The sequence below is a fragment of the Klenkia brasiliensis genome (genome assembly GCF_900100695.1).
GTDB classification, from domain to species: domain Bacteria; phylum Actinomycetota; class Actinomycetes; order Mycobacteriales; family Geodermatophilaceae; genus Klenkia; species Klenkia brasiliensis.
Map to the genome: position 1 here is coordinate 1 of NZ_FNCF01000001.1, position 55,565 is coordinate 55,565.

A 55,565-nucleotide genomic window follows, 5' to 3' on the forward strand; every position below is an offset into this window, starting at 1 on the left:
GCTGCGCGGCACCCTGGCCACCCACGTCTCCGACGCCCAGTGCGGCTTCAAGGCCATCCGCGCCGACGTCGCCGCCCGCCTGCTGCCCCTGGTCGAGGACACCGGCTGGTTCTTCGACACCGAACTGCTGGTCCTGGCCGAGCGCGCCGGGCTGCGCATCGCCGAGGTCCCCGTGGACTGGGTCGACGACCCCGACAGCCGCGTGCACATCGTCTCCACCGCCCGCGCCGACCTCGCCGGCATCGTGCGCATGTGGCGCGCCTTCACCACCGGCCGCCTCCCGTTGGCCGACCTGCGCGCCCAGATCGGCCGCGGCCCCCTCGTCGAACCCACCCTCGACGGCGTCCCCACCGGCCTGGTCGGACAACTGGTCCGCTTCGCCGCCATCGGCGCCGTCTCCACCCTGGCCTACCTCGCGATCTTCGTCGGCCTCCGGCACACGATGGACCCGCAGCCGGCCAACCTCGTCGCCCTGGCGGTCACCGCGGTGGCCAACACCGCGGCCAACCGGCGGCTGACCTTCGGAATCCGCGGCCGCGGCGGGGCCGCCACCGCCCAGTTCCAGGGCCTGCTGGTGTTCGCCCTCGGCCTGGCCCTGACCAGCGGCACCCTGGCGGCGCTGAACGTGTGGGACCCGCACGCCCACCGCCTGGTCGAGCTGACCTTCCTGGTCGCGGCCAACCTCGCGGCCACCCTGCTGCGCTTCGTCCTGTTCCGGGCCTGGGTCTTCCGCACCCGCACGCCCCGCGCGGGCCGGGCCACCGCCGCCGTCGTCCCGGACCTGGAGGTCAGCGCGCGATGAGCACCCTCCTCGACCGCCCCGTCGCCGCCCCGCCCCCGCCCGAGCAGCCCGCGAGGACCGCGCCGCGCCGCGAGCGCAGCCGCGCCCGCACGCTGCTGCTCGGACCCGCCGGGGACCCCCGCTGGGTGCGGCCCTCCCTGGTGACCCTGCTGGCCGCCACCGGCGTGCTGTACGTCTGGGACCTCGCCGCCTCCGGGTGGGCCAACGCCTTCTACGCCGCCGCCGCGCAGGCCGGGTCGCGCAGCTGGGAGGCCTTCTTCTACGGCTCCTCCGACGCCGCCAACTCCATCACCGTGGACAAGCCGCCGGCGTCGCTGTGGGTGATGGACCTGTCGGTGCGGCTGTTCGGGCTCAGCTCCTGGTCGCTGCTGGTGCCCCAGGCCCTGATGGGCGTGGCCACCGTCGGGGTCGTGCACCTCGCCGTCCGCCGGGTGGCCGGGCCGGGTGCGGGGCTGCTGGCCAGCGCGGTGACCGCGCTGACGCCGGTCGCCGTCCTGATGTTCCGGTTCGACAACCCCGACTCGCTGCTGGTCCTGCTGCTCACCCTGGCCGCCTACCTCGTGGTGCGGGCCCTGCAGTCGGGCCGGCGCGCGACCCTGGTCGGCGTCGGCGTGCTCATCGGCTTCGCCTTCCTGACCAAGACGCTGCAGGCGTTCCTCGTCGTCCCCGGGTTCGCCCTGGTCTGGCTGGTGTGCGCCCCGACCCCGTTCCGGCGGCGGCTGGTCGACCTGCTCTGGGCGGGCCTGGCCATGGTCGTGGCCGGCGGCTGGTGGGTCGCGGTCGTCGAGCTGGTGCCCGCGGACTGGCGGCCGTTCATCGGCGGCTCGCAGACCAACTCGGTGTGGGAGCTCATCTGGGGCTACAACGGCCTGGGCCGGCTCACCGGCGACGAGACCGGGTCGGTCGGCGGCGGCCTGGGCTGGGGCGAGACCGGCCTGGGCCGGCTGTTCGGCTACGACGTGGGCGGTCAGGTCGCCTGGCTGCTGCCCGCCGCCCTGGTGCTCGGGGTGGCCGGCCTGCTCGCGCTGGGCCGGGCCGCCCGCACCGACGTCCGGCGCTCGGGCCTGCTGGTGTGGCTCAGCTGGCTGGTGGTCACCGGGCTGACCTTCAGCCTGATGGCGGGCATCTTCCACGCCTACTACACGGTCGCGCTGGCGCCGGCGATCGGCGCGGTCGTGGGCATCGGCGGCGCGCTGCTGTGGGCCCGCCGCCGGCACTGGGTGGCCCGGTTCGTCCTGGCCGCGACCCTGGCCGGCACCGCCGCGTGGGGCTGGGCCCTGCTCGGCCGCACGCCGTGGTTCCTGCCCTGGCTCGCCCCGACCGTGCTGGTCGTCGGGCTGGTCGCCGCAGCCGGCCTGCTGGTCGTGCAGCTGCTGCCGCGGCTGGTCGCCGCGCTGGTCGTGGTGGCCGGGGTGCTGGCCGCGCTCGGCGGGCCGGCCGCGTTCGCGCTGCAGACCGCCGCCACCCCGCACACCGGCTCGATCGTCACCGCCGGGCCCGACGCGGCGAGCCGGTTCGGCCCCAGCCGCTTCGCCCCGACCGGTGGCGGCTTCTCCCTGGGCACCCCGCCGCCTGGGGCCACCGCCGGCGTGGCCACCACCAGTGCGCCCACCTCCCCTGGCGGCGGCGCCGTCCCCGGCGGCAGCGGGCGGGTCAGCACCCGGGGCAACCTGCTGGGTGCCAGCGACCCGACCCCGCGGGTGGTCGCGGCGCTGCGGTCCAACGCATCCGCCTACACCTGGGTGGCCGCCGCGGTCGGCTCGCAGAGCGCGGCCGGGTACCAGCTGGCCACCGGTGACCCGGTGATGGCCGTCGGCGGGTTCAACGGCAGCGACCCCTCCCCCACCCTCGACCAGTTCCAGCAGGACGTGGCCGAGGGCCGGATCCACTGGTTCGTCGGGGGCACCGTGGGCCGCAGCTCGGGCGGCTCGGACGCCTCCATCCAGATCGCGCAGTGGGTGGCCGCGCACTACACCGCCACGCCGGTGGACGGCATCCAGCTCTACGACCTGACGACGACCGCCGGCTAGGGCGTCGTCCAGGGGGCGAAGAGCGTGCGGGCGGTGCCGTCGGGGGTGCGGTAGGTCAGCGTCGACCCGTCCTGCAGCAGCACCGACACCACCAGCGGGTCGGCCGGGCCCGGGTGCTCGGGGCCGGTCAGCACCACCGCGCCGACCTGCTCCGCGCCGACCCGCCGGACGCCGTCCACCCAGCCGGCGTACTCCGCCGACGACGCCGCCCGGCGCAGCAGCGGCGCACCCGGGCGGCGGGTGACCCGCCGCCCGGCGGCGCGGGCCGCCAGCGCCTGGTCCCGGTCACCGACGGCCTGCTGGCGGTCGCGGGCCCGGAACCGGGCGATCTGGACGGCGGAGAACAGCAGCAGCCCCAGCGCGCCGACCGACAGCACCAGCGACAGCGGGCCCACGCCGTCCAGCCGGCCGGCCAGCTGCGACAGCAGCACCAGCACCCCGAACGCACCCACGAGGACCAGCAGCTGCTTGAGCTGCGCCCGGGTGTCGGACAGGCCGCGGGCGAAGCCGGGCAGCTCGACCCAGCCGTCGTCGAAGACCGCCAGCCGCCACCAGTCGCCCGCGGCGTCCTCCGCCGAGACCCACCCGCGTCTGCTCACCCCTTGAGCTTGTACTCCTTGAGCAGCCCCCGGCTGATGATGGTCTTCTGGATCTCGCTGGTGCCCTCGCCGATGAGCAGGAACGGGGCCTCGCGCATCAGCCGCTCGACCTCGTACTCCTTGGAGTAGCCGTAGCCGCCGTGGATGCGGAAGGCCTGCGTGGTCACCTCGGCGCAGTACTCGCTGGCCAGCAGCTTGGCCATGCCGGCCTCGACGTCGTTGCGCTTCCCGGAGTCCTTGAGCTTGGCCGCGTTGACCATCATCAGGTGGGCCGCCTCGACCTTGGTGGCCATCTCGGCCAGCTGGAACGCGATCGCCTGGTGCTGGGCGATCTTCTTGCCGAAGGTCTCGCGCTGCTGGGCGTAGGCCACGGCCAGCTCGAAGGCCCGGATGGAGATGCCGCAGGCCCGCGCCGCGACGTTGACCCGGCCGACCTCGACGCCGTCCATCATGTGCGCGAAGCCCTTGCCGGGGACGCCACCGAGGATGTCCGACGCCTTGGCCTGGTAGCCGTCGAACACCAGGCTGGTGGTGTCGACGCCCTTGTAGCCCATCTTCTCGATCTTGCCGGGGATGGTCAGCCCCGGGACGACCTCGCCGAACCCGGTCGGCTTCTCGACCAGGAACGTGGTGAGGTTCTGGTACGGCTTCTCCGCACCCTGGTCGGTGCGCACCAGCGCGGCGACCAGCGTGGAGGACCCGCCGTTGGTCAGCCACATCTTCTCGCCGTCGATGACGTAGTCACCGTTCGCGTCCTGCTTGGCGCGGGTGCGGATCGCCGCGACGTCGGAGCCCAGACCGGGCTCGCTCATGGAGAAGGCACCGCGCACCTCGCCGGTGGCCATCCGGGGCAGGTAGCGCTCCTTCTGCTCCTGCGTGCCGTGCTGGATGAGCATGTAGGCGACGATGAAGTGGGTGTTGATCACGCCCGAGACGCTCATCCACCCGCGGGCGATCTCCTCGACCACCAGCACGTAGGTCAGCAGGCTCTCGCCCAGGCCGCCGTACTCCTCCGGGATCATGAGGCCGAACAGCCCCATCTCCTTCATCCCGTCGACGATCTCCTGCGGGTAGGTGTCGGCGTGCTCGAGCTCCTGCGCCCGCGGGATGATCTCCCGGTCGACGAACCGGCGGACCGTCGAGAGGATCTCGGTCTGGACCTCGGTCAGGTCGGCGGTCTGGGCCAAGCGGGTCATGGCTGCTCCTTCTCGGACGGCGGTGTCCTCCGGGTTACCGGTGAGTATGGCCGGGCCGACCGCCGCGTCGGGCGTGCCGTGCACCACACGGGTGCGACCCTGGGCACGGCCCGACGAGGAGGACCCATGAGCCAGCCGGACGACGGCTTCTACCGCGGTGACCCGCCGGCACACGGCCCGCCGCCGGCGTACGGCCCGCCGCCCGGGTACGGCCCGCCACCGGGTTGGCAGCCCCCGCCCGTGTACGTGGTGCGCCGGCCCACCAACAGCACCGCCGTCCTGGCGCTCGTCTTCGCCTTCGTCTTCCCGCCGGTCGGCCTGGGGCTGGGCGTCTCCGCCCGGCGGCAGATCCGGCGCACCGGCGAGGAGGGCGACGGGCTGGCGCTGGCCGGGATCGTCGTCGGCTCGATCGGGACGACGGTCTACGCCCTGCTGTTCGCGGTCTGGCTGTGGGCGCTGCTCACCGTGGTCAGCTTCGGACCCTGACCACGGCGAGCAGCGGGGTCACTCCTCGGGCGGGGTGAACGACGACGTGCGGCTGAGCCCGGCGGCGCGGCCCTTGCCGGCGATGACCAGGGCCATCTTGCGGCTGGCCTCGTCGATCATCTCGTCGCCCAGCATCGCCGAGCCCTTCTTGCCGCCGGCCTCGCTGGTGGCCCAGTCGTAGGCGTCCAGGATCAGCTCGGCGTGGTCGTAGTCCTCCTGCGAGGGCGCGTAGATCTCGTTGGCGGCGTCGATCTGGCCCGGGTGCAGCACCCACTTGCCGTCGAAGCCGAGCATCGCCGAGCGCTTGGCGACCTCCTCGAACGCCGGCACGTCGCGCACCTGCAGGAACGGCCCGTCGATGGCCTGCACGCCGCGGGCTCGGGCGGCCATGAGGATCTGCATGAGGATGTAGTGGAAGGGGTCGCCCGGGTAGTCCGGGTGCAGCGCCCCGACGACCAGCGACTTCATGTTGATCGAGGCCATGAAGTCGGCCGGGCCGTAGATGATCGTCTCGATCCGCGGGCTGGCGAAGGCGATCTGGTTGACGTTGATGAGCCCCTGCGCGGTCTCGATCTGCGCCTCGATGCCGATCTTGCCGACCTCGAACCCGTTGGCCTTCTCGATCTGGGTGAGCAGCATGTCCAGCGCCTGCACCTGACCGGCGTCGACGACCTTGGGCAGCATGATGCAGTCCAGGTTCGCCCCGGCGCCGCCGACGACCTCGATGACGTCCTGGAAGGTCCACTCCGTCGTCCAGTCGTTCACCCGGACCGTGCGGATCTTCTCGCCCCACCCGCCCTCGTTGAGGGCGGCCACGATGTTCTTGCGGGCGCCGGGCTTGGCCAGCGGCGCGCAGGCGTCCTCCAGGTCCAGGAACACCTGGTCCGCCGGGAGGCCCTTGGCCTTCTCCAGGAACCGGGGGTTGCTGCCCGGGACGGCGAGGTTGGAACGACGGGATCGGAGCTCGGCCACGGTGCCTCCACGATCGACTTCTTGGGTTACCGGAGAGTAACGAGAGCCGGGACCACCGGCTCCGTGATCGGCCCCACAGCCCTCAGGTGATGGGCTCGGCCGGCGGGCGGGACGCGCGGACCACCAGCGCGACGCCGACGACGACCAGGGCCATCCCGGGCAGCGCCAGCAGCGGGGGCAGCTGCTGCAGCAGCACCAGCGCCACCAGCAGCGCGCCGGGGACCTCCAGCAGGATCGCCAGCCCCACCACCGTCGGCCCGACCGAGGTCACCACCAGGTTGAACAGCGTGTGCCCGAGCAGCTGGGCGACGAGGGTGATGCCGGCGATCAGCCACCAGTCGCGGGCGCTGAACCCGGCCAGCGGGTCGCCCACCGCGAGGGCGGCGACGGCGAGGACCACCGCGCAGGTGGAGTAGCAGACCACCGCGTAGGCCGACGTCGACAGCCGCTGCCGGGCCCGCGCGCCGGCCAGCACGTACCCGGCCGCGGCGATGGCGCCGAGCAGGGCGAGCGCGTCGCCGGCGAGGGCGCGCAGCGACACGGTGACGTCGACCCCGGCGATCAGGGCGGCCCCGGCGATGGCCAGCACCAGGCCCCACCACACCTGCGCGGGCAGCCGGACGCCGGACAGCCGGGCCGCCAGCGCCGTCCAGATCGGCGTCGTGGTGACCAGCGCGATCGAGGCCGCCACCGAGGTCATCGACAGGCTCGGCAACCAGGCGGCGAAGTGCACGGCGAGGAACAGCCCGGCCACCACCGAGCTGCCCAGGTGCGACGGGCGCAGCGCCGGGCGCTCCCGCAGCAGCACCGGCAGCAGCACCGCGGCGCCGGCCGCGTTGCGCCAGAACGCGATGGCCAGCGCCGGCGCGGTGACCAGCGCGGTCAGCGGGCCCGAGAGCGAGATGCCGACCACGGCGACGGCCATGATGGCCACGTCGCGGCCGGCCGGCCGGTGCAGGGCCCAGGCGTCGGTCGTCGTCACGCGGGGACGGCGATCGTGCCGCGCGACACCGGGTGCACGTCGCCGGCCACGGTCGCCGAGACCGCGCGGCCGCCGTCCACGGCGACGGTGCAGTCCAGCACCGACGGGCGCTGCAGGGCGGCGCCCTGGTGCAGCCGGTAGGACGACGTCCCCTCCCCCACCAGGCCCTCGGCGGCCAGCCAGACCCCGGTGGCCAGCGCGGCCGAGCCGGTCGCCGGGTCCTCCTCCCAGGACAGCCCGCCGGCGAAGACGCGCACGGTGTGCTCGGCACCCGGCCCGCGGCCGATGACCGAGACCCCGCCGCCCACCTCGGCGGGCAGCAGCGCGGCCAGCGCCCGGCGGTCGGGGACGGCACGGGCGACCGCGTCGGGGCGGACGTCGAGCTGGGTGAACTCCAGGCCGCAGCCGACCAGGTGCGCCGGCCGGCCGGTGACGTCGTCGGGCCCCAGGCCCAGCGCCGCGCCCAGCGCCACCGGGTCGGGGCCGGGCCGCAGCGAGACGGGGCCGCCGGTGAGCCGGGCGCCGTCGGCGGTGACCTCGACCGGCACGGTGCCCACGCCGCACTCCTGGCGCACCGTCCCGGGGGCGAGCAGGCCGAGCCGGACCAGGGTGTGCGCGGTGCCGACGCTGGGGTGCCCGGCGAAGGGCAGCTCGGTCTCGGTGGTGAAGATCCGCACCGCGTAGCCGCCCTCGTGCACCGCCGTCACGAAGGTCGTCTCCGACAGGTGGAACTCCCGGGCGAGCGCCTGGCACTGGTCGGTGGTGAGGTCGCCGGCGCCCAGCACGACCGCCAGCGGGTTGCCGGCGAACGGGCGGGGGGCGAACACGTCCACGACCTCGAAGGACAGCACGGGGGCGACGGTAGCCTCCGGGTTCGTGACCACGGTGACGCGCGCCTACGTCTCCCGGGTGGCCGGGCTGACGGTGTTCGACCCGGACGGCGACCGGGTGGGCAAGGTCCGCGACGCCGTCGTGGCGCTGCGGGTGGGCACCGCTCCCCCGCGGGTGCTCGGGCTGGTGCTCGAGGTGGTCGCCCGCCGCCGGATCTTCTTGCCGATGGGCCGGGTCACCCGCATCGACGCCGGCGCCGTCGTCCTGTCCACCGGCACGCTGAGCCTGCGGCACTTCGAGCAGCGGGCCGGGGAGACGCTCGTGCTCGGCGAGCTGCTGGACCGCCGGGTGACCCTGCTCGAGGACGACCGGCCCGGGGTGGTCGTGGACGCCTCGATGGAGCAGACCCGCACCGGCGACTGGGCGCTGACCCGGCTGGCGGTGGCCGAGCCCGGCCGGTTCGGCCGCCGCGGCCAGCTGCGCCAGGTGGCCTGGGACGAGGTCGGCGGGCTCGCGCTGCAGGAGGCCGGGCAGAGCGCGGAGGCCCTGCTGGCCACCTACCGCGAGCTCAAGCCGGCCGACCTCGCGCACGCGCTGCAGGAGCTGCCCGACAAGCGCCGGTTCGAGGTCGCCGCGGACCTGGACGACGAGCGCCTGGCCGACGTGCTCGGCGAGCTGCCCGAGGCCGAGCAGATCACCATCCTGGGCACCCTGGACGACGACCGCGCCGCCGACGTCCTGGAGGAGATGGACCCCGACGACGCCGCCGACCTGCTCAACGAGCTGCCGAACGTGGACCGGCACCGGCTGCTGAGCCTGATGGAGCCCGACGAGGCCAAGTCGGTGCGCCAGCTGCTGGAGTACTCCGAGGACACCGCCGGCGGCATGATGACCAGCGAGCCGGTGATCCTGGCCCCCGACGCGACCATCGCCGAGGCGCTGGCGCGGGTGCGGGCCGAGGAGCTCACCCCGAGCCTGGCCAGCCAGGTCTACGTCTGCCGGCCGCCCTCGGCCACCCCGACCGGCCGCTACCTGGGTCTGGCGCACATCCAGCGGCTGCTGCGCGAACCCCCGTTCACCCTGGTCTCCGGTGTGCTCGACGACCTGGAGCCGCTGCGCCCGGAGGCTCCGCTGGCCGAGGTCACCCGGTACTTCGCCACCTACAACCTGGTCGCCGCCCCCGTCGTGGACGGCGCGGGCCGGCTGCTCGGCGCGGTCACCGTGGACGACGTCATGGACGCCCTGCTGCCCGACGACTGGCGCGACCGGGCCCGCCGTGGCTGAGCGCGCCGACGCCGCCCGCCGCGCCGACCTGCAGCTGGACCAGCCCTCGGGCACCCGCAGCTTCGGCCGGTTCCTGCGCTTCAACCCCGACGCCATCGGCCACTACGCCGAGGTCATCGCCCGCTTCCTCGGCACCGGCCGGTACCTGGCGATCCAGACGATCATCGTGATCGTCTGGATCAGCATCAACGTCGCGTGGGTGGCGCTGCGGTTCGACCCCTACCCGTTCATCCTGCTCAACCTGGCCTTCTCCACCCAGGCCGCCTACGCCGCGCCGCTGATCCTGCTGGCGCAGAACCGGCAGGCCGACCGGGACAAGGTGCAGTCCGAGGAGGACCGGGCCCGCGCCGCGCAGACCCGCGCGGACACCGAGTACCTGGCCCGGGAGCTCGCCTCGCTGCGGGTCGCGATCGGCGAGCTGGCCACCCGCGACTTCATCCGCGGCGAGCTGGACCGGCTGGCCCCGCCCGACGACGAGGCCGCCGCGCGCCGGAAGAAGGAGCGCAAGCGCCGCCGGGAGCAGCAGGCCCGCGAGGCCGCGGCCGACTGAGTCGTCAGCGGACGACGCGCAGGGTGCCCAGGGTGGGGTCGGCGGCGTAGGCCACCCGCACCCCGGCGTCCCGGGCAGCGAGCAGGGCACCGGCCGCCGCCTCCGTGACCCGCTCGCCGGGGGCCAGCACCGGGATGCCCGGCGGGTAGGGCGCCACGAGCTCGGCGCTCACCCGGCCGACGGCCGCGGCGAAGGGCACCGGCTCGGCGTCGGCGAAGAAGGCCTCCCGCGGGGCCAGCACCTGCTCGGGGTCCACGGCGTAGACACCCGCGCCCACCACCGGCCGGGGCGCCCCGCGGCGCCGCCCCAGCGAGCCGACCACCGCGTCGGTGAACCGCTGCAGCGTGGTGTCGTCGTCGGCCAGGGAGACCACGGCGACCAGCAGGTCGCGCTCGGCGGCCTCCACCGGCACGCCCGCGGCCAGCAGGTCCTGCTCGACCACGACGCCGTCCGCCCCGGTGCCGGGCAGCACGAGGACGAGCTTGAGCGGGTCGGTCCCGGGGCCGTCGAGCACCACCAGCCCGGGGACGACGGCCAGCCGCTCGCGGGCCCGGCGGGTGGCGGCCAGCGCGGCGCCCAGCAGCTGCTCGCCGTCGCGGGCCAGCAGGGCGCGGGCGGCGTCGGTGCTGGCCAGCACGGCACCGGCAGGGCTCGTGGTGGCGGTGGCCTCGACCCCGGCGTCCAGCCGGGCAGGGTCGACCCGCTGCGTCCGGGCGAGCACGAGCGCGGCCTGGCTCCAGGCGGGCAACGTCTTGTGCGCGCTGGTGACCAGCACGTCGGCGCCCAGCTGCAGGGCGTGCCGGGGCAGGTCGGGGTGGAAGCCGGCGTGCGCGGCCCAGGCGCCGTCGACCACGAGGGGCACGCCGTGGCCGTGCGCGACGGCGGTGAGCCCTGCGACGTCGCCCACCGTGCCGATGTAGGAGGGGTCGCCGACCAGCACCGCGACGGCGTCGGGTGCCGCGGCCAGCGCGCGGGCCACCGCGGCGGGCGGGACGCCGAGCGGCAGGCCGGTGGCGGGGTCGACGTCCGGCCGGACCCACACCGGGGTCAGCCCGGCGAGCACCAGCCCCAGCAGCAGCGACCGGTGCAGCGTGCGGCTGACCACCACCCGGTCGCCCGGTCGGCCCAGCGCCAGCGCGACCGCCTGGTTGGCGTGGGTGGCGCCGCCGGTGGAGAACCGGCAGACGTCGGCGCCCCACAGCGCCGCGGCGCGGGCCTCGGCGTCGGCGAGCAGGCCGCCGGCGAGCTTGACGGTGTCCAGGCCGCCGTACAGCGGGACGTCGCCGGCCACCACGTCGCCGACCAGGTCGGTGCGCTGCTTGTGCCCGGGGATGGTGAACGGGGTGGGTGCCTGCTCGCGGAAGCGCAGCCAGGCGTCCAGCAGCGGGGCGTCGCCGCGCAGCCCGCGGGGGTCAGCGGCCACCGGCGAGCTCCGCCAGGACGTGCAGCTGCCGGCGCATCATCACCAGGTCACCCCAGCACAGCGCCCGGTCCACCGGCCGGGGCAGCCGCCCGACCCGCAGGACGCCGAGCAACCGGCTGCCGGCGGGGCCGGGGGTGACGGCGTAGCCGAGGACGACGTCGCCCAGTGCCCGGGACACCGGCCCGCCCGGCGCCACGAGGGTGACCTCCTCCCCCGGCCGCACGGTGCGGATGCGGAACGGCCCGGCCATCCGCTGGCCCGGTTCGAGGTGCTCCAGGCCGGGGGTCAGCGTGCGCGGGCTGCGCCGGCCGAGGTTGTCGACCCAGTCGTAGCTGTAGGGCGCCGCGCGCAGCTGGCAGACCCACCGCCAGGTGGTGGCCGGGTCGGCGGCGACGTCCACCCCGCGCAGCCACCGCCCCGGTGCGCCCGGCGCCAGCAGGTCGGCGTCGTAGCGGCGGACCACCTCCTCGGCGGTCACCCCCCACCGGTCGGGCAGCCTCATTCGAAGTAGAGGTGGTGGTGCAGCCGGCAGCCCGGGTTGAACGGGGCGCCGCAGCGCGGGCAGCCGTCGGCGACCACGTAGTCCCCGACCGCCAGGGTGTGCCGGCAGACCCCGCAGACCACCGCGTGGGCCTGCCGGTCGTCGGCGGGCCAGACGACGGCGGGGTGGTCGGCGCACTCGGCGTGGCAGAGGTGGCAGCCCCAGTAGGGCGCGCAGCAGGCGAAGCGGATCGCGACGACGTCGAGCTCGGTGCGGTAGTGCTCGCAGCGGCTCTGGTCGTCGACCAGCCGCCCACCGAGCTCGACGTCGGTCATGCGGCGAGGCTAGATCAGGCCGGCGCTCAGTCCTCGACGCCGAGCATGACCTCGGTGGACTTGACCAGCGCGACGACCGGCGAGCCCACCTCCAGGCCGAGGTCGGCGACGGCCTCCTTGGTGACGGCGGCGGTGACGGTCTGGCCGGAGACGTCGACCTTCACGGTGGCCATGACCGAGCCGATCTCGATCGCGGTGACGGTGCCCGACAGCTGGTTGCGGGTGGACAGGCGCACGGTTTCCTCCTGGGTTCGGGGTGGGACGCCCGGCACGCTAGGCGGGTGGGCCGGGCCGTGCCGGAGGCCCCGCGCAGCCGCGGAGCCCTGGTCAGCGGCACGTCCGCAGCTCCGGCCCGGGTGCGACGCACCTCACAGGAATAGGTCGACGCCCGCCCCCGTGGCCCCGGCCAGCAGCAGGACGACGACGAACGGCGCCCGCAGCGCCAGGGCCAGCGCGGCCACCGCCAGCGCGGCCAGCCGGCCGTCCACCACCAGCGCCGACCCCGACGTCGCCGCCTGCACCGCCACCAGCGCGCCCAGCAGCGCCGCCGGCACGAAGTCCACCACCCGCCGCACGACCGGGTGCTCCACCCACGCGGCCGGCACGCTCAGCCCGGCCAGCTTGAGCAGGTAGCAGCCCAGGCAGCCGGCCAGCACCGCCACCCAGGTGGCGCTCACCGCCGCCACCCCCCGGCCAGCGCCACCGCCGCGACCGCGGCGATCACCTGCACCCCGGCCGGCACGACCGGGGTCAGCACCAGCGCGACCACCGCGCCACCGAGGGCCACCCGTCGCTGCGCGCCGGGCTCGGCCGACGTCCGCTGCAGCCGCGGCCACAGCAGCGCCAGGAACGCCGCGGGGACGACGGCGTCCAGCGCCGCCAGCCACGGGCCGGTCAGCGCGTCGGCCCCCAGGGCACCGAGCAGCGTCGTCAGGTTCCAGCCCAGGAAGATCGACCCGCCGCCCACGGTGAACGCCAGCCGGGCGTTGCCGGGGTCGGGCGCGGCCAGCGCCAGCGCGGTCGACTCGTCGATGACCAGGTGCGCGGTGGCCAGCCGGCGCAGCCCGCCCCGCGGCCGCAGCAGCGGCACCAGCCGCACGCCGTAGATGGTGTTGCGGGTGCCCAGCAGCACCGCGCTGCCGACCGCGGCCAGCACGCCTCCCCCGGCGCCGAGGACGCCGACCAGCGCGAACTGCGAGGCGCCGGTGAACATCAGCAGCGACAGCGCGCACGCCTGCCAGGCGTCCAGGCCCGCGGCCACCGCGGCCGCGCCGAACGCGGCGCCGTAGAGACCGACGGCCACCCCGAGCCCGAGGGCGTCGCGGATCGTCGCCCGGCGGGCCGCCGTCGCGTCGTCGGTCACAGGCGCGGACTCTAGGTCCGGCGCCGGTCGTAGAGTGGGGAACGGCCTGCTCGCGGGTCGCCGCCCCACGGGGCGCGGGCGACGACGACGACGCGGGCCCCCACCGATGCGAGGAGACACACCACCGCATGTCCGAGACGCTGACCGGCACCCCGGCCGCCGACGCGGTCAACGCCGCCCTGGCCACCGTGCAGGACCCGGAGATCAACCGGCCGCTGCCCGAGCTGGGGATGATCAAGGACGTCCGCATCGGCGACGACGGCCTGGTCGAGGTCGACGTGTACCTCACCGTCGCCGGCTGCCCGATGCGCGAGACGATCACCAGCCGGGTCACCCAGGCCGTCGGCGCCGTCGCCGGCGTCACCGGCGTCAAGGTCGGCCTCGACGTGATGGACGACGCCCAGCGCGCCGAGCTGCGCAAGACCGTGCGCGGCACCGACGCCCCCGACGCCGTCATCCCCTTCGCCCAGCCCGGCTCGTTGACCCGCGTCTACGCGGTGGCCTCGGGCAAGGGCGGCGTGGGCAAGTCCAGCGTGACGGTCAACCTGGCCGCGGCGCTGGCCAAGCGCGGATTGAGCGTGGGCGTGGTGGACGCCGACATCTACGGCCACTCCGTGCCGCGCATGCTGGGCGTCGACGACAAGCCCACCCAGGTCGACAACATGATCATGCCGCCGCAGAGCTACGGCGTGAAGGTCATCTCGATCGGCATGTTCACCCCGGGCAACACCCCGGTCGTCTGGCGCGGGCCGATGCTGCACCGCGCGCTGCAGCAGTTCCTCGCCGACGTCTGGTGGGGCGACCTGGACGTGCTGCTCATGGACCTGCCCCCGGGCACCGGCGACGTCGCTATCTCGGTGGCCCAGCTGGTGCCCAACGCCGAGATCCTGGTCGTGACCACCCCGCAGCAGGCCGCCGCCGAGGTGGCCGAGCGCGCCGGGGCGATCGCCACGCAGACCCACCAGCAGGTGGTCGGCGTCGTGGAGAACATGTCCTGGCTTGAGCTGCCCGACGGCTCGCGCATGGAGCTGTTCGGCTCCGGTGGCGGCCAGGCGGTCTCCGACGCGCTGACCAAGACCCTGGGTGCGCGGGTGCCGCTGCTGGGCCAGATCCCGCTGGACACGAGGCTGCGCGAGGCCGGCGACGCCGGTGCCCCGATCGTGCTGGCCCAGCCCGACGCCCCGGCGGCGCAGTCGCTGGAGAAGATCGCCGAGGGCCTGGCCGTGCGCTCGCGCGGGCTGTCCGGGATGTCGCTGAACCTCACCCCGGTCCGCCGCTGACCCTCAGGGGCAGGGCCGCCAGGCGCCGTCCTCCTGCACCATCGGCAGGACGGTCTGGTCGTCCAGCCCGCCGGGGGCGCTGAGCACCAGCTGGACGGTGGCCGAGGTCTCGCCGTTGTAGGACTCCACCTGCACCCCGACGACCTGGTACCCGGTGACCTGCGGCGAGCCGTAGCGCCGGGCCAGGTCGTCGGGGGTGGTGGCGGCGCGGTCGGCCGCGCAGAGCGACCCGTGGGCGTCCGCCCAGCGGCCGTCGACGAGCGCCTGGGCGTAGCCGGAGGCCGCGTCGCCCACCGGGGCCACGGCCCCCGAGACCGCCCGGACGAGGACGAACGCGCCCACGCCGAGGAGCAGCAGGACGGCCAGGCCGACCGGCAGGCCGACGGTCAGCCAGCGGGACCGGCGACGGCGCACCGGTGCCCAGGTCGGCGGCGCGGGCGGGTAGGGCTGCGGGCTGCCGGGCCAGGTCACCGGCGCAGTGTGGCACCGACCGGCGGCCGGAGGGGGTCAGGTGGCGTCGGCGTCGAAGGGGGCGGGGCGGGACCGGTCGCGCGGCACGGTGACCGCGGGCCTGCTGGGGCGCGCCGCGGCCGGTGCGGGCTCGTCGTCGCCCATGAGCTGGTCGCGGATGAACGTCTTCGGGTGGTACTTGCGCAGGTCGAGGTCGCGCAGCTGGTCGAAGTCGTCGCCCAGGCTGTCGTGCAGCTGGCCGCGCACCCCGGTGATGGCCTCGCGGGCCTTCTTCAGCCCCTGCGCCGCGTCGCGGGCCAGGGTGGGCAACCGCTCCGGCCCGAAGATGAACAGGGCGGCCAGGCCCAGGACGACGATCTCGCCCCAGCCGATCGAGTCGAACACACCTGCCTCCTTCGCCGCGGCCGCCACCCACTCTAGGCAGGCCGGCTGGGCCTCCGCCTAGGCCTGGGTGAGCGTCGCCTGGACCTCCTGCGAGGACCCGCCGCCCCGCACCAGCTCGATGGTCACGGTGTCACCCGGGGACTTGCTGTCGATCGCCACCTGCAGCTCCTCGGAGCTGCCGACCGGCTGGCCGTCCACGGCGATGAGCACGTCCTGCTCCTCGATGCCGGCGGCCTCCGCCGGGCTGCCGGGCTCGACGTTGACCACCAGCGCGCCGTCCCGGGTGCCGTCGGTGACCGAGCGGGCCTGCACGCCGAGGGAGGCGTGCACCGCCGTCCCGGTGCTGATCAGCTGCTCGGCGATGCCCCGGACCTTCTCGATCGGGATGGCGAAGCCCAGCCCGATCGACCCGCCGGTGGTGCCGTTGCCGCCGAGGGAGGCGATGGCGGTGTTGATGCCGATGACCGCCCCGGTGACGTCGACGAGGGCGCCGCCGGAGTTGCCGGGGTTGATCGGTGCGTCGGTCTGGATGGCGCTGATCACCGCGTTGGTGTCGCTGCCCTCCCCCGACAGCCGCACCGGCCGGTCCAGCGCGCTGACGATGCCGCTGGTCACGGTGCCGGCCAGGCCCAGCGGGGACCCGATGGCCACCACGGGGTCCCCGACCACGACGTCGCCGCCCTCGGCCAGCGAGGCGGCCACCAGGCCGGGCTTGTCGACCTTGATGACCGCGATGTCGCTGGCCGGGTCGCGGCCGACGATCTGCGCGGGCGAGCCGCTGCCGTCGGAGAACACCGCCCGGATCTCCGCGCCCTCGACGCCGTCGGCGCCGGAGACCACGTGGTTGTTGGTGACGACGTAGCCGTTGTCGGCGTCCACCACCACCCCGGAGCCGGTGGCACCGGAGTCGCCCACCCGCACCTCGATCGAGACCACGGCCGGGGTGACCTGCTCGGCGATGTCGGCGACCGAGCCGGGCTGGCGGGTGATGCCCGGGGACACCTCGGACAGCTGCGTGCCCGGGGTGAGCAGCGGCTCCTGGCTGGCCGTGCGGCCCAGGTACCAGCTCAGCGTCCCGCCGAGGGCCGCGACGAACAGCAGGGACAGGACGGCGAGCGCGGCGACCGGCACCGAGACGTCGGCCAGCCGGAGCCGGCGACGTCCCCTGCTGTCGACCACGATCGGCCCGGTCTGCTCCTCGGGCTCCTCCGCGTACTCCGCGGGACGACCCAGGCCCGACGGCGCCAGCGGGTCGCGCCACGGGTCGGTGGCCGCGTCGGCCTTCCAGAACGGGCCGCCGGACGTGCGCCGGGCACCGGGCCGCCCACCCGGGGGCAGGCCGAGACCGCGCTCGCCGTCGCGGGGGGCGAAGGCGCGCAGCACGGCCTCCGGCGGCGGGGCCAGTGGCGGGTGGGGCCGGGCGACCGGCCGGTCCCCGGCGAAGGACCCCCCGACGTCGGCCGGGCGGCCGAACGCCGCGGCCTGCTCCGGGGCCGGAGCCGGGGTGCGGTGCACCGCCGCCGGGGTGCTCCCGGTGCGCTCGAACGGGCCCTCGGTCCCCGGGGGCCGGTCGTAGCCGGAGTCGTCGGGGTCGGCCGGACGCTCGGTCAGGGCGTGCCGCCGTCCAGGTCGGTGCCGACGGAGACGGTGCGGACGACCGGGGGGACGATCTCGGTGCGCTCGCCCACGGTGCTGACGGCGGGGCCCGGGTCGGTGCGCGCGACCTGGCCGGCGGTGCCGCCGGTGGGCAGGTTGACGGCGAGGGCGACCACGCCGATGCCGATGCCGGCCAGCCCGGCCGCGACGCCGCGGCGCAACCAGCGGGCCTGGCCGGGGCGCTCGGGGGCCTCCTGCGGGGTCAGCCGGGCGGAGAACCGGCCGCCGACGACGGAGTCGGGGGTGGCCAGCAGGGTGCCCGACCCGCCGAAGCCGCCGGTCGCGGAGACGTCGGCGGTGAAGGGGATCGCCTGCAGCCGGCTGAGCAGGTCACCGGGGACGGCGACGTCGCGGCTGGTGTGCAGGGCCTCCTTGGCCTCGCGCTGTGCCTCGACGGCCAGCCGGCACTGCACGCACCCGGAGAGGTGCCGCGCCGCGCGGCCGGCGGCGGTGCCGGACAGCTCGCCGTCGACGAGGGCCGCGATGGCCTCCTGGGCCAGGTGGCTCACCGGGATGTTCACCGCATGCCCTGCTCGAGGACGGGGCGCCGGCCCGGTGCCATGTGGGCGAGGGCCTCGCGCAGCTGGACGCGACCGCGGTGGATGCGGCTGCGCACCGTGCCGAGCTTGATGCCGAGGGTCGCAGCGATCTCCTCGTAGGTCAGCCCCTCGATGTCGCAGAGGACGACGGCGACGCGGAACTCCGGGGACAGCGCGTCGAGCGCGGCCTGCACCTGCGGGTCCAGGTGGGTGTCGGTGTAGACCTGCTCGGGGCTGGGGGCGGTGCCCGGCAGCCGCTCGGTGTCCTCGGGCAGCGCGTCGAAGCGGATGCGCTGCCGGCGCCGGACCATGTCCAGGAACAGGTTCGTGGTGATGCGGTGCAGCCAGCCCTCGAACGTGCCCGGCGAGAAGTCGGCCAGCGAGCGGAACACCCGCACGAAGGTCTCCTGCGTGAGGTCCTCGGCGTCGTGGGCGTTGCCCGACAGCCGGTAGGCCAGCCGGTAGACGCGCGCCGAGTGGTCGCGGACGACCTGCTCCCAGGTCGGCGCGACCCAGGTGTCGGTGGCGGGCACGGGCTCGGTCACTGCTCCAGGATCGCAGACCGCGACGGCCCGGGCCTCCTCGCGGGGGGACGTTCGGGGGGCGGTCGACTCGGACGGGGGACGCTTCAGGCGCACACCCGGACCAACGGTCGGGGCAGCCCCCCGTGTTCCCGCGTCCGGCCGGGTCACAGGTGGTGCACAGCCCGGCTCGCTGCGCCCCCACCAGCCCGGGCGCACTACCCTCGCCCGGTGACCACCGCCGCCGGACCGCCGCCCACGGGCGGCCCGACCACCGACGCGGCGGCCTACGCCGACACCTTCGCCGCCGAGACGCCCGCCCTGGTCGCCGCCCGGCACCGGGCCACCGCCGCGGTCGGGGCCCTGGGCACGGTCGCCCCGGTCGAGCCCGCGGTCGGCGCCACGCTGGCCGTGCTGGCCGCCGGGGTCGGCGCCCGCTCGGTGGTGACCATCGGCGGCGGGGGCGGGGTCGCCGGGCTGTGGCTGCTGCAGGGCATGCGGCCCGACGGCGTGCTGACCGCGCTGGACGCCGACCCCACCGAGCTGCGCGCGGCCCGCCGCACCTTCACCGACGCCGGGCTGCCCAGCGGTCGCACCCGGCTGATCTTCGGGACGCTGGGCGAGGTGCTCCCCCGGCTGTCCACCGGCGCCTACGACCTGGTCTGCTGCGCCGGCCCGCCGGCCGAGTACAGCAAGCAGCTGCCCGCGCTCCTCGGCCTGGTCCGCACCGGTGGGTCGCTGGTGCTGCACGGCATCAGCGCGTCCTCGGTCGCCGACCGCTCCCAGCGCGACCCGCAGACCGTCGCCTGGCGCGAGCTGGTCCGCGCGGTGAAGGACGACGAGGACCTCGTCCGCGCGGTGATCCCGGTCGGCGCCGGCCTGCTCGTCGCCACCAAGCGCGGCTAGCGCCCCGCCGCCCAGGCCCGCAGCTGCTCGGCCTGCTCCTCCAGCCGCTGCCTGCTGCCGGGGAACGGGATCGCCTCGGTGGCCACCAGCGGCAGCCCGGACCCGTCCGGGAGCAGCAGCTGGATGCGGCGCAGCGAGCCGGGGCCGCCGGCGCGGTCGGTCATCACCCGGTCGACGTCGGAGCGCTGCAGGACCGTCGTGCGGAACCAGTTGCGGACCACCAGCCGCCCCTGGTCGTCGGTGCGGGCCCGGCTGAGCGCCCGCGCGGTGTTCGCCGTGGTGATCCCCACGACCGCCGCGACGAAGACGTAGGGGAAGAACCCGCTGTCCTCGCCGAAGGACAGCACGGACACCACCATGCCGACCGCGACCACGTAGGAGGCGGCCAGCAGCACCAGCGAGAGGGTGGGTTGGCGCAGGTCGACCACGGTCACGGCGGCATGGTGGCACGGCGGCGGTCAGCTGAAGGGGTACCGCGCCACCGCTGCCCAGGGGCCGTTCTCGTACCGCCACAGGCCCAGGCCCTCCGCGGCCACCGGGTAGGGCTCGAAGTCCGCGGCCAGGTCGTCGTGCAGGGCCTGCGCCGCGGCCGGGGCGACCTTGTTCTGCACGGTCACGTGCGGGTGGCGCCACTGCGCGTCCTGCCGGGTCAGCCACGGCGCCCACCGGCGGGCCAGCGCCGTCCGCAGGTCGGTGACGTCGTCCGAGCGCAGGTCGTAGGCGACCCCGCGGCCCAGCAGCCGGACCCCGGCGACCTCCACCTCGATGCCGGGCCGGTCGGCGGCGGCCGCCAGGTCGGCCCGGACGGCGTCCTCGTGCTCGCCGGGCACCGCGTGGAACAGGGTCACGTGCGCGCCGACGACCAGCCGGTCGGCCGGGAAGTGCCGCGACCGCAGCTGGTCGAAGCGGGCCCGGGCCCGCTCCTCCAGCAGCAGCGTGACGACGAGCGGGGCGGTCAATCGACGATGGCGCGGGCGCCCTTGCCCAGGACGGTCACCCCACCGGGGCTCACGTGGTAGCGGGCCCGGTCGGCGTCGTGGTCGACCCCGATCCGCGCGAACGGGGGGACGACGACGTTCTTGTCCAGGATCGCCCGGCGGACGACGGCGCCCTCGCCGATGTGCACCCCGTCCATGAGCACGCTGTCCTCGACGTAGCTGGCGCCGTCGACCCGCACCCCCGGGCTGACCACCGAGCCGCGCACGGTGCCCCCGGCGACGATGACCCCGGCGCTGACCATGGAGTCCTCGGCCCGGCCGCCCAGCACGAACTTCGCCGGCGGCAGCTGCGGGGGCAGGGTGTAGATGGGCCACCGGTCGTTGTAGAGGTTGAAGATCGGCGACACCGAGCGCAGGTCCATGTGCGCGTCGAAGTAGCTGTCCATGGTCCCGACGTCGCGCCAGTAGCCGTGGTCGCGCTCGGTCGCGCCGGGCACCTTGTTGGTGGAGAAGTCGTAGACCCAGGCCTCGCCCTTGTCGGCGAGCATCGGCATGATCGAGCCGCCCATGTCGTGCACCGACGAGTCGTCCTCGGCGTCGGCGCGCAGGGCCTCCAGCAGCGCCTCGGTGGTGAACACGTAGTTGCCCATCGAGGCGAAGCTCTCCTCGGGCGAGTCCGGCAGGCCCGGCGGGTCGGCGGGCTTCTCCAGGAAGCTCTTCACCTTGCCCTCGGCGGTGGCGTCGATGACGCCGAACTGGTCGGCGTCGCTGCGCGGCACCCGGAGCCCGGCGACGGTCACCCCGGCACCGGTCTGCAGGTGCTGGTCGATCATCTGCGCCGGGTCCATCCGGTAGACGTGGTCGGCGCCGAAGACGACGACGATCTCCGGGCGGGCGTCGTGGATGAGGTTCAGCGACTGGAAGATCGCGTCGGCGCTGCCGGTGAACCACCGCGGGCCGAGGCGCTGCTGCGCGGGCACCGGGGTGATGAAGTTGCCCAGCAGGCTGCTCATCCGCCACGTGGTGGTGATGTGCCGGTCCAGCGAGTGGCTCTTGTACTGGGTGAGCACCGCGATCTGCCGGATCTCGGCGTTGACCAGGTTGCTCAGCACGAAGTCGACGAGCCGGTAGTTGCCGCCGAAGGGCACCGCGGGCTTCGCCCGGTCCTGGGTCAACGGGGACAGGCGCTTGCCCTCGCCACCAGCAAGGACGATGCCGAGGACCCGCGGGCTGCCACGCATGTGGTGAACCTAACGGCTCGCGTGCCCCGGTGTGCACCGGACCTCCGCGGCACGTGACCCTTCGGGGCCACCGGTCCACCACCGGGGGTGCCGGCATCGGTCAGAATGGGTCGGTGAAGCTCACCCGCGCCGTCCCCCGCAGCGTGGCGATCGAGACCGCCCGGCGGGCGGCCGACGTCGCGCTGGAGCGCTGCCTGGCCGACCTGCGCACCGCCGTCGGCCGCGAGGTGGGGGTGCACGACAGCCTGGTGGTGTTCCGGCTGCAGCGCAGCATGGACGCCCTCGGCCTGGCCGGGGTCGACGTCGTCGTGCACGGCCGGACGACGTCGCTGACCCCGGTGGGTGCCGACCTGGCCGCCTGGACCGAGCTGTACGGCGACCTGCTGGAGTGCATCGGCCGCTGGACGCTCACCCCCTGCCCCGAGGGCCTCGTCGTGGGCCTGCACCGCGACCGGGCCGACATCGTCGGCTACCCCGGCGAGCACTGCGACCACTGGGACGGCGGCCCCGACCTCGCGGTCGAGCACCCCGCGCCCGACCCGCTCAGCACCCTGGACGAGGCACCCTTCCCCGACTGCTGCGCCGGCCACCGGGTGCACGCCGCGCTCGAGGCCCTCGGCGCCCCGGCGCCCAGCGTCCGCGGCGACTTCGACTGCGACGACCCGCAGGACTGACCCGCCCACCCACTAGGTTCTGCGCCATGCGCGTGGGAGTCGTCACCCGGGAGTGGCCGCCGGACGTCTACGGGGGTGCCGGCGTCCACGTCGAGCACCTGGTCGCCGCGATGCGCGGGCTGGAGCGGGGGCCCGACATCGACGTGCACTGCTTCGGAGGGCCGCGCACCGACGCCACCGCGCACGCCGTCCCGGCCGGGCTGGCCGACGCCAACGGCGCGCTGCAGGCCGTCGGGGTGGACGTCGAGATCGCCGCGGCGCTCGGCTCGGCCGACGTCGTGCACTCCCACACCTGGTACGCCAACCACGCCGGCCAGCTCGCCTCGCTGGTGCACGGCATCCCGCACGTGGTCACCGCGCACTCCCTCGAGCCGCGCCGGCCGTGGAAGGCCGACCAGCTGGGCGGGGGCTACCGGCTGTCCAGCTGGGTCGAGCGCACCGCTTACCTGGCCGCCGACGCGGTGATCGCGGTCAGCCACGGCATGCGCACCGACGTGCTGGACGCCTACCCCGAGCTCGACCCGGACAAGGTCCTCGTGGTCGGCAACGGGGTGGACGCCGAGGCCTACCGCCCGGTGCACGACGACGACGTGGTCCGCGGGCTCGGCGTCGACCCGGCCCGGCCCTACGCGCTGTTCGTCGGCCGGATCACCCGGCAGAAGGGCCTGGTGCACCTGCTGGCCGCCGCCGAGCAGCTGCCGCCCGAGGCCGGCCTCGTGCTGTGCGCCGGAGCCGCGGACACCCCCGCCGAGCGGCAGCAGGTCGCCGACGCCGTGGTGGAGCTGCAGCGCCGCCGCACCGGGGTCGTGTGGATCGAGGAGATGCTGCCGCGCGAGAAGCTGGTCCCGCTGATCACCGGCGCGACGGTGTTCGTCGTCCCCTCGGTGTACGAGCCGCTGGGCATCGTGAACCTGGAGGCCGCGGCCTGCGGCACCGCCGTGGTTGCCTCGGCCGTGGGCGGCATCCCCGAGGTGGTCGCCGACGGCCGCACCGGGCTGCTGGTGCCCTACGACGAGCAGGACCCGGCCGGCTTCGCCGCCGGGCTGGCCGCGCGGATGTCCGAGCTGCTGGCCGACCCCGACCGGGCCGCCGGGATGGGTGCGGCTGGCCGCGACCGGGTGCTCGCGGAGTTCGGCTGGCCGGCGATCGCCGAGCAGACCGTGGCCGTCTACGACCGGGTGCTCGCCGCGCGCGGGTAACGTTCGCCTGCCGGCCGCGAGGCCGGTGACGGAGCGGGAGCGAAGCCGGTGCGAGTCCGGCGCTGTCCCGCAACTGTGAGGGGCCCCGGGCCCCGAGCCAGGTCGCCTGCCGCCCCGTCCTGCCACCGACCCCCGCGGAGCGGGTCGCGCAGTCGGGCTCCCCCGTCGGCGACCGCTCCGCCCGCCGCAGGAGCTCCCGTGCCCCGTCGCCCGATCCTCGCCGTCCTCCTGGGGACCGTGCTCGCCCTCGCCGGCTGCTCCGGCGGCGGTGACCCCGCACCGTCCGCGGCCCCGTCCTCCTCGGCCGCGGACGCCGCGTTCCCGGTCACCGTCCGCGGCGACACCGGCGAGCTGACCCTCGACGCCGCACCCGAGCGGATCGTGTCGATGTCGGCGTCGGCCACCGAGACGCTGTTCGCCCTCGACGCCGGGGACCAGGTGGTCGCGGTCGACAGCACCTCGACCTACCCGGAGCAGGCGCCGGTCACCGACCTGTCGGCCTTCACCCCGAACGCCGAGGCGATCGCCGGCTACGAGCCCGACCTCGTGGTGATCAGCGACGACATCGACGGTCTGGCCGCGAACCTGGACACCCTCGGCATCCCGGTGCTGCAGCTGGGCGCCGCGGAGTCCCTGGACGACGCCTACGCCCAGATGACGACGCTGGGCGACGCCACCGGCCACCGCGCGGAGGCCGACGCCCTCGTGCAGTCGACGAAGGACCGCATCGACGCCGCGGTGGCCGCGGCGGGCGGCGCCGGCGAGGGCCTGTCGGTCTACCACGAGCTCGACCCCAGCGGGTACAGCGCGACCAGCGCCACCTTCGTGGGCGGCATCTACTCCCTGTTCGGCCTGACCAACATCGCCGACGCCGCCGGTCAGGACACCGGCTACCCCCAGCTGTCGGCGGAGTACGTCGTCGACGCCGCGCCCGACGTCGTCGTGCTGGCCGACACCGTCTGCTGCGCCCAGGACGCCGCCGCCCTCGCCGCGCGACCGGCCTTCGACACGCTGCCCGCCGTGCAGAGCGGCCGGGTCCTCGCCGCCGACGACGACGTCGCCTCCCGGTGGGGCCCGCGCATCGCCGACCTCGCCGAGCAGGTGTCGCAGACCCTGCAGGGCTGAGGTGCGCGCCCGCCCGACGGCGCACCTGGTCGGCGCCGGCGGCGTGCTGGTCGCCGCCGTCCTGGTCGGGGTCGGCGTCGGGGCGCTGCCGCTGGCACCGGGACCGGTGCTGGCCACCCTCGCCGACCGGGCGGTGCGCCCCCTCGGAGGTTCCGTGAACGGCGGCCTGGGGCCGGTGCAGGCCGCAGCGCTGCTGCAGCTGCGGCTGCCGCGGGTGGTGCTCGCCGTGCTGGTCGGCGGTGCGCTGGCGATCGCGGGCGCGGCCTACCAGGGCGTGTTCCGCAACCCGCTGGCCGACCCGTACCTGCTCGGCGCCGCCGCCGGCGCGGGGCTCGGCGCGACGCTGGTCATCGCCTACGCACCCGGCTCGGGCGCCGTACCGGTCGCGGCGTTCGTCGGCGCGCTGGTCGGGGTGGGCGCCTCCTTCGCCCTGGGCACGGCGGCCGGCGGGTCCTCCAGCGCCACGCTGCTGCTGGCCGGGGTCGCGGTGGCGTCGTTCCTCGCCGCGGGTCAGACGCTGGTGCAGCAGCGCAACGCCGAGGACCTGCAGCAGGTGTACGGCTGGCTGCTGGGCCAGCTCGGCCGGGCGTCCTGGTCGGAGGTGCTGCTGGTGCTGCCCTACCTGGGCGCCGCGGTCGCCGTCCTGCTGGTGAGCGGGCGCGCGCTGGACGTGCTCGCGGTCGGGGACGACGAGGCTCGTTCCCTCGGCGTGCACCCCGGCCGGCTGCGGCTGCTGGTGGTGGTCGCGGCGTCGCTGGCGACCGCGTCGGCGGTCGCGGTCAGCGGGCTGATCGGGTTCGTCGGGCTGGTCGTGCCGCACGTGGCCCGCAAGCTCGTCGGCGGCGCGCACGCGGTGCTGCTGCCGATGTCGCTGCTGGCCGGTGGCGCGTTCCTGGTGCTCGCTGACCTGCTCGCCCGCACCGTGCTGGCACCGGCCGAGCTGCCGCTGGGCGTGGTCACCGCGTTCGTCGGCGCGCCGTTCTTCGCGGCGCTGCTGTGGAGCCGGCGCCGGTGAGCGCGGGGCTGGAGGTCACCGGTCTCGGGGTGCGGCTCGGCCGGGCCCAGGTGCTCACCAACGTCGGGCTCGCGGCCGCGCCGGGGTCGTGGACGGCGGTCATCGGGCCGAACGGGGCCGGCAAGTCGACGCTGCTGCGGGCGGTGCTCGGCGTCGTGGCGCACACCGGCGCGGTCCGGTGGGACGACGACGCCCTGGACACCGCGCCCCGCCGCGAGCGGGCCCGCCGGATCGCCTACGCCCCCCAGCTCCCGGTGCTGCCCGAGGGCGTGACCACCCGCGACTACGTGGCGCTGGGCCGCACCCCGCACCGGCCGCTGCTGGCCGCCCCGCGGGCCGCCGACCGCGCGGTGGTCGAGGAGACGATGGCCCGACTCGAGCTCGGTGCGCTGGCCGACCGGGTGCTGACGACGCTGTCCGGCGGCGAGCAGCAGCGGGCGGTGCTGGCCCGGGCGTTGGCCCAGCAGCCGCAGGTGCTGCTGCTCGACGAGCCCACCGCGGCGCTCGACCTCGGCCACGCCCAGCAGGTGCTGGACCTGGTCGACCGGCTGCGCCGCACCGACGGGCTCACCGTGCTCAGCACGCTGCACGACCTGTCCCTGGCCGGGCAGTACGCCGACCGGCTGGTGCTGCTCGCCGCCGGCCGGGTGGTCGCCGACGGCACCCCCGCCCAGGTGCTCACCCCGGACGCGCTGCGCACCCACTACGGCGCCCGCGCCACCGTCGTCCCCGGCCCCGACGGCCCCGCCGTCCTCCCCGTCCGGGACTGACCGGTCGCCGGCCGGTGTTGGGCCGGTCGTGGACATCGGGCTCTCGCTGCTGGACCGGACGCGCACCCGGGTCGGGGAGACCGACGCGGACGCCGTCGCGCACACCGTCGAGCGGGCGCGGCGGGCCGAGGCGCTGGGCTACGACCGGTTCTGGGTCGCCGAGCACCACGGCGTCCCCGGGGTGGCCGGCTCGGCACCCGCGGTGCTGCTCGCCGTCCTCACCGGGCAGACCTCCCGCATCCGGCTGGGCTCGGCCGGCGTGATGCTGCCGCACCACCAGCCGCTGGTGGTCGCCGAGCAGTTCGCCACCCTGGCCGCCGTGGCGCCCGGGCGCATCGACCTCGGGGTCGGCCGCTCCCCCGGCTTCACTGCGCCGGTCCGCCGCGCGCTGCGCCAGGGCGCGGGGGACTTCGCCGCCGACCTCGCCGAGCTGCGCGCCCACCTCGAGGGCACCGCCGAGATCACCGCCCATCCGCGGCCGGCCGCCGCCGTCCCGCTGTTCGTGCTGGCCACCGGGCACGGGCTGGACGTCGCCGCGGAGCTCGGGTTGCCCGTCGTTGTCGGCGGGCCGCTGCTGCGCGACCCCGAGCAGCCGCTGGACCGCTACCGGCAGGCCTTCCGTCCCTCCGCCCAGCAGGACCGGCCCTGGGTCGGCATCAGCCTGGACGTGCTGGTCGCCGACACCGACGCCGCCGCCCGCGACCTGCTCCTGCCCGAGGCGTGGGCGATGGCGCAGGCCCGCACCACCGGCACGTTCCCGGCGCTGCAGCCGCCCCGGCCGATGACCGCCGTGCAGCAGCGCTACGCCGACCAGACGGTGGCCGGCGCGGTGGCCGGCACGCCCGCCCGGGTGACCGAGCAGCTGGCGGAGCTGGTCGAGCGCACCGGCGCGGCCGAGCTGGTGGCGTCGTCGTCCACCCTGGACCGGGGTGCGCTGGCGGACTCCGACGCGGCGCTGGCCGAGCTGGTCAGCCCCGCAGCCGTGCCCGCCCGCGGCTGAGCCCGGTGCCGTCGGCGGCCCGCACCACGGGGACGTCGCCGACCCGCTCGACCACCGGCTCGGTCGCGGCGGGGTCGCGGAGCAGGATCTCGGCGACCCGGTCGGGGTGGGCGCGGGCGAACTCCTCGTACAGCGCCGGGTCGTGCTCGCCGGTGTCGCCGACCAGCGTCCAGTCGACCCCGGGCAGGTCCTCCGCCAGCCGCAGCAGCGAGCTGCGCTTGTGCGCCTGCCCGTCGCGGAACCACCGGTCGCGCTGCAGGCCCCAGTCGGTGAGCAGCAGCGCCCCCGGCGGGAAACCGTTGCGCTCGAGGAACCGGGCCAGCGGCCCGATCAGGTTCCACGGCCCGTTGGACAGGTAGAGCACCGGCACGTGCTCGGCGCCGGCGGTGACCTCGCGCAGCAGGTCGGCCATGCCGGGCACCGCCCGCCGGTTGCGGCTGCGCTGCACGAAGGTCCGGTAGGCCGCGCGCAGCGGGTGCGCGATCTCGGTGATCAGCACCGTGTCGTCGATGTCGCAGACCACGCCGCGGTGCGCGTCGGTGGAGGCCAGGTACGCCGGTGCGGTCGCCGAGCGGTCACCGGTGGCCATCGCGACGTCGACCTCGGGCCGGCCGTCGAGCGGGCGGTCCACCTCCACGACGGCGTCCAGCAGCCCGTCGTCGTCGCTGGTCAGACGGCGGCGGGTGCCGGCCACGTCGACGTCCACCGCGGTGCCGGGCGCCTCCAGGGTCAGGAACCGCTGCCAGCCGGGGATCCGCAGCCGGGACTCCGGGTGCGTGCCGGCCGGGGCGAGCAGCACGCGGCCCAGCACCCGCACCCGCCCGCCGCTGCCGTAGCCGGGGTACGGGATGGCGACCGGCGTCCAGCCGAACGCCCGGGCCACCCGCGACACCAGGTCCCGCAGGCCGGTCTCGGCCCGGTGCAGCACGCCCACGAGGCTCACCGGCAGAACCCCGCGACCGCGTCGGCGAACGCCTCGGGCGCGGAGAACACCAGCCCGTGCGGGCCGGGCACGACCTGCAGCCGGCCCTGCGGCAGCACCCCGGCCAGGTCCTCGCACCACCGCTGCCGGGCGACCGGGTCGCGGTCCCCCCGCAGCACCAGGGCCGGGACGTCGACGGCGCTCATCGCCTGCTCCTCGGGTCGGCGCAGCGCGTGCCGCAGCACCGCCAGCATGGTCAGCGGGCCGGCGCGCAGGTAGTCGCGGACGGCGACCAGCAGCAGGCCCGGCTTCTCCCGGGGCGCGTCCTGCACCAGCCGCCAGGCCTGGCCCGGCCAGCTCGGGGCGCTGGGGTCGCGGGTCGGCCCGACCAGCACCAGGTGCGCCACCCCGCCCCGGCGCCGGACCGCGGCCGCCGCGACCTGCGCGCCCAGCGAGTGCCCGACCAGGTCGACCTCGCCCAGGCCGACCGCCTCCATCCAGCGGCACAGCGCGTCGGCCAGCCCGGGGACGCCGAGCACCCGACCGCCGCCGCGGGTGCGGCCGTAGCCCGGGAGGTCGGGCGCCAGCGTCCGCCCGCCCGCGCCGAGCAGGCCCAGCGCCGGGACCATCGACCGGCCGGACATCCCCAGCCCGTGCACCAGCACCAGCGGCCGGCCGCCGGTGCCGGACTCGCGGTGGTGCACCCGCACGGTGCGCCCGGTGCTCAGCCGGACGGGGGTCCACACGTCGTCCGGCACCTGCGCACCGTACGTCCACCTACCGTGGGCGGCATGGCTCGCGTGGTGGTGATCGGTGCCGGGCTGGGCGGGCTGGCGACCGCGGCACGGCTGGCCGCGGGCGGGCACCGGGTGACCGTGCTGGAGCAGGGCCCCGAGGTGGGCGGCAAGCTCGGCTGGGTGTCCCGCGACGGGCACGCCTTCGACACCGGCCCGTCCCTGGTCACGCTGCCGCAGGTCCTCCGGGACCTGTTCGACGCCACCGGCGGGCCGCTGGACGACGTCCTGGACCTGGAGCGGCTGGACCCCGCGGTGGCCTACCGGTTCGCCGACGGCACCCGGCTGACCGTGCCGGGCACGCTCGAGGGCGTGCGGGAGACGCTCGGCCCGGAGTGGTCGGCGTTCCTGGACCGGGCCGCGGAGATCTGGCGGGTGACCGAGCAGCCCTTCCTGCGCTCGCCGCTGCGGGGCGCCCGGACGCTGGCCCGGCTGGCCCGCTCGTCGGCCGACGTCCGCACCGTCGCGCCGTGGGCGTCGCTGCGGAAGCTGGGCGCGCAGTACCTCACCGACCCGCACCTGCGCACGCTGCTGGACCGCTACGCCACCTACTCCGGGTCCGACCCGCGGCAGGCGCCGGCCGCGCTGGCCACGGTGCCGTGGGTGGAGCAGGCCTACGGCTCCTGGTACGTCCGCGGCGGGCTGCACCGGCTGCCGCTGGCCGTCGCCGACCGCGCCCGCGAGCGCGGCGCCGACGTCCGGACGTCCTCCCCCGTCGCGGAGGTGCTCGTCGAGGGCGGCCGGACGACGGGGGTCCGGCTGGCCGAGGGCGGCGTCGTGCCCGCCGACGTCGTGGTCTGCAACGCCGACGCGGCGGCGCTGTACGGCTCCCTGCTGCCGCGCGAGGCCCCCGTCCGCCGCGCCCGGACCTCCCTGGCGGCGGCGACGCCGTCCTCGTCGGGGTTCGTGCTGCTCCTGGCGCTGTCGGGCCGGACGCCGGACCTGGCGCACCACACGGTGCTCTTCCCCGACGACTACGACGCCGAGTTCGACGGCATGTTCACCGACCCGCGCCCGCTGCCCGACCCCACCGTCTACGTCAGCGCCCCCGACGACCCCGCCACCCGGCCCGACGCCGACAGCGAGTCCTGGTTCGTGCTGGTCAACGCACCCCGGCACGGCCCCGTCGACTGGGACGCCCCCGGCCTGGCCGACGCCTACGCCGACGACGTGCTGGCGGTGCTGGCGCGGCGCGGCCTGGACGTGCGCGACCGGGTGCGCTGGCGGGAGGTCCGGACGCCGGCCGACCTGGAGCGCGCCACCGGCAGCGTCGGCGGGTCGATCTACGGGACGTCGTCCAACGGCGCCACCGCGGCCTTCCTCCGTCCGGCCAACGCCTCGCCGGTGCGCGGGCTGTACCTGGTGGGCGGGTCCTCCCACCCCGGCGGCGGGCTGCCGCTGGTCACCCTCTCCGCCGAGATCGTCGCCGGCCTCGTCGGCCCAGCCTGATCAGCCGCGGGCGGCACCCAGCCCGAGGACGGCGGCCAGGCCCAGCGCGCTGCGCGGGGAGTACGCGGTGCGCCACAGCCCGCCGTGCGCCGCCGCGTGCGCCTCGTCCTGCCACGGCTCCTCGTGCGCGGGCCCGCCGCCGGTGTGCAGGTCGTGCACCAGCAGCGCGGCCATCAGCACGTTGGACGTCGCCGGCTCGAAGACCTCCACCCCGAATCGGTGCGCCCCCGCGTAGGCGGCGGCCAGCGCCCGGTTCTTGACCACCGAGCGGGTGCGGGTGGGCGGCGCGACGTTCATGGACACCGTCGCGCCGGCCGCCCGCGCGGTGGTCGCCCGCCACCGCTGCAGCCGCTTGGCCAGCGCGTAGTTCGGGCCCTGCTGCGGCACCAGGCTGTCGGCGATGCCCGGCCCGTGGGCGTCGCGGGGGTGCGCCCGCTGCAGCAGCCGGCCGGCCGAGACGGTGCGCAGCGGGCGGCCGAGCAGCTTCGCCGTCCGCCCGCGCGAGGCGTAGGCGGCCTGCGAGGCAGCGACGGCCTCCTCGGGGACGACGAACACGTCGGTGGGCGTGGCGAGGAAGGCCAGCGCCAGGTCGGGGCGCTGCCCGGCCAACCGCAGCGTCAGCGCGTCGACCGCGGCGGACACCCGCACGTTGGTCGCGCCGTCGGCGTAGACGTAGTTGCCGAGCACCGGGACGCCGTCCAGCCCGCCCAGCCAGTCGGCGACCGCGGGGACCTCGCCGATCAGGTCCGCGCCGCGCGCACCGTCGCGGGTGGGCAGCAGCAGCGTGCCCGCGCCGCGGTGGGCGGTGTCCAGGACCCGGTCCCACAGCGGCGGCCGGGGCAGGTCGACCGCGGCCACCCGGGCACCCCAGCGCAGCAGCGCGGTCAGCGGCCCCATCTCCGCCCCGGCCCCGAGCACGGCGACGGTGCGGCCGGGCAGGGCCAGCCACTCGGGGTGCTCGGCGACGGTGCGGACGGCGGCCGCGCAGCTGGGCTCGACGACGCCACGGGCGACCCACGCGTCGAGCTGGTCGGCGAGCTCCGCGCCCCGCAGCCGGCGGCCGTGCAGGGGCAGGGACAGCTCGTGCTCGGGCTCGGCGGTCCCGGTGACGGTCTCGGTCCGCAGCGCCGTGGGGGCCACGGCGCTGCGCAGGGTGGCCAGCTCCACCTCGTCGCCGTCGACGGCGACGCGCAGCTGCCGGTGCACCGACTCGAGCCCTGCGGCGGCGATCGCCAGCGCGGCGTCGCGGGACCCCAGGGCCGCCTCTGTGGTGCGGCGGACGTGCGGCAGGTAGCCGGCCCGCCAGTTCGTCTCGCGCTCGGCGGCCGCGGCGCCGGTGGGGTCGACCGGGCGCAGGGCGTCGGCGACCACGCGGCGGCCGGTGCCCGACGTGCTGCGCCGCCCGTCCGGGCCGGTCGGGAAGACGACGCCGTGCTGCTGCTCGCTCACCGGGCGAGCATGCCGTACCCCGCGGGCCGGGGTGACCCGGCCCGCGGGGAGCCGGTCAGCGCTCGTCGCCGCCGGAGCCGATGCGGTCGTCGAGGGCGTCGCGGCCCTTGTCGACCTGGTCGGCGTGCCCGCCCGCCCGGCCCTCGGCGAACTGCGCGCCCTTGTCCAGCGCGCTGTCGCTGGCCTGCTCGCCCTTGTCGCTGTCCAGGAAGTCCTTGGCCTTGTCGCCCAGTCCTGCCATGGTGTCGCCTCCTCGCCGACCGCCGGCGGCGGCCGCTCCGGTCACGCCTGGTGGCGCGGCTCCGGGGCTGTCCGTGCCCGGCCGTGCCGGTTCCGACACCCCGGACTGCAGCCAGCGCAGCAGGGTCCGGACGGCGAACCCGGTCCCGCCCTTGACCAGCTCGGCGGCGTCCCCGGTGGCCCGGGCGGGGCCGGCGACGTCCAGGTGCGCCCACCGCAACCCGCCGGCGAACGGCTGCAGGAACAGCGCCGCAGTGGTGGCGCCGGGTGCGCCGGGGCTGTTGTTGGCGTCGGCGACGGGGCTGTCGAGCTGGGCACGCAGGTGCCCGACGTGCTCCTCGGCCAGCGGCATCCGCCACCACGGCTCCCCCGCCGCCGCACCGGCCGCGAGCAGGTCGGCGGCGAGCACGTCGTCGGTGGTGAACAGCGCCCCGGTGCGGGCGCCGAGCGCGGTGCGGGCGGCGCCGGTGAGGGTGGCGACGTCGACCAGCACGTCGGCGGCCAGCTCCAGCCGGGCGTGCGCGAGGGCGTCGGCGAGCACGAGCCGGCCCTCGGCGTCGGTGCTGCGCACCTCGGTGGTGCGCCCGCCGACGTGGGTGAGCACGTCCCCGGGCCGGTAGGCCGCACCCGACACGGCGTTCTCGGCCAGCGGCACGAGCGCGGTGACCCGGACGGGCAGCCCGAGACGGGCCACCGCGTCGAGCACGGCGAGGACGACCGCACCCCCGGCCATGTCGGTGTGCATGTGCCGCATGCCGGCGGTGGTCTTGATGGAGATGCCGCCGGTGTCGAAGGTGATGCCCTTGCCGACGAGCACCACGTGCGGGCGCAGGGACGTCGTCGGCACGTAGGTGGCCAGCACCAGCCGGGGCGGGCGGTCGGAGCCCCCGCCGACGGCCAGCAGCCCGCCGAACCCGGCGGCCCGCAGCTGACGGGGCCCGAGCACGGTCGTGCCCACGCGGTCGTGCACGGCGAAGCGCGCGCGGGCCTGATCGGCGACCCAGACCGGGTCGGCGGTGTCGGGCGGGGTGTTGACCAGGTCGCGGGCCCAGACGACGGCGGCGGCGGTGACCAGCCCGCGGTGCAGGGCGTCCACGGCGGCCGGCCCGGCGCCGGGGACGACGAGGACGACGCGGGCCAGCCGGGGTGGGTGCGGGGCGGAGGAGACCCGGAAGCGGTACCCGGCCAGCAGCACCGTCTCGGCGGCGACGCGGACGGCCTCGGCGTTGGCCCCCGCGGGCAGCGGCAGGACCAGCCGGGTGGCGCCGTGCTCGGCGAGGGTCTGCGCGCGCCGCACCGCGACGGCGACGTAGGACCGCAGGTGGGCGGGGGTGGCGTCGCCGACGCCGACCGCGACCAGCGAACGGGGCGTCCGCCCGGGGACCGGCAGGTTGGTGATGCCCCCGGGCCGCCCGCCGTTGCCGGTGTCGGCCAGTGCGCCGGCCACCCAGTCGGGGTCGAGGTCGGCCGCGGCCAGCCAGCCGGGCAGCGCGCCCCGGGCGCCGACGGGCACCGCGAGGACGTCGTCCTCGCCCAGGCGGGGCAACGAGGTCGCGAGCTTGACCCCGGGATGAGCAGCGGCCCCGGTCGCCGGCTGTGCGCCGGCGGCCGGGGCCGTCCGTCCTGCTGCGGGGTCGGCCGGGGGCCGAGCCGCGGAGCTGGTCAGCTGATCGCGCCCTGGAGCGCCTCGGAGAGCGCAGCCGCCTCGTCGGCGGACAGCTCGACGACGAGCCGGCCACCGCCTTCCAACGGCACGCGCATGACCAGGCCGCGGCCCTCCTTGGTGACCTCGAGGGGACCTTCACCCGTACGCGGCTTCATGGCCGCCATGCGTGCCTCCTTCACCGGCCACCCGCACGCCCGCGGTGGGCGCTCGGTGTGGCTGTCCGTCATTGCTGAACCAGAGCTGGCCCCATTCTCCCGCATGCCGGGTGGAGGACCAACACGAGCCCCTCACCCCCCGGCGGCGGCCCCGGCGCGGAAGCAGCTGGCCACGTGGTCGTCGACCATGCCGGTGGCCTGCATCAACGCGTACGCGGTGGTCGGCCCGACGAAGGCGAACCCCCGCCGCTTGAGCTCCTTGGCCAGCGCCGTGGACTCCGCGGTGACCGCCGGGACGTCGGCCAGGGTGGCCGGGTTCGGTCGCGGTGGCGGCGCGAAGGACCACAGCAGCTGCGACAGCCCGCCCTCGACCTGCTGCGCGGCGCGGGCGTTGCGCCGGGCGGCCTCGATCTTGGCCCGGTTGCGGACGATGCCGGGGTCGGCCAGCAGCCGCTCGACGTCGGCGTCGGTGAAGTCGGCGACGGCGTCGATGCCGAACCCGGCGAACGCGGCCCGGAAGGCAGGACGCTTGCGCAGGATGGTGATCCAGGACAGCCCGCTCTGGAACGCCTCCAGGCACACCCGCTCGAACAGGGCGTCGTCCCCGTGCAGCGGCACGCCCCACTCCTCGTCGTGGTAGGCGACGTAGTCGGGGGTGCTGGTCGCCCAGCCGCAGCGTTCCGGTTCCACGGGCGGGAAGCTAGCGGCACCCTCCGACAGGTCACTCGGGGCGGCTGAACAGCCAGGCCGAGACGGCCAGCAGCAGCCCCCCGACGCCGGCGACCACGACGACGTCCAGCCACACCGGGACCGGCCAGCTCCCCCACCGCAGCGCGACCTCGGCGGCTGCGGCCGGGCCGCCGTCCACCGCGTGCAGCACCACGCGCCGGACGGCGTCCACCCCGTAGGTGACCGGGTTGACCAGGGCGAGGCCGTGCAGCCAGGCCGGCAGCGCGCCGGTCACCGGGAAGAAGGCACCCGACAGGAACATCAGCGGCGCCAGCAGCAGCTGCACCCGCGGCATGACGGTCTGGATCTGCTGCGCCCGGACGGCGACCAGCAGGCCCAGCGACGTGATGGCGAAGGCCACGACGAACAGCAGGAGGACGACGGCCACCAGCACGAGCGGGTCGTAGGGCACGCCGACGGTCCCGGCCAGGGCGAGCAGCACCAGCGCCTGCAGGGTGGCCACCGTCGCCCCGCCGAGGGCCTTGCCGAGCACGATCGACGTCCGGCTGACCGGGGCGACCAGCATCTCGCGCAGGAAGCCCAGTTCGCGGTCCCACACGATCGAGATGGCGGAGAAGACCGCGGTGAACATGACCGACGTGGCCAGCACCCCGGGGAACAGGAACGTCGAGTAGTCGATGCCGCCGAAGGTGCCCGCCCCGATGCTGGCGCCCAGGCCCTTGCCGAGCACGAAGAGGAACAGCAGCGGCTGGGCGAAGGAGGAGATGATCCGGCCGCGGTCGGTGCGGAAGCGAATCAGCTCGCGCAGCCAGACGACCTTGACCGCGCGCAGCTCGTGCCGCGGACCGCGGGCGGCGACGCGGACCGGCGCGAGGGTGGTGGCGCTCATCGCCGGCCCCCCGTCGGACGCGCCGCGGCCTGCCGGTCGGCCAGGCGGGCGCCGGTGTAGGCGAGGAAGACGTCGTCCAGGCTGGGGCGGGTGACGCTCACCGAGCGCACCGTCAGGCCGAGCTCGAACAGCCGCGGCACGAACTGCTCGCCGTCGGGGGTCAGCACGACCAGCGCGCCCCGTTCCCGGGTGGTCTCCACGCCGAGCCGTTCCCGCACGAGTGCCTCGGCGGCGTCGTCGTCGGCGGTGACGACCCGCACCCGGTCGTGGCCGACGCTGGCCTTGAGCGCGGCCGGGGAGCCCAGCGCGCCGATGCGACCGCCGTCGACGATCGCGATCCGGTCGCAGCGCTCGGCCTCGTCCATGTAGTGGGTGGTGAGGAAGACGGTGATGTCCTCCTCGGCGCGCAGCCGGTCGACGTAGTCCCACAGGCCGGCGCGGGACTCGGGGTCCAGCCCGATCGTCGGCTCGTCGAGGAAGAGCACGCGGGGCGAGTGCATGAGGCCGCGGGCGATCTCCAGCCGGCGCTTCATCCCGCCGGAGAAGGTGTTCACCACCGCGGAGCGCCAGTCGGCCAGCCCGACCATCTCCAGCACGGCGTCGGTGCGCGGGGCCACGTCGGCGGGCGCCATGCCGTAGATCTCGGCGTGGAAGCGGAGGTTCTGCTCGGCGGTGAGGTGCCCGTCCAGCGTCGTCTCCTGGAAGACCAGCCCGATGTGCCGGCGGACGTCGTCCTTCTGGGCGACGACGTCGAACCCGGCCACCTGCGCCGAGCCGCCGGTGGGCCGGACCAGGGTGCAGAGGATCTTGATGGTGGTGGACTTGCCGGCGCCGTTCGGGCCGAGGAACCCGAACAGCTCACCGGCCGGGACGTCGAGGTCGATGCCGCGCACCGCCTCGACGTCCGGGCGCTTCCCCGCGCCCGGGAAGGTCTTGACCAGACCGCGGACCTGCACGGCGGGCTCGCGGTCAACGGCGACCTCACCCGAGCGGGTCCCTAACGCTGTTAGAGGCATGGTGCGAGCATGGCCCTAACAGCGTTAGGGTGTCAACCGTGCCGCTGACCAGGGACGACGTCGTGCGCGCCGCCGTCGAGGTGATCGACGAGCGCGGGCTGGCCGGGCTGACCCTGCGCGGGCTGGCCACCCGGCTGGGGATCAGCGCGCCGGCGCTCTACTGGCACGTCACCGACAAGCGGCACCTGCTCGACCTGGTCGCCGAGCACGTCCTGGCACAGCTGCCCGCCCGCCGCGCACCGGCACCGGGCGAACCGGTCGTCGACTGGCTCGCCGACGGCCTGCGGGTGCGCCGCGCCGCGATGCTCGCCCACCGCGACAGCGCCCTGGTGGTCGCCGGCAACCGCCCGACCGAGGACGCGATGCCGGCGATCGACGCGACCGTCGCCGCGCTCACCGGGGCCGGCCTGACCCCCGGGGAGTCGGTGCGGGTGCTGACCGCACTGGGCTCCTTCCTCCTGGGCGACGTGCTCGAGACCCAGGCCGCCCTGGACCGCCCGGTTCCCGACACCCCCGCCGACCCCCGCGCGCACCCGCACCTCGAGGCGGCCGCGGCCGACATGGGCGGCGACGACGAGCGGTTCGAGGACGGCCTGTCGCTGATGCTCGAGGGCCTGCGCGCCCGGCTGGCCGCCCGCGCTGCGACCGGGGTGGCGCCCGTCTAGCGTTCGCCGTCGTGCGCATCCTCGTCACCGGCGGAGCCGGGTTCATCGGCTCCCACGTCGTCGCCGCCCACCTCGAGGCCGGGCACGAGGTGCGGGTGCTCGACGCGCTGCTGCCCGCCGTCCACCCGGTGTACCCCGACGGCCCGCCCGGGCTGGACGGCGCCGAGCTGGTGGTCGGCGACGTCCGCGACCCCGAGACCGTCGACCGGGTGCTCGACGGGGTCGACGCGGTGAACCACCAGGCGGCGATGGTCGGCCTGGGCATCGACGTGCAGGACATGCCCGCCTACGCCGGCATCAACGACCTGGGGACGGCGGTGCTGCTGGCCGGCATGGCCCGTGCGGGCATCGGTCGGCTGGTGTTCGCCAGCTCGATGGTGGTCTACGGCGAGGGCCGGTACGAGTGCGTCGAGCACGGCGTCGTCCCGGCGGCGCCCCGGCGCCGCAGCGACCTGGACGAGGGCCGCTTCGACCCGCCCTGCCCGGTGTGCGGGCGCGAGCTGGCCTGGGGTCGCGTGGGCGAGGAGACGCCGCCGGACCCGCGCAACACCTACGCGGCCACGAAGCTGGCGCAGGAGCACCTGTCCTCGGCGTGGGCGCGCTCGACCGGCGGCACCGCGGTGGGCCTGCGCTACCACAACGTCTACGGCCCGCGGATGCCGCGCGACACCTTCTACGCCGGCGTGGCCTCGATCTTCCGGTCCTCGCTGGAGGGCGGGAAGGCGCCGCAGGTCTACGAGGACGGCGGCCAGATGCGCGACTTCGTGCACGTCACCGATGTCGCCCAGGCCAACCTGAAGGCCGCCGCGAACCCGCCGGAGGAGTCGACGCTGCGGACCTACAACGTCGCCAGCGGCACCCCGCACACCGTCGGCGACATGGCCCGCGCACTGGCCGACGCCTTCGGCGGACCCGCACCCGAGGTCACCGGGCAGTACCGCATCGGCGACGTCCGGCACGTGGTGGCCAGCCCCGCCCGCGCGCAGGAGGAGCTCGGCTACGCCGCCGCGGTCTCCTTCGAGGACGGCATGCGGGAGTTCGCCACCGCCGAACTGCGCGCCGCCCCGCAGGAGCCGTAGCCCTCCTCGGAGCGTCCTGGCGTTTCCGCGGAAACGCCAGGACCTCGTTCTGTCGGACCCCCGTGCCATCGTTCGTACACACGTTCGAACGACGATCTGCCCGAGGTGGTCCCTGTGCCGAGCCCGAACGCACACCCCGTCCAGGACGACCCCGCCCCGGCTCCGTCGGCCGAGGGTGAGCCGGTCGAGGCGCTGGCGGCGCGTCTGCGTGCCGGCGCCGTCTCGATCTCCGCCGCCACGGCTGCCTGGCTCGTCCTGGTGGAGGAGTTCGACCGTCGGCGGGGCTGGGCGTTGCCCGGGGTGGCCTCGTGCGCGCAGTGGCTGTCCTGGCAGTGCGGCATCGGCCCCGGTACGGCCCGGGACCACGTGCGCCTGGCCCGGGCGCTCCCCGGCCTGCCGCAGGTCCGTGACCAGCTGCAGCGGGGGCTGATCTCCTTCGCCAAGGCCCGGGCCATCGCCCGGGTCGCCGATGCCGATACCGAGCCGGTGCTGCTGCGCGTGGCCGAGCACAGCACGGCGGCGCAGCTCGAGCGCGTGGTGGCCGGCTGGCGGCGGTCCGACCGGCAGCAGACGGAGAGCACCCGCACCAGGAGCGAGGTCGCGGAGCAGGAGGCCCGGGCCGACGCGCTGGAGGGCGGCGCCACCGAGGACCAGGCCGCCGTCGCCGGTCGGCAGGCCGCTGCGGCGGTCTGGCTGGCGGGTTGGTCCGACGGCGCCGACCCGGACCGGCAGGTACCGCAGTGGGAGCAGCGGTTCGACTGGCGGGACGAGGGCGACGGCAGCGTCAGCCTGCGGCTCCGGCTGTCCGCGGAGGACGCGGCCGAGCTGGTCGCCGCGGTCGAGCACCGCGCCGAGGTGCTCACCCGCCGCGACCGGGTCGCCCGGCGAGACCAGCGGCCCGGCGACGACGGTGACCGTGGGGCGACGACCGGCTGGGCGGAGTGGTCCGCCGGGGAAGACCTGTCCGGGCAACGCGCCGCCGGCCAGGGCGAGGCTGCCGCCGCCCGCCGCGCGCGGGTCACCGTCGCGCGGACGACGGCCCTCCTCGACGTGGTGCGGGCCGGTGTCGGCGCCGTCGACACCCGGCCCGGCGACCCGGCCAAGCGGGAGGTGCTCATCCGGGTCGACGCCGAGGTGCTGGCCGAGGACGCCGCCGCCGGTCAGGCGTCGATCGGCTCGGTCGCGGCCCTGACCCCGGCCGGTGCCCGCCGGCTGGCCTGCGACGCCGCGGTCACGACCGTCCTGGTCCAGGGCGCGCAGGTGCTCGCCGTCGGCCGCGCCCGGCGCTTCGCCACCACCGCGCAGCGACGTGCGCTGCTGCTGCGCGATGGCGGCTGCGCGCGTCCCGGGTGCGCCGAGACCAGACCCGAACGCCTGCACGCCCACCACCTGGTGTCCTGGCTGGCCGGCGGACGCACCGACGTCGACAACCTCGTGCTGCTGTGCGACCGGTGCCACGGCCTCGTGCACGACCTCGGCCTGGTCCTCGTGCGCTCGGCCGATGGCCGGGTGACCGCCCGGACGGACGACGGCGAACCGGTCTGGGCGACCCCGGACCCGGACGGCGCCGTGCCGGCTCCCCCGCCCACCGAGGGCCTGCCGTCGTCCTGGCGGGCGAACGGCGAACGGCTGGCGATCAGGTACGCCCTCGGGGTCCTGCTGGACAACCGGGCAGCGCTCCGCCGTCGCCTGCAGGGCACCCAACCGGTCCCCGAAGCGGCCTGACGCCCGGGCCGTTCCCGCGGAAACGCCCCGGGCCGTGGACCCCTCAGGCGGGCGCGACCGCGACGGGCTCAGGGGTGCGAGTACGCCGGGTCGCGAGCACGCAGCCGACCAGGATCACCGGCAGCCCCACCGCGATGCCGACGGTGAACGGCTCGTCGAGCAACAGCACGCCCAGCAGCACGGCGACCGCCGGGTTGACGAAGGTGATCACCAGCGCCCGCTGCGGCCCGACCTCCCGGATGAGCTGGAAGAAGAGCACCAGTGCCAGGGCCGTGCAGACCAGCCCCAGCACGACGACGGCGGCGACCGCGTCCACCGGGGCGCCGGAGAACTGGTCCAGCCGCGGGACGGCGAACGGCGCGTAGACCAGCGCCGTGACGGTCAGCGCGACCGCGCTCGCGGCCACCCCCGGCACGTCGGAGAGCTTCCGGCTGATGATCAGCGGCGCCGTCCCGTAGCCGAGGACGGTGAGGACGACGGCACCGATCGCGACCAGCTGAGCCCCCCGGACGTCCAGGCCCAGCAGCGCCACGATGCCGACGACACCGAGCACCATGCCGCCGATGCGCACTGCCGACAGCGGTTCCTCACCGCCCACCAGCCGCCCGGCGAGCGCGGCGACGAAGGGCACGGTGGCGACCAGCAGCCCGGTCAATGAGGACGACAGCGTCTGCTCGGCGATGCTCAGCAGCAGCCACGGGCCGGTCATCTCCAGCACGGTGAAGCCCAGCAGCGGCTTCCAGTGCCGCGCCAGGCCGCGGAGCTGGCCGCGGGCCACGACGAGCGGCACCAGCAGGACCGCCCCGAGGACGCAGCGGGCGAAGACCACCAGCACGGGGTCGAACGTGCCGACGGCGACCTTGATGAGCAGGTAGGGCACGCCCCAGATGACCGACATGACGACGAACAGCGCCCAACCGCGACGACTCACCGGCACATCCTGCGCTGTCCGACCGGCAGGGTCTGCAGGCGTGGCTGCCAGCGACCGCCGGGATCCTGCCGTAACGCTGCCGCCGACCCGGACATGTGAGGGTGTGATCGCCACCCGAGGTCAGCCGTCGGCCCACCCGGACGACCCGGATGACCCGGACGACCCGGACGAGGTGGCCCGGTTCGAGGCCGCTTATCGCGACTGCGGCCGCCCGGTGCTCGGGTACGCGCTGCGCCGCGCCGCGTCTCGAGAAGACGCCCTGGACGCGGTCGCCGAGACGTTCGCGACGGCCTGGCGCCGGCGGGCGGACATGCCCGCCGACCCCGACGAGGTGCGCCCCTGGCTGTTCGGCATCGCCCGCCGGTGCCTGGCCAACTCGGCTCGGTCGGCCAGCCGCGCCGGTCGGCTGGGGTCGGCCCTGGCCGCCGCACTGACGGGCGACGCGGTCCCCGACCCGGCCCTGTTCCACGAGCACCGGGTCCAGCACCGCGCCGTGCTCGACGCCCTCGGCGAGCTCCCCGCCCACGACCGCGAGCTGGTCACCCTCGTCGCCTGGGAGGGACTGACCCCGACGCAGGCCGCGGCCGTCCTCGACCTCGCGCCGGGCACCGTGCGCGTCCGGCTGCACCGGGCCCGCGCGCGCCTGCGCACCGCACTCGGCGCCACCGGACCCCAGGAGGACGCGCCATGAGCAGCGACCACGACCTCGACGTCGCGCTGACCGCGGCCGCCGCGGTGACCGACGACCAGCTCCCCGACCTCCCCGGGTCCTTCCTCGACGAGCTCCGTGCCGCTGCCGAGCACCGCGGCAGCCCGCTCGCGTCCGTGCTGGCCGCCGGACAGCTCGCCGACGATGCGCACCGGGCCGCGACCCGCGGTCGGGCCCGCCGGCGGTTGGTGCGGGCCGGCACCGCCGTGCTGGTGGCGGCCGCGGCCTGGGCGGCCGTCCTCGTCGCCCTGCCCGCCGACCGGGACGCCGGCGGCCAAGCCGCACCGACGGTCACCGCGCCGGTCCCGGGGACACCCCTCGGCCTGACCCTGGCGTCGACGGGGCCGGTGACCTTCCCGCTCTCCCTGGACCCCGAGCCCCCCGGCCTCACTCCGGTCTTCAGCCAGTGGGGCGGCACCGCCTACTACCCCGGCCCGCTGGTCCTCGTCGGCGACTGGTCCTCCGCCGAGGGGGACCGAGTCCTGCTGTACCTGTTCCCGGGCGAGCCGGTGGGACCGGAGTACGAGCCCTACGGGTCCCCGGGTGAACCCGCGGGCACCGGAGACGTGGACGGCGCCACCGCGCAGCTGTTCCGGCGTGACGGAGGCACCGCCGTGCGCTGGGGACGACCGGACGGACGGTGGCTGCAGCTCAGCGGCGAGGGTGCCTACGCCGACCCGGACGCGCTGCTCGCTGTCGCCCGCAGCGTGGTCGACCGGCCGCAGCCGGTCGGTCTGCAGTTCGGCCTCGCGCCGGCGGGCTGGACGGTCGGCGGGTACGAGGAGAGCCGCAGCCTCGACCTGGTCAGCGACACCGACCCCGCGCAGGTGCCGCTCCGGGTGAGCCTGACCGGGACGCCCGGCCCGGGGGTGACGGTCGACAGCTTCTTCGAGGACCGGTCGCTGCTCGACCCGGTCGAGCAGCTGACCGTGCAGGGGCTGCCGGCCCGCCTGGGCAAGACCACCCCTGACGACGGCGACAGCTGGCTCCTGGCCGGCCAGGTGCCCGACGGCCGGCTGTTCCTGATGCTCGCCCCACCGGCTCTGACCCGTGACCAGGTGCTGCAGATCGCCGAGCAGATCACGGTGACCCGCTAGGCGGGCTCACCACTCGGTGCGGACGGTGACCTCCACGGCGATGGCCAGCACGGCGCCGAGCGCGAGCCACACCCGGCGCCCGCGCTCGGGCAGGAACGCCGTCGCGCACAGCACCCAGACGTAGAAGGGCAGCCAGATGCGCTCGGTCTCCCCGCGCACCAGTCCAGTGGAGTCGCTGGCCAGGATCCCGGCCAGCGCGGCCAGCGGCAGCAGCGCCAGCCGGTGCCGGCGCAGCGAGGCCAGCCCGGCGATGGCCGCCGGGCCCACCGCGATCGCGCCCGCGGCCACGTTGGAGAACAGGAAGAACGCCAGCGGACGGTTGGCGTAGGACGGCCCGGAACGCACCCGGTCCCCCGCCGCGTGGAACCCGTCCAGCCACCAGTAGCCGCCGAGCAGGAACAGGCCCACCACCAGCAGGACGCCGACCGCACCCACGGCCAGCACCCGCACGACCCCGCCCCAGCCCAGTGCCCGCCGGTGCACCAGCACGACCACCAGCGCCACCAGGCCAAGCGCGGTCAGCCCGAAGGACAGGAACAGCGCCAGCCCCAGCAGCAGACCACCCGCCAATGCCTTCGCGTCCCGGCGCCACCCGGTCGACACCGCCGCGGTGGCCAGGCCGGCCACGCCCCAGGACGCGACGCCGGCGAACAGCGCGTCGGCGCTGGTGGCGACCCACAGCGCGATCGGTGCCAGCACCAGGAACGGCGCCACCACCCGCGCCCGCGCCTCGTCGGCGACCGCCCGCACGGTGACCAGCACGGCCGGGACGGCGAGCACCCCGCCGGCGATGCACAGCGCGGCGTCCCAGCCCAGGCCCGAGAGCCCGATCCGGTCCAGCAGCACGAACGCCAGCAGCGCGCCCGGCGGGTGACCGGCGACGTGGGTGGTCCACGGGTCGGAGGAGTCCGCGGGCACGAACTGGGTGAACGTGGACAGGAAGGTCCCGATCGAGCCGACCCGCGGCACGTCGTGCGGGTACTCGTAGACCACCGACAGCGGCTCGGGCAGCCGGTGCCAGCCACTGCTCAACGCCAGCGCGACCGCCCACCCGGCGGCCACCACCGCCGACCCGGCCGCCAGCAGGCCGAACCGGACCCGCGACGCCAGCCCCGGACCGACCAGGACGACGACCAGCGCCACCGCGACCGGGAGCAGCACCCGCGGGGTGAGCACCACCCCGAACCCGCCGCGCAGCACGTAGCCGCCGAGCAGGTGCAGCACCGTCCCGCCCTCGGCCAGGCGCCACCCGATGAAGCCCACGACGACGACGAACACGGCGGCGGCCGCCACCACCAGCGCGGGCAGCACCCGGCGTGCCCGGGACGTGGTGGTGGGCTCCGCGCTGGTCACGAGGTCGGACTGTAGGTGGGGCGGCACCACCCGGCCGGGCGAGCCCAGTGGGCGGGAGGGTGCACCCGCGGTTAGCGTCCCCTGGTGCCCGACGTCGTCCTGCCCTGCCTCGACGAGGCCGGGGCACTGCCCTGGGTCCTCTCCCGCCTGCCCGAGGGCTACCGCGCCATCGTCGCCGACAACGGCTCGACCGACGGCTCCGCGCAGATCGCCGCCGACCACGGCGCGACCGTCGTGCACGTGCCGCAGCGCGGGTTCGGCGCCGCCGCGCACGTCGGTCTCGAGGCCGCGACGGCCGACGTCGTGTGCTTCTGCGACGCCGACGCCTCCATGGACCCCCAGCAGCTGCCCCGCGTGGCCGGCCCGGTCGAGGCCGGGGACGCCGACCTCGTGCTCGGCCGACGCCGGCCCAGCAGCCGGGGCGCCTGGCCGCCGCACGCCCGGGTCGCCAACACCGCGCTGAGCATCCTGATGCGCCGGCGCACCGGCCTGCGGCTGCACGACCTGGGCCCGATGCGCGCCGCACGCCGCGCCGACCTGCTCGCCCTCGGCATCACCGACCGCCGCTTCGGCTACCCGCTGGAGATGGTCACGAAGGCCTCGGACGCCGGCTGGCGGATCCGCGAGGTGGACGTCGACTACCACCCCCGCGCCGACGGCACGAAGTCCAAGGTCACCGGCACCGTGCTGGGCACCGTCAAGACCGTGCGCGACATGTCCCGGGTGCTGTCCCGGTGACCCAGCTGCTGGTCATCACCAAGGCCCCGGTGCCCGGGCGCAGCAAGACGCGGCTCACCCCGCCGTGCACGCCCGAGCAGGCCGCCGCGGTCGCCTCGGCCGCGGTCGGCGACACCCTCGACGTCGTCCGGGCCACGCCCGTGCAGCGACGGGTGGTCGCGCTGGACGGCGCCCCCGGCGACCTCGACCTGACCGGGATGGTCGTCGTCCCGCAGGTCGAGGGCGACCTGGGCACCCGGCTGGCCGCGGCGTTCGCCGACGCGATGGCCGGGGACGGCGACCTGCCGACCCTGCTCGTCGGCATGGACACCCCGCAGATCAGCCCCGAGCTGCTCACCGACTCCCTCGCCCGGCTGGTAACCGCCGGCCCGGGCAGCGTCGTGCTCGGCACCGCCCCCGACGGCGGCTGGTGGGCCCTGGGCGTGCACACCCCCGACGCCGCCGCCGTCCTGCCCGACGTGCCGATGTCCCGGGACGACACCGCGGCCAACACCCGGGCGGCGCTGGAGGCGGCCGGGCTGACCGTGCTGGACCTGCCGCAGCTCACCGACGTCGACCACTGGGCCGAGGCGGTCGAGGTCGCGGCGCTGTGCCCCGAGGACAGCCGGATGCGGCGCACCGTCGAGGAGATAGCCGGCCTGCTCTGACCCGTCCGGACGGCCGGTCCGCGACGAACACCCGGGGAAGGAGGACCTGTGACCCGAGCACTGGACCGCGTGCTGGGCGCGCGGCTGCCCGACCCGCCCGACGCGCTGCGCCGGGGCCCCTTCGGCGAGGGCGCCTTCCCGAGCCCGCTGCACACCGAGCGCCGCGCCTCCCGCGTCGGCGTGTGGCTGGGCGCGGGCTTCGTCGTCTGCTTCCTCACCGGGCTGATCAGCCACTGGGTGCAGCACCCGCCGTCGTGGTTCGTCTGGCCGGCGAGCCCGGTCTGGCTGTACCGGGTCACCCAGGGCACCCACGTCATGGTCGGCCTGGCGCTGATCCCGCTGCTGCTGGTGAAGCTGTGGACCGTCTACCCCGGCCTGTTCCGCTGGCCGCCGGCCCGCACCCCGGCCGCGCTGGTCGGCCGGCTGTCGATCCTCGTGCTGGTCGCCAGCGCGGTGTTCATGCTCGCCACCGGGTTGATCAACATCAGCCAGTGGTACCCGTTCGGGTTCTCCTTCAAGACCGCGCACTACTGGACCGGCTGGGTCGCCGTGGGCGCCGTGCTCACCCACGTCGGCGCGATGGCCCCGCAGATCCGGCGCGGCCTGGCCCGCCGCGGCAGCCCGGCCGCCGTCGCCGGGCTGGAGCCCGCCGAGGCCGAGGAGGTCCGGGCCGCCGACGAGGCCGCCGAGCACGGCGCGGTCAGCCGCCGGGCCTTCGTGGCGACCGCGGCCGTGGCCACCGGCGCGGTGGCGCTGACCCAGTGGGGCCAGACCATCTCCCCGCTGGCCCAGGTCTCGGTGCTGTCCCCGCGCATCCCCGGTGTCGGGCCGCAGGGCCTGCCGGTGAACCAGACCGCGATCAGCGCCGGGGTGACCGAGAGCGCCGTCGACCCCGCCTACCGGCTGGTGGTGGAGGGGCCGACGCCGCTGGAGCTGACGCTGGACGACCTCCGCGCCATGCCCCAGTACACCGAGCGGCTGCCGATCGCCTGCGTCGAGGGCTGGAGCGCCAGCGCCGAGTGGACCGGCCCGCGGCTGCGCGACGTCCTGGCGGCGGCCGGTCACCCGCGCGGCACCGTGGTGCACGTGGAGTCCATCCAGACCGGTGGGTCCTACCGCGTCTCGACGGTGTCCAAGCCGCACTCCGCCAGCGACAAGACCCTGCTCGCGCTGCGGCTCAACGGCGAGGACCTCGACATCGACCACGGCTACCCGGTGCGGCTGATCGCGCCGAACCGGCCGGGTGCGATGCAGACCAAGTGGCTGGGCCGCATCGCGCCGGGTGCGGCGGGGGTGGGGTCGTGAGCGCGGCGCCGCGCTGGCGGTGGCTGTTCGTCGTCCCCGGCCTGGCGGCCGTCGCCTACGGTGCCTACGGCCTCTGGACGTCGCTGAGCAGCGAGGCGCTGACCAGCTGGGCGGTGTGGATGCTGGGCGGTGCGCTGCTGCACGACCTGGTGGTCGCCCCGGTCTGGATCGGCCTGGGCTGGCTGGCCGCCCGCACCCTGCCCCGCCCGGCGCGCGCCCCGGTCGTCGTCGGGGCGGCGACGAGCGCGGCGGTGGCCCTGGTCGCGCTGCCCTTCGTGCTCGGGTTCGGCGGCGACGAGGGCGACACCTCGTTCCTGCCGCGCGACTACGGCACCACCCTGCTGGTGGTCGTCGTGGTGGTGCTGGCCGTGTCCGCCGCGTGGGCGGCGGTCCGGGTTCAGCGGGCGCGCGACTCCGCGTAGCGGGCGAACCGCTTCAGCGACAGCCGCACCCCGGCCACGAACGCCGGCTTGACCAGCGGCCAGCCCAGCCGGCCCAGCGCCCCCAGCGGCAGGTCGAGGGTCTCCACCCAGACGAAGGTCGACCCGCCGCCGGCGCGCTCGCGCACCTGGAAGCTGCCGGTGCCCCGCACCACCCGGCCGGTGTGCCGCACGTCGACCACGCTCGGCGGCTCCCAGCCGGTGATGGTCATCCGGTCCAGCACCCCGAGGCGGCGTCCGCCGGGCAGCGGCAGGCCGGTGACCGCCTCGATCCGGCCGCCCACCTCCTGCGCCGGACCGTCGACGGTGCGGACGTCGGTCAGCAGCATCCACTCGCCCTGGCTCGTCCAGTCCGCGAGCGCGGCGAACACCGCCTCCCGCGGGGCATCGACGTCCACGGTCTCGACCAGCTCAGGCACCCGGGTCCTCCTCGTCCGCCGCAGCGGGGTCCTCCTCCGGCTGCGCAGCGCGCAGCTGCGCGATCTCGACGTCGCGCTCGTCGATGGTCTGCGCCAGCTGGTCCAGCAGCCAGTCGACCTCGGTCATCCGGTAGCCCCGCACGGTCACCGAGACCTGCAGCGCCCGGACGTCGTCGCCGGTGACCGGCCGGTCGTCGGGCAGCTCGACCGGCGAGCGGTCCAGCTCGGCGGGCGCCTGGGTCTCCCCGCGGCCGAGCAGCACCGACGCGCCCAGGAACAGCAGCCCGCCGACGAGCACCAGGCCGACGACGAAGACGACGAACGTCAGCACCCGGTCAGCCCTCGACCGGGGCGGGGCCGCCCGACTCCTGCCCCGCCGCCTCCCGGGCGGCGTCGGCCGCGCGGATCACCCGCACTGCCTCGGCCACGTCGTCGGTGACCGTGATCAGGTCCAGGTCCTTGGGCGAGACCATCGCGTGGTCGGCCAGCGTGCCGCGGATCCAGTCCAGCAGCCCGGCCCAGTAGGCCGAGCCGAAGAGGATGACCGGGAACCGGGTGACCTTGGTGGTCTGCACCAGGGTCAGCGCCTCGAACAGCTCGTCCAGGGTGCCGAAGCCGCCGGGCAGGATCACGAAGGCCTGGGCGTACTTCACGAACATCGTCTTGCGCACGAAGAAGTAGCGGAAGGAGATGCCGACGTCGACCCACTCGTTGAGCTCCTGCTCGAACGGCAGCTCGATGCCCAGCCCGACCGACATGCCACCGGCCTCGCAGGCGCCCTTGTTCGCCGCCTCCATCGCGCCCGGCCCGCCGCCGGTGATGACGGCGTAGCCGGCCTGCGCGAGCGCGGCGCCGAGCTCGACCCCGGCGGCGTAGAACGGGTCGTCGGGCTTGGTCCGGGCGCTGCCGAAGACGCTGACGGCGCGCGGCAGCTCGGCGAGCAGCCCGAAGCCCTCGACGAACTCGGCCTGGATCCGCAGCACCCGCCACGGGTCGGCGTGCACCCAGTCCGAGGGGCCGCGGGAGTCCAGCAGGCGCTGGTCGGTCGTCGTCCCCTCCTGGCGCGGGTCGGGCTCGCCGCCGCGCAGCTGCACCGGGCCCCGCGTGCGGCGGTGGGACCGCCGGGTGCCGTTGTCGCTCATGCCGTGTCCCCCGTGGTCGTGGTCGTGCCGGTCAGGTAGGCGACGAGGGCGTCCTCGGCGGGCTGCAGCCGGTCGACCCGGACGTGCTCGCCCCGCTGGTGCGCCTGGTTCGGGTCACCGGGACCGTAGTTGACCGCGGGGATCCCGAAGGCGGCGAACCGCGCGACGTCGGTCCAGCCGAGCTTGGCCCGGGCGGGCCTGCCCACCGCGGCGACGAACGCGGCGGCCGCGGGCTCGGACAGGCCGGGCAGCGCACCGCCGGACATGTCGGTGACCTCGAGGGTCACCCCGGCGGCCAGCGCGTCGGCGAACACCTCCCGCACGTGCGCCTCGGCGTCGTCCTCGTCGCGGTCCGGGGCGAACCGGAAGTTGACCGTCACCCGGCACTCGTCGGGGACGACGTTGCCGGCCACCCCGCCCTCGATCCGCACCGCGTTCAGGCCCTCGCGGAAGTGCAGCCCGTCGATGTCCACCTCGCGCGCGGTGTAATCCGCCAGCACCGCCAGGATCGGTGCGGCGCCGTGGACCGCGTTGCGCCCCAGCCAGGACCGCGCACTGTGCGCCCGCTCGCCCGGCACGGTGAGGACGACGCGCATCGTGCCCTGGCAGCCGCCCTCGACGTCCCCGTCGGTGGGCTCGAGCAGGATCGCGAGGTCGCCGTAGAGCCAGCCCCGCAGCTCGCGGGCGACCCGGCCGAGGCCGTTCTTGACCGCCTCGACCTCCTCGTTGTCGTAGAACACGAAGGTCAGGTCGTGCGCGGGCTGCGCACCGGGGACGCCGAAGAGCCCGGCCACGCGCAGCATGAGCGCGTCGCCGGCCTTCATGTCGCTGGTGCCGCAGCCGTAGAGCCGCTCCTCGCCGTCCACGGTGTCCAGCCGGCTGGGCACGTTGTCGGCGATCGGCACGGTGTCCAGGTGGCCGGCGAGCACGACCCGGGTGTCCCGGCCGAGGTCGGTGCGGGCCAGCACGCAGTTGCCGATCCGCACCACCTCCAGCCCGCCCAGGCCGCGCAGCGCGGCCTCGACGGCGTCGGCGAGCGGCTCCTCGGTGCCCGAGACCGACGGGACGTCGACCAGGGCACGGGTGAGGGTGAGGACGTCGGCGGTCAGGTCGAGGGCCGGAACGGTCACGGCCCGCAGCCTACGGTCGCCTACCCTCGGCTCCCGTGACTGCTGCACCCACCGCTGCCGGCGCCACCGCCGTCGGTCTGGCCACCGTGACCACCGCCGGCACCGTCCTGGACACCTGGTACCCCTCCCCCGCCCTCGGCGAGGTGGGCAGCACGGGCACCGAGCGGCTGGGCACGCTGGAGCTCGAGGGCGAGCTGGGCCCCGACGTCGGCTCCCTGCTGCGTGCCGACGACGCCCGCGGCGTCGAGGTGGTCGGCGTGCGGACGACGATTGCCGACCTCTCCGCCGCGCCGGTCGACGCGCACGACGTCTACCTGCGGCTGCACCTGCTCTCGCACCGCCTGGTTCGCCCGCACGGGCTGAACCTGGACGGCCAGTTCGGCCTGCTGACCAACGTCGCCTGGACGACGGCCGGCCCGGTCGAGGCCGCGGACTGGACGCCGGTGCGCGCGGCCAAGGTGCGCGCCGCCCACGGCCACGTGACCGTCACCCACGTCGACAAGTTCCCGCGGATGGTCGACTACGTGCTGCCCTCCGGCGTCCGGATCGGCGACGGCGACCGGGTCCGGCTGGGCGGGCACCTGGCCGAGGGCACCACGGTCATGCACGAGGGCTTCGTCAACTTCAACGCCGGCACCCTGGGCCCCTCGATGGTCGAGGGCCGCATCTCCGCCGGCGTCGTGGTCGGCGCGGACTCCGACATCGGCGGCGGCGCCTCGATCATGGGCACCCTGTCCGGCGGCGGGAAGCAGGTCGTCTCGATCGGCTCGGGCTGCCTGCTGGGCGCCAACGCCGGCATCGGCATCTCCCTCGGTGACCGCTCCGTCGTCGAGGCCGGCTGCTACGTCACCGCCGGTGCCCGGGTCACCCTGCCCGACGGCTCGGTGGTCAAGGCGCTGGAGCTGTCGGGCCGGCCGGGCCTGCTGTTCCGCCGCAACTCGGTGTCCGGGGCGCTGGAGGCGGTGCCCCGCGACGGCGACTGGGGTGCGCTGAACGCGGCCCTGCACGCCAACTAGCGGCTCAGGTCAGCCCGGCGGGCTCCGCGGGCGGGGCGGTGAGGTGCTCCAGGAGGGCGACGACGAACTCCTGCGGGCGCTCGACGTGCGGTGCGTGGCCGACCTCGGGCAGCACCACCTCGCGGTAGGACCCGCCGCTGGCGGCGTACCGGTCGAGCACGGTGCGGGTCTGGGTGACCATCGGCTGCGGCGGGAAGCCCGCGGCCCCCGGCCACCCCGGCACCGCCCCGATCGAGCCCAGGAAGGCCAGGTCGAAGGCGGAGGTGTCGCTGACGACCTGATCGACGTCGCCCCGGATCCACAGCACCGGCGGCTTGACCGGCAGCTCGGTGATGCCCGAGACGTCCAGCACGGTCGGCGCCATCGTGTTCAGCACGCCGCGGCCACCGGGGGCGGCACCGGGCCAGGCGTCGACCGCCACGACGTCCCCGGGGTAGTGGTCCTCGCCGGTGCGGGTGGTGAGCATCGAGGCGACGTAGAGGTCCTCCAGCTGCTCGTCGACCGGCAGGCTGCCCGGGGCGACGTAGAAGGCCCGGAAGATCGACCGCGGGCTGGTGGGCGCGTCGGCCGTGGTGTCGCCGGCGGCCAGCGCGGCGACGAAGTCCGGGTTGGCCCCGCCCGCGCCGGCGCCGGTGCCGTCGGGGTGCACCCGGTGGCCGTCGGCCCCCGCCGTCCCCCCGAAGCCGAACGGCGAGACCGGCGCGACCAGCGTCACCGACGCGACCCGCTCGGCGTGGTCGAGCAGGTGCTGCAGCACCACGCCGCCGCCCATGCTCCAGCCGACCAGGTGCACCCGCTCCGCCCCGAGCGCGGCGACCAGGGCGGCGAGGTCGTCGGACCAGTCGCGCACGCCGCGGGTGGCGTCGACCGGGGCCGGGTCGGTGCCGCCGAAGCCGCGCAGGTCGACCGCCAGCACCCGCCACGGGCCCTGCAGCGCCAGCAGCTGCTGCTGCCAGAACAGCGCCGAGCTGACGTTGCCGTGGACCAGCAGCACCACCTCGCCGCCGCCGCGCGGGTCGACGTCCTCGCGGTGCAGCACCTGCTGGGTCAGCCGGTCGGTCTCGACCCGGGTGGCGGCGACTCCGGGAAGCAGGTGGTCGGTCACGGCGCAGAGGCTAGCCAGCACCGCCGTGTCCGGACAGGGCATCGGGCGCGGGCCACCTACCCTGGGTCCGGTGACCAGCGCACGGCCGGCGGCCCGTCCCGCAGCCGCGCGTCCCCGCCCGCGCCCGCCCGTGCGACGGCGGCGGAAGCGCGCCGGCCGGATGGCCGGGTTGTGGGCGCCGCTGCTGGTCGTCGTGGTCGCCGTCGTCGGCCTGTCCTGGGACACCGACAGCCAGGGGGTGCCGCCGGTGGCCGGGCGCTGCACGGTCGCGGGCTCCGCGCTGACCGTGACCAACGAGCAGGCGGCCAACGCCGCCACCATCGCCGCCGTCGCGCGCAGCCGCGGGCTGCCGGCGCGGGCCACCGTGATCGCGCTGGCCACCGCGCAGCAGGAGTCCCGGTTGCGCAACCTCGCCTACGGCGACCGCGACTCCCTCGGGCTGTTCCAGCAGCGGCCCTCCCAGGGCTGGGGATCACCGCAGCAGGTGCAGGACCCGGTCTACGCGACGGGGAAGTTCCTCGACGGCCTGGTCGAGGTGCCCGGGTGGGAGAGCGGCCGGCTGACCGAGGTCGCCCAGACCGTGCAGCGGTCGGGCTTCCCCGAGGCCTACCAGCAGTGGGAGGGCATGGGCACGGAGCTCGCCGGGGCCCTGCTGTCCACCGACCCCGCCGCGCTGTCGTGCACCTACTCGCCCCCGCAGGCGGCCGGGCCGGTCGACGACCGCGCGGCCGCCGTCGCCGAGATGGTGCGCCGGGAGGCCGGGTCACCCACCGTGCAGCCGGGCGGGGTGGTGTCGGTGGGCGTGACCGGCTGGCCCGAGGTCACCTGGGCCGTCGCGCACGCCCAGAACCTGCAGCTCACCGAGGTCCGGTACACGAACTGGCGCTGGACGCCGACCGACGGCTGGGCGCAGGACGCCGAGGACGTCGGCGCGGTGCTGCGGCTGCAGCTGGCCGTCTAGGACCGCAGCCGCTCGACGGCGGCGTCGACGCGCTCGTCGGTGGCGGTGAGCGCCATGCGCACGTGCCGCTCCCCCGCCGGCCCGTAGAACGACCCGGGCGCGACGACGACGCCGAGGTCGGCGAGCCGGTCGACGGTGGTCCAGCAGTCCTCGTCGCGGGTCACCCACAGGTAGAGGCCGGCCGCGGAGTGCTCGACGCGGCCGCCCCAGGCCTCGACGGCGGCGCGCAGCCGCTGCCGCCGGGCGCCGTAGCGGGCGCGGGCCACCTCGACGTGCGCGTCGTCGTCCAGGGCCGCGGCCGTGGCGGCCTGCACCGGTCCGGGCACGAGCAGGCCCAGGTGCCGGCGGGCCTCCCACACCCGCGCCACCAGGGCCGGGTCGCCGGACAGCAGCCCGGCCCGGTATCCCGCCGCGGTGGACTGCTTGGACAGCGAGTGCACGGCGAGCAGCCCGTCGTGGGTGCCGCCCGCGACCGAGGGGTGCAGCACGGAGGTGGGGACGACGTCCCAGCCCAGCTCGACGTAGCACTCGTCGGCGACCACGGGCACGCCGCGCTCGCGGCCCCAGGTCACCCAGGCGCGCAGCTGCTCGGGCGACAGCACCCGGCCGTGCGGGTTGCCCGGGGAGTTCAGCCAGACCAGCACCGGGTCGGCGACGTCGGCGGGCGGGGTGTCGCTGCGCAGCACCGACAGCCCGGCGACGACCGCGCCCACCTCGTAGGTGGGGTAGGCGACCTCGGGGATCACCACCGTGCCGGCGTGCAGGCCCAGCAGGGTGGGCAACAGCGCGACCAGCTCCTTGGAGCCGACCGTCGGCACCACCGAGGGCACGGCGCCCAGGGGGTCGGCCAGGGTGACGCCCAGCCGGCGGGAGAGCCAGCCGGCCGCGGCGGTGCGCAGGTCAGCGGTGCCCAGCGCGGTCGGGTAGCCCGGGGCGTCGGCGGCGTCGGCCAGGGCCGTGCGCAGGACGTCGGGCGTGGGGTCGACCGGGGTGCCGATCGACAGGTCCACCGTGCCCCCCGGGTGCTCGGCCGCCCGCGCGCGGGCCGGCCGGAGCGAGTCCCAGGGGAAGTCCGGCAGCGAGCGGGAGGTCACTCCCCCTGCGGCGGCAGCGCCGCGACCAGCGGGTGGTCCTTGCCGACCTTTCCGGTGCGGGCCGCGCCGCCGGGGCTGCCCAGCTCGGAGAAGAACTCCACGTTGGCGTTGTAGAAGTCCTTCCACTTGTCCGGGACGTCGTCCTCGTAGTAGATGGCCTCCACCGGGCAGACCGGCTCGCAGGCGCCGCAGTCCACGCACTCGTCGGGGTGGATGTAGAGCATCCGGTCGCCCTCGTAGATGCAGTCCACCGGGCACTCGTCGATGCACGCCTTGTCGAGGACGTCGACGCATGCCTGGGTGATGACGTAGGTCACGGGGGTCCCTCCGGGGTGCGAACCACAGCAGTCTGGGGTGGGCACCAGTATGGAACCGGGGACGGGACGCAGCGAGGCCAGGGTCGCCTCACCCACCCCGCCGGGTCAGCAGGAGGAACCGTGGGTCAGCGCCGCAGCCCGCTCGACGTCGTCGAGCTCGAGCTGCTGGCCGCCCGCGGCTGGCGCGGCACCGAGGCGCAGCCGCTCGGGCAGTGGCTGCTGCGGGCCGGGGGCGCAGGCTTCACCGGCCGCGCGCACTCCGCGCTCGTCGTCGGCGACCCCGGCCTCCCGCTGCCCGACGCCGTCGCCGCGGTCGAGGAGTTCTACCGCGCCCGCGGCCTGCGGCCCTGCGCCCAGCTGCCCGGCCGGCAGGCCCGGGCCGCCGACGCCGCGTTCGCCGCCGCCGGCTGGGAGCGGGACGAGGACACCCTGGTGCTCACCGTCGAGCTGGACGACGGCGGACCCGGCCCCCGCGCCGACGTCCAGCTCGCCCCGGTGCCCGACGAGGAGTGGCTGGCCGCCTGCCGGCAGCACGGCACCCCGCTGCCGGCGGACGCGCCGGTGGTGCTCACCAACGCCGACCGGCTGGCGTTCGCCTCGGTCCGGGCGGAGGACGGCGCGGTGGTCGCCGTGGCGCGCGGGGTGCTCACCGACGACTGGCTCGGCATCACCGCGGTCACCGTCGCCGAGCGCGCCCGGCGCGGCGGCCTGGCCACGTCGCTGACCCGGGCGCTGCAGTCCTGGGCGGCCGACGCCGGGGCCCGGTGGTGCTACCTGCAGGTGGTGGCCGGCAACGCGCCCGCCCGGGAGCTGTACCGCCGGCTGGGCTTCATCGAGCACCACCGGTACCACTACCGGCGTCCACCGGCCGGCGGACGGGCCGGCTGAGCGCCCGGCCGACGGCGAAGGACCCGGTGAGCACCCCGACCAGCAGGAACGCCAGCCCCACGACCTGGGTCGCCGTGGTCGCCCCGGTGATCACCAGGTCGCCCTCGGGGCGGCGCACCGAGGCGGCGACGGCGACCACCAGCCAGGTCGCGACCGGCAGGACGGCGACCAGCCGGGACCCCGAGAGCCGGTGCGCCCAGGCCACCAGCAGCAGGTTGCCCGCGGCCGCGCCGAGCACCGAGAGCGGCACGGGCACCGGCCCGACCCGCAGCGGCAGCCAGAACACCTCCACCACCGCCAGCCAGAAGGCGACGGCGACGGCCAGCACCGCCCAGCCGGCGGTGCGCAGGCCGCTCACAGGCCCGCGAACAGGTCGGTCTCCCAGCCGTGCGGCCCGTCGCCGGGCCCGCGCTCGCCGCGCACCAGCCGGTAGTACTCGGTGGTGAGCACCTCCTGGCCGAGGTTGTTCGACAGCGCGAAG

The 55,565-nt window shown here is 75.9% G+C and carries 64 protein-coding genes and 1 riboswitch (1 of these 65 running past the window's edge); of the genes, 26 read left to right on the forward strand and 38 right to left on the reverse strand.

Annotation, left to right across the window (positions count from 1 at the left end; all coding sequences use genetic code 11):
* Positions 1 to 802 (forward strand): GtrA family protein (locus BLT39_RS00005; RefSeq protein WP_207507470.1); only part of this gene is annotated, 802 nt, incomplete at its 5' end.
* Positions 799 to 2,832, forward strand: a complete 2,034-nt coding sequence (locus tag BLT39_RS00010) for a mannosyltransferase YkcB-related protein (RefSeq protein WP_091056651.1) — start codon at positions 799 to 801, stop codon at positions 2,830 to 2,832. The genes BLT39_RS00005 and BLT39_RS00010, both read left to right, overlap by 4 nt.
* On the opposite strand, the gene BLT39_RS22140 is transcribed toward BLT39_RS00010, so the two are convergent.
* Positions 2,829 to 3,431 carry a hypothetical protein gene (locus BLT39_RS22140; RefSeq protein WP_091056656.1) on the reverse strand — a complete coding sequence of 201 codons (603 nt, stop codon included), beginning with the start codon at positions 3,429 to 3,431 and terminating at the stop codon, positions 2,829 to 2,831. The two genes, BLT39_RS00010 and BLT39_RS22140, sit on opposite strands and share 4 nt — an antisense overlap.
* On the reverse strand, positions 3,428 to 4,627 hold the full coding sequence (locus BLT39_RS00020) for an acyl-CoA dehydrogenase family protein (protein ID WP_091056663.1): 1,200 nt from the start codon (positions 4,625 to 4,627) through the stop codon (positions 3,428 to 3,430). Before BLT39_RS00020 ends, BLT39_RS22140 begins: the two co-directional genes overlap by 4 nt.
* Before the next feature lie 126 nt (positions 4,628 to 4,753).
* On the opposite strand from BLT39_RS00020, the gene BLT39_RS00025 reads away from it, so the two are divergent.
* Positions 4,754 to 5,113, forward strand: a complete 360-nt coding sequence (locus BLT39_RS00025; protein ID WP_091056667.1) for a DUF4190 domain-containing protein — start codon at positions 4,754 to 4,756, stop codon at positions 5,111 to 5,113.
* Positions 5,114 to 5,131: 18 nt separating this feature from the next.
* Here BLT39_RS00025 and BLT39_RS00030 read toward each other — a convergent pair whose 3' ends face one another.
* The 3 genes from BLT39_RS00030 to BLT39_RS00040 form a co-directional block, all read right to left on the reverse strand.
* Positions 5,132 to 6,085, reverse strand: coding sequence for an HpcH/HpaI aldolase/citrate lyase family protein (locus BLT39_RS00030; protein ID WP_091056670.1), 954 nt, complete (start codon positions 6,083 to 6,085; stop codon positions 5,132 to 5,134).
* Between the two features lie 82 nt (positions 6,086 to 6,167).
* Positions 6,168 to 7,067 (reverse strand): EamA family transporter, encoded by a 900-nt coding sequence (locus BLT39_RS00035; RefSeq protein WP_242658042.1) that lies wholly within the window; start codon positions 7,065 to 7,067, stop codon positions 6,168 to 6,170.
* Positions 7,064 to 7,918, reverse strand: a complete 855-nt coding sequence (locus tag BLT39_RS00040; RefSeq protein WP_242658043.1) for a PhzF family phenazine biosynthesis protein — start codon at positions 7,916 to 7,918, stop codon at positions 7,064 to 7,066. Before BLT39_RS00040 ends, BLT39_RS00035 begins: the two co-directional genes overlap by 4 nt.
* Positions 7,919 to 7,943: 25 nt before the next feature.
* On the opposite strand from BLT39_RS00040, the gene BLT39_RS00045 reads away from it, so the two are divergent.
* Complete coding sequence (locus tag BLT39_RS00045) at positions 7,944 to 9,182, forward strand: magnesium transporter MgtE N-terminal domain-containing protein (RefSeq protein ID WP_091056676.1); 1,239 nt, start codon at positions 7,944 to 7,946, stop codon at positions 9,180 to 9,182.
* Positions 9,175 to 9,732: a DUF1003 domain-containing protein gene (locus BLT39_RS00050; protein ID WP_091056678.1), complete on the forward strand. Its 558-nt coding sequence runs from the start codon at positions 9,175 to 9,177 to the stop codon at positions 9,730 to 9,732. Before BLT39_RS00045 ends, BLT39_RS00050 begins: the two co-directional genes overlap by 8 nt.
* A gap of 4 nt (positions 9,733 to 9,736) precedes the next feature.
* Here BLT39_RS00050 and BLT39_RS00055 read toward each other — a convergent pair whose 3' ends face one another.
* The 6 genes from BLT39_RS00055 to BLT39_RS23180 all read right to left on the reverse strand — a co-directional run bounded on the left by BLT39_RS00055 (position 9,737) and on the right by BLT39_RS23180 (position 13,334).
* Positions 9,737 to 11,155: an aminotransferase class V-fold PLP-dependent enzyme gene (locus BLT39_RS00055; RefSeq protein ID WP_091056679.1), complete on the reverse strand. Its 1,419-nt coding sequence runs from the start codon at positions 11,153 to 11,155 to the stop codon at positions 9,737 to 9,739.
* A complete protein-coding gene (locus BLT39_RS00060; protein ID WP_091056682.1) occupies positions 11,145 to 11,633 on the reverse strand; it encodes a hypothetical protein in 489 nt (162 codons plus the stop codon). Before BLT39_RS00060 ends, BLT39_RS00055 begins: the two co-directional genes overlap by 11 nt.
* Positions 11,634 to 11,653: 20 nt before the next feature.
* A complete protein-coding gene (locus BLT39_RS00065) occupies positions 11,654 to 11,971 on the reverse strand; it encodes a CHY zinc finger protein (RefSeq protein WP_091056686.1) in 318 nt (105 codons plus the stop codon).
* Between the two features lie 26 nt (positions 11,972 to 11,997).
* Positions 11,998 to 12,207 (reverse strand): TOBE domain-containing protein, encoded by a 210-nt coding sequence (locus BLT39_RS00070; RefSeq protein ID WP_091056689.1) that lies wholly within the window; start codon positions 12,205 to 12,207, stop codon positions 11,998 to 12,000.
* A gap of 132 nt (positions 12,208 to 12,339) precedes the next feature.
* Positions 12,340 to 12,648 carry an AzlD domain-containing protein gene (locus BLT39_RS00075; RefSeq protein WP_091059022.1) on the reverse strand — a complete coding sequence of 103 codons (309 nt, stop codon included), beginning with the start codon at positions 12,646 to 12,648 and terminating at the stop codon, positions 12,340 to 12,342.
* Entirely contained in the window at positions 12,645 to 13,334 is a 690-nt protein-coding gene (locus BLT39_RS23180; protein ID WP_091056690.1) for an AzlC family ABC transporter permease, read from the reverse strand. The genes BLT39_RS00075 and BLT39_RS23180 overlap by 4 nt, the downstream gene beginning before the upstream one ends.
* A 128-nt stretch (positions 13,335 to 13,462) precedes the next feature.
* Between BLT39_RS23180 and BLT39_RS00085 the strand changes: the two genes are divergently transcribed.
* The gene (locus BLT39_RS00085; RefSeq protein WP_091056694.1) at positions 13,463 to 14,614 is read left to right on the forward strand and encodes an Mrp/NBP35 family ATP-binding protein; all 1,152 of its coding nucleotides are present in this window, start codon (positions 13,463 to 13,465) and stop codon (positions 14,612 to 14,614) included.
* A 3-nt stretch (positions 14,615 to 14,617) separates the two neighbouring features.
* Here BLT39_RS00085 and BLT39_RS00090 read toward each other — a convergent pair whose 3' ends face one another.
* From BLT39_RS00090 to sigE, 5 genes are all read right to left on the reverse strand, one after another.
* A complete protein-coding gene (locus BLT39_RS00090; RefSeq protein WP_091056698.1) occupies positions 14,618 to 15,085 on the reverse strand; it encodes an Rv0361 family membrane protein in 468 nt (155 codons plus the stop codon).
* A gap of 36 nt (positions 15,086 to 15,121) precedes the next feature.
* Positions 15,122 to 15,469, reverse strand: coding sequence for a twin-arginine translocase TatA/TatE family subunit (locus tag BLT39_RS00095; protein WP_091056701.1), 348 nt, complete (start codon positions 15,467 to 15,469; stop codon positions 15,122 to 15,124).
* Between the two features lie 57 nt (positions 15,470 to 15,526).
* On the reverse strand, positions 15,527 to 16,984 hold the full coding sequence (locus tag BLT39_RS00100) for a S1C family serine protease (protein WP_242658044.1): 1,458 nt from the start codon (positions 16,982 to 16,984) through the stop codon (positions 15,527 to 15,529).
* A gap of 92 nt (positions 16,985 to 17,076) precedes the next feature.
* Positions 17,077 to 17,646, reverse strand: coding sequence for an anti-sigma factor family protein (locus tag BLT39_RS00105; RefSeq protein ID WP_091056710.1), 570 nt, complete (start codon positions 17,644 to 17,646; stop codon positions 17,077 to 17,079).
* Positions 17,643 to 18,209, reverse strand: a complete 567-nt coding sequence (sigE, locus tag BLT39_RS00110; RefSeq protein WP_207507472.1) for an RNA polymerase sigma factor SigE — start codon at positions 18,207 to 18,209, stop codon at positions 17,643 to 17,645. The genes BLT39_RS00105 and sigE overlap by 4 nt, the downstream gene beginning before the upstream one ends.
* 207 nt (positions 18,210 to 18,416) lie before the next feature.
* Here sigE and BLT39_RS00115 point away from each other — a divergent pair, with 207 nt between their 5' ends.
* Entirely contained in the window at positions 18,417 to 19,091 is a 675-nt protein-coding gene (locus BLT39_RS00115; RefSeq protein ID WP_091056714.1) for an O-methyltransferase, read from the forward strand.
* Here the strand turns inward: BLT39_RS00115 and BLT39_RS00120 are convergent.
* From BLT39_RS00120 to glgC, 3 genes are read right to left on the reverse strand one after another with little or no spacing between them, the layout of a single operon-like run.
* Positions 19,088 to 19,525, reverse strand: a complete 438-nt coding sequence (locus BLT39_RS00120) for a hypothetical protein (RefSeq protein WP_091056717.1) — start codon at positions 19,523 to 19,525, stop codon at positions 19,088 to 19,090. The two genes, BLT39_RS00115 and BLT39_RS00120, sit on opposite strands and share 4 nt — an antisense overlap.
* 24 nt (positions 19,526 to 19,549) lie before the next feature.
* The gene (locus BLT39_RS00125) at positions 19,550 to 20,050 is read right to left on the reverse strand and encodes a 2'-5' RNA ligase family protein (protein ID WP_091056720.1); all 501 of its coding nucleotides are present in this window, start codon (positions 20,048 to 20,050) and stop codon (positions 19,550 to 19,552) included.
* Positions 20,047 to 21,270 (reverse strand): glucose-1-phosphate adenylyltransferase, encoded by a 1,224-nt coding sequence (gene glgC / locus BLT39_RS00130; protein ID WP_091056723.1) that lies wholly within the window; start codon positions 21,268 to 21,270, stop codon positions 20,047 to 20,049. Before glgC ends, BLT39_RS00125 begins: the two co-directional genes overlap by 4 nt.
* Before the next feature lie 113 nt (positions 21,271 to 21,383).
* Between glgC and BLT39_RS00135 the strand changes: the two genes are divergently transcribed.
* From BLT39_RS00135 to BLT39_RS00160, 6 genes are all read left to right on the forward strand, one after another.
* A complete protein-coding gene (locus BLT39_RS00135) occupies positions 21,384 to 21,944 on the forward strand; it encodes a hypothetical protein (protein ID WP_091056726.1) in 561 nt (186 codons plus the stop codon).
* A 26-nt stretch (positions 21,945 to 21,970) separates the two neighbouring features.
* Complete coding sequence (gene glgA, locus BLT39_RS00140) at positions 21,971 to 23,143, forward strand: glycogen synthase (RefSeq protein WP_091056730.1); 1,173 nt, start codon at positions 21,971 to 21,973, stop codon at positions 23,141 to 23,143.
* 44 nt (positions 23,144 to 23,187) lie between these two features.
* Positions 23,188 to 23,245, forward strand: a riboswitch (cobalamin riboswitch).
* 96 nt (positions 23,246 to 23,341) lie between these two features.
* Positions 23,342 to 24,268, forward strand: a complete 927-nt coding sequence (locus BLT39_RS00145) for an ABC transporter substrate-binding protein (protein WP_091056734.1) — start codon at positions 23,342 to 23,344, stop codon at positions 24,266 to 24,268.
* A gap of 1 nt (position 24,269) precedes the next feature.
* Positions 24,270 to 25,283 carry a FecCD family ABC transporter permease gene (locus BLT39_RS00150; protein WP_091056738.1) on the forward strand — a complete coding sequence of 338 codons (1,014 nt, stop codon included), beginning with the start codon at positions 24,270 to 24,272 and terminating at the stop codon, positions 25,281 to 25,283.
* Positions 25,280 to 26,053 (forward strand): ABC transporter ATP-binding protein, encoded by a 774-nt coding sequence (locus BLT39_RS00155; RefSeq protein WP_242658045.1) that lies wholly within the window; start codon positions 25,280 to 25,282, stop codon positions 26,051 to 26,053. The genes BLT39_RS00150 and BLT39_RS00155 overlap by 4 nt, the downstream gene beginning before the upstream one ends.
* Before the next feature lie 28 nt (positions 26,054 to 26,081).
* Entirely contained in the window at positions 26,082 to 27,053 is a 972-nt protein-coding gene (locus BLT39_RS00160) for an MsnO8 family LLM class oxidoreductase (RefSeq protein ID WP_242658046.1), read from the forward strand.
* Here BLT39_RS00160 and BLT39_RS00165 read toward each other — a convergent pair.
* Positions 27,022 to 27,996: an App1 family protein gene (locus BLT39_RS00165; RefSeq protein WP_242658047.1), complete on the reverse strand. Its 975-nt coding sequence runs from the start codon at positions 27,994 to 27,996 to the stop codon at positions 27,022 to 27,024. The two genes, BLT39_RS00160 and BLT39_RS00165, sit on opposite strands and share 32 nt — an antisense overlap.
* Complete coding sequence (locus BLT39_RS00170) at positions 27,993 to 28,733, reverse strand: alpha/beta fold hydrolase (RefSeq protein WP_091056745.1); 741 nt, start codon at positions 28,731 to 28,733, stop codon at positions 27,993 to 27,995. The genes BLT39_RS00165 and BLT39_RS00170 overlap by 4 nt, the downstream gene beginning before the upstream one ends.
* Positions 28,734 to 28,766: 33 nt before the next feature.
* Between BLT39_RS00170 and BLT39_RS00175 the strand changes: the two genes are divergently transcribed.
* Positions 28,767 to 30,218 carry a phytoene desaturase family protein gene (locus BLT39_RS00175; RefSeq protein WP_091059037.1) on the forward strand — a complete coding sequence of 484 codons (1,452 nt, stop codon included), beginning with the start codon at positions 28,767 to 28,769 and terminating at the stop codon, positions 30,216 to 30,218.
* Here the strand turns inward: BLT39_RS00175 and BLT39_RS00180 are convergent, their stop codons facing one another.
* The 6 genes from BLT39_RS00180 to BLT39_RS00205 all read right to left on the reverse strand — a co-directional run bounded on the left by BLT39_RS00180 (position 30,219) and on the right by BLT39_RS00205 (position 36,263).
* Positions 30,219 to 31,667 (reverse strand): hypothetical protein, encoded by a 1,449-nt coding sequence (locus BLT39_RS00180; RefSeq protein ID WP_091056748.1) that lies wholly within the window; start codon positions 31,665 to 31,667, stop codon positions 30,219 to 30,221.
* Positions 31,668 to 31,722: 55 nt separating this feature from the next.
* Positions 31,723 to 33,453, reverse strand: a complete 1,731-nt coding sequence (locus BLT39_RS00185) for an Rv0909 family putative TA system antitoxin (RefSeq protein WP_091056751.1) — start codon at positions 33,451 to 33,453, stop codon at positions 31,723 to 31,725.
* Between the two features lie 116 nt (positions 33,454 to 33,569).
* Positions 33,570 to 33,737, reverse strand: coding sequence for a DUF3117 domain-containing protein (locus BLT39_RS00190; protein ID WP_082522773.1), 168 nt, complete (start codon positions 33,735 to 33,737; stop codon positions 33,570 to 33,572).
* Between the two features lie 123 nt (positions 33,738 to 33,860).
* Complete coding sequence (locus BLT39_RS00195) at positions 33,861 to 34,418, reverse strand: DNA-3-methyladenine glycosylase I (protein ID WP_207507473.1); 558 nt, start codon at positions 34,416 to 34,418, stop codon at positions 33,861 to 33,863.
* A gap of 31 nt (positions 34,419 to 34,449) precedes the next feature.
* Entirely contained in the window at positions 34,450 to 35,307 is an 858-nt protein-coding gene (locus BLT39_RS00200; protein WP_091056757.1) for an ABC transporter permease, read from the reverse strand.
* On the reverse strand, positions 35,304 to 36,263 hold the full coding sequence (locus tag BLT39_RS00205) for an ATP-binding cassette domain-containing protein (protein ID WP_207507475.1): 960 nt from the start codon (positions 36,261 to 36,263) through the stop codon (positions 35,304 to 35,306). The genes BLT39_RS00200 and BLT39_RS00205 overlap by 4 nt, the downstream gene beginning before the upstream one ends.
* A 98-nt stretch (positions 36,264 to 36,361) precedes the next feature.
* Here BLT39_RS00205 and BLT39_RS00210 point away from each other — a divergent pair, with 98 nt between their 5' ends.
* From BLT39_RS00210 to BLT39_RS00220, 3 genes are all read left to right on the forward strand, one after another.
* On the forward strand, positions 36,362 to 36,988 hold the full coding sequence (locus BLT39_RS00210) for a TetR/AcrR family transcriptional regulator C-terminal domain-containing protein (protein ID WP_131801366.1): 627 nt from the start codon (positions 36,362 to 36,364) through the stop codon (positions 36,986 to 36,988).
* A gap of 11 nt (positions 36,989 to 36,999) precedes the next feature.
* On the forward strand, positions 37,000 to 38,067 hold the full coding sequence (locus BLT39_RS00215) for an NAD-dependent epimerase/dehydratase family protein (protein ID WP_091056767.1): 1,068 nt from the start codon (positions 37,000 to 37,002) through the stop codon (positions 38,065 to 38,067).
* A gap of 114 nt (positions 38,068 to 38,181) precedes the next feature.
* Positions 38,182 to 39,792: an HNH endonuclease signature motif containing protein gene (locus BLT39_RS00220; RefSeq protein ID WP_131801367.1), complete on the forward strand. Its 1,611-nt coding sequence runs from the start codon at positions 38,182 to 38,184 to the stop codon at positions 39,790 to 39,792.
* A gap of 43 nt (positions 39,793 to 39,835) precedes the next feature.
* On the opposite strand, the gene BLT39_RS00225 is transcribed toward BLT39_RS00220, so the two are convergent.
* A complete protein-coding gene (locus BLT39_RS00225; RefSeq protein ID WP_091056773.1) occupies positions 39,836 to 40,723 on the reverse strand; it encodes a DMT family transporter in 888 nt (295 codons plus the stop codon).
* Positions 40,724 to 40,826: 103 nt separating this feature from the next.
* Here BLT39_RS00225 and BLT39_RS00230 point away from each other — a divergent pair, with 103 nt between their 5' ends.
* Together BLT39_RS00230 and BLT39_RS00235 are read left to right on the forward strand one after the other, a co-directional pair.
* The gene (locus BLT39_RS00230) at positions 40,827 to 41,414 is read left to right on the forward strand and encodes an RNA polymerase sigma factor (RefSeq protein WP_207507477.1); all 588 of its coding nucleotides are present in this window, start codon (positions 40,827 to 40,829) and stop codon (positions 41,412 to 41,414) included.
* Positions 41,411 to 42,529 (forward strand): hypothetical protein, encoded by a 1,119-nt coding sequence (locus BLT39_RS00235; protein WP_091056777.1) that lies wholly within the window; start codon positions 41,411 to 41,413, stop codon positions 42,527 to 42,529. Before BLT39_RS00230 ends, BLT39_RS00235 begins: the two co-directional genes overlap by 4 nt.
* Before the next feature lie 6 nt (positions 42,530 to 42,535).
* Here the strand turns inward: BLT39_RS00235 and BLT39_RS00240 are convergent, their stop codons facing one another.
* The gene (locus tag BLT39_RS00240) at positions 42,536 to 43,882 is read right to left on the reverse strand and encodes a hypothetical protein (RefSeq protein ID WP_091056781.1); all 1,347 of its coding nucleotides are present in this window, start codon (positions 43,880 to 43,882) and stop codon (positions 42,536 to 42,538) included.
* A gap of 84 nt (positions 43,883 to 43,966) precedes the next feature.
* Here BLT39_RS00240 and BLT39_RS00245 point away from each other — a divergent pair, with 84 nt between their 5' ends.
* The 4 genes from BLT39_RS00245 to BLT39_RS00260 are packed head-to-tail and all read left to right on the forward strand — an operon-like array spanning position 43,967 to position 46,994.
* On the forward strand, positions 43,967 to 44,620 hold the full coding sequence (locus tag BLT39_RS00245) for a glycosyltransferase family 2 protein (protein ID WP_091056785.1): 654 nt from the start codon (positions 43,967 to 43,969) through the stop codon (positions 44,618 to 44,620).
* Positions 44,617 to 45,267: a TIGR04282 family arsenosugar biosynthesis glycosyltransferase gene (locus BLT39_RS00250; protein ID WP_091056788.1), complete on the forward strand. Its 651-nt coding sequence runs from the start codon at positions 44,617 to 44,619 to the stop codon at positions 45,265 to 45,267. Before BLT39_RS00245 ends, BLT39_RS00250 begins: the two co-directional genes overlap by 4 nt.
* Before the next feature lie 48 nt (positions 45,268 to 45,315).
* Complete coding sequence (locus BLT39_RS00255; RefSeq protein WP_091056791.1) at positions 45,316 to 46,572, forward strand: molybdopterin-dependent oxidoreductase; 1,257 nt, start codon at positions 45,316 to 45,318, stop codon at positions 46,570 to 46,572.
* A complete protein-coding gene (locus tag BLT39_RS00260) occupies positions 46,569 to 46,994 on the forward strand; it encodes a hypothetical protein (protein WP_091056794.1) in 426 nt (141 codons plus the stop codon). Before BLT39_RS00255 ends, BLT39_RS00260 begins: the two co-directional genes overlap by 4 nt.
* Here BLT39_RS00260 and BLT39_RS00265 read toward each other — a convergent pair.
* Genes BLT39_RS00265 through dapE form a run of 4 tightly spaced genes read right to left on the reverse strand, consistent with a single transcriptional unit; the run spans position 46,970 to position 49,703 of the window.
* The gene (locus BLT39_RS00265; RefSeq protein ID WP_091056798.1) at positions 46,970 to 47,431 is read right to left on the reverse strand and encodes an SRPBCC family protein; all 462 of its coding nucleotides are present in this window, start codon (positions 47,429 to 47,431) and stop codon (positions 46,970 to 46,972) included. The genes BLT39_RS00260 and BLT39_RS00265 overlap by 25 nt on opposite strands.
* Complete coding sequence (locus tag BLT39_RS00270) at positions 47,424 to 47,762, reverse strand: DivIVA domain-containing protein (RefSeq protein WP_242658048.1); 339 nt, start codon at positions 47,760 to 47,762, stop codon at positions 47,424 to 47,426. Before BLT39_RS00270 ends, BLT39_RS00265 begins: the two co-directional genes overlap by 8 nt.
* Before the next feature lie 4 nt (positions 47,763 to 47,766).
* Positions 47,767 to 48,573, reverse strand: a complete 807-nt coding sequence (locus BLT39_RS00275) for an LOG family protein (protein ID WP_091056802.1) — start codon at positions 48,571 to 48,573, stop codon at positions 47,767 to 47,769.
* Complete coding sequence (gene dapE, locus BLT39_RS00280) at positions 48,570 to 49,703, reverse strand: succinyl-diaminopimelate desuccinylase (RefSeq protein WP_091056806.1); 1,134 nt, start codon at positions 49,701 to 49,703, stop codon at positions 48,570 to 48,572. The genes BLT39_RS00275 and dapE overlap by 4 nt, the downstream gene beginning before the upstream one ends.
* Before the next feature lie 35 nt (positions 49,704 to 49,738).
* Between dapE and dapD the strand changes: the two genes are divergently transcribed.
* A complete protein-coding gene (dapD, locus tag BLT39_RS00285) occupies positions 49,739 to 50,719 on the forward strand; it encodes a 2,3,4,5-tetrahydropyridine-2,6-dicarboxylate N-succinyltransferase (protein WP_091056810.1) in 981 nt (326 codons plus the stop codon).
* A gap of 4 nt (positions 50,720 to 50,723) precedes the next feature.
* Here the strand turns inward: dapD and BLT39_RS00290 are convergent, their stop codons facing one another.
* Positions 50,724 to 51,824, reverse strand: coding sequence for an alpha/beta hydrolase (locus BLT39_RS00290; RefSeq protein WP_242658049.1), 1,101 nt, complete (start codon positions 51,822 to 51,824; stop codon positions 50,724 to 50,726).
* A gap of 70 nt (positions 51,825 to 51,894) precedes the next feature.
* Between BLT39_RS00290 and BLT39_RS00295 the strand changes: the two genes are divergently transcribed.
* Positions 51,895 to 52,785 (forward strand): hypothetical protein, encoded by an 891-nt coding sequence (locus tag BLT39_RS00295; protein ID WP_131801368.1) that lies wholly within the window; start codon positions 51,895 to 51,897, stop codon positions 52,783 to 52,785.
* Here the strand turns inward: BLT39_RS00295 and dapC are convergent.
* Together dapC and fdxA are read right to left on the reverse strand one after the other, a co-directional pair.
* Complete coding sequence (gene dapC / locus BLT39_RS00300; RefSeq protein ID WP_091056820.1) at positions 52,782 to 53,879, reverse strand: succinyldiaminopimelate transaminase; 1,098 nt, start codon at positions 53,877 to 53,879, stop codon at positions 52,782 to 52,784. The two genes, BLT39_RS00295 and dapC, sit on opposite strands and share 4 nt — an antisense overlap.
* Positions 53,876 to 54,196, reverse strand: coding sequence for a ferredoxin (gene fdxA / locus BLT39_RS00305; protein WP_091056825.1), 321 nt, complete (start codon positions 54,194 to 54,196; stop codon positions 53,876 to 53,878). Before fdxA ends, dapC begins: the two co-directional genes overlap by 4 nt.
* A gap of 120 nt (positions 54,197 to 54,316) precedes the next feature.
* Between fdxA and BLT39_RS00310 the strand changes: the two genes are divergently transcribed.
* Positions 54,317 to 55,084, forward strand: coding sequence for a GNAT family N-acetyltransferase (locus tag BLT39_RS00310; protein WP_091056829.1), 768 nt, complete (start codon positions 54,317 to 54,319; stop codon positions 55,082 to 55,084).
* On the opposite strand, the gene BLT39_RS00315 is transcribed toward BLT39_RS00310, so the two are convergent.
* Complete coding sequence (locus tag BLT39_RS00315) at positions 55,026 to 55,442, reverse strand: hypothetical protein (protein WP_091056832.1); 417 nt, start codon at positions 55,440 to 55,442, stop codon at positions 55,026 to 55,028. The genes BLT39_RS00310 and BLT39_RS00315 overlap by 59 nt on opposite strands.
* Positions 55,439 to 55,565 carry the end of an N-acetyl-1-D-myo-inositol-2-amino-2-deoxy-alpha-D-glucopyranoside deacetylase gene (gene mshB / locus BLT39_RS00320; RefSeq protein ID WP_207507479.1) on the reverse strand. Its footprint extends 758 nt past the window's final position, so 127 of the gene's 885 nt are visible here — the last part of the coding sequence; its start codon lies off the right edge, out of view; it ends in the stop codon at positions 55,439 to 55,441. Before mshB ends, BLT39_RS00315 begins: the two co-directional genes overlap by 4 nt.

Excerpts from the sequence above, each read along its gene's own strand:
- glgA (WP_091056730.1), top strand. The coding sequence starts at position 21,971 with ATGCGCGTGGGAGTCGTCACCCGGGAGTGGCCGCCGGACGTCTACGGG.
- BLT39_RS00190 (WP_082522773.1), bottom strand. The coding sequence starts at position 33,737 with ATGGCGGCCATGAAGCCGCGTACGGGTGAAGGTCCCCTCGAGGTCACC.
- glgC (WP_091056723.1), bottom strand. The coding sequence starts at position 21,270 with ATGCGTGGCAGCCCGCGGGTCCTCGGCATCGTCCTTGCTGGTGGCGAG.
- BLT39_RS00275 (WP_091056802.1), bottom strand. The coding sequence starts at position 48,573 with ATGAGCGACAACGGCACCCGGCGGTCCCACCGCCGCACGCGGGGCCCG.
- BLT39_RS00175 (WP_091059037.1), top strand. The coding sequence starts at position 28,767 with ATGGCTCGCGTGGTGGTGATCGGTGCCGGGCTGGGCGGGCTGGCGACC.
- BLT39_RS00065 (WP_091056686.1), bottom strand. The coding sequence starts at position 11,971 with ATGACCGACGTCGAGCTCGGTGGGCGGCTGGTCGACGACCAGAGCCGC.
- BLT39_RS00200 (WP_091056757.1), bottom strand. The coding sequence starts at position 35,307 with ATGAGCGCCACCACCCTCGCGCCGGTCCGCGTCGCCGCCCGCGGTCCG.
- BLT39_RS00085 (WP_091056694.1), top strand. The coding sequence starts at position 13,463 with ATGTCCGAGACGCTGACCGGCACCCCGGCCGCCGACGCGGTCAACGCC.
- BLT39_RS00020 (WP_091056663.1), bottom strand. The coding sequence starts at position 4,627 with ATGACCCGCTTGGCCCAGACCGCCGACCTGACCGAGGTCCAGACCGAG.
- BLT39_RS00235 (WP_091056777.1), top strand. The coding sequence starts at position 41,411 with ATGAGCAGCGACCACGACCTCGACGTCGCGCTGACCGCGGCCGCCGCG.
- BLT39_RS00025 (WP_091056667.1), top strand. The coding sequence starts at position 4,754 with ATGAGCCAGCCGGACGACGGCTTCTACCGCGGTGACCCGCCGGCACAC.
- BLT39_RS00010 (WP_091056651.1), top strand. The coding sequence starts at position 799 with ATGAGCACCCTCCTCGACCGCCCCGTCGCCGCCCCGCCCCCGCCCGAG.